The sequence below is a fragment of the Nocardioides thalensis genome (genome assembly GCF_013410655.1).
Lineage (GTDB): Bacteria > Actinomycetota > Actinomycetes > Propionibacteriales > Nocardioidaceae > Nocardioides > Nocardioides thalensis.
Genome location: NZ_JACCFP010000001.1, coordinates 1,812,844 through 1,868,381, shown reverse-complemented (window position 1 = coordinate 1,868,381; position 55,538 = coordinate 1,812,844). Strand labels below are relative to the sequence as shown.

Here is a 55,538-nt window from a genome sequence, read left to right as displayed (position 1 = left end):
CCCCGGGGCACACGAGGCTGACCCCGATCCGGTGCTTGCGCAGGTCGTAGCGCAACACCTCGGAGACACCCCGCAGGCCGAACTTGCTGGCGCTGTAGGCGGCGTGCCACGGCATGGCGATGATGCCCGCGGCGGAGGAGACGTTGACGAGCTGCCCGCCCCGGCCGGCGTCGATCATCGGCGGCACGAACTCCTCGATGACGTGGATCGGGCCCATCAGGTTCACGTCGACGAGCCGTTGCCAGTGGTCGTGCTCCAGGCTGCGAACGGTGCCCCAGATCGCGATGCCGGCGACGTTGAGCACGACGTCCATCGCCCCCGCCCGCTCCGTCACGAGCGCCGCCAGGCGGCGTACCTGCTCGTGGTCGGAGACGTCCGCGGCCTCTGCGGTACCGACCAGGCCGCCCTCTGCCCGGATGGCCTCGGCCACCTCGGCGAGACGCTCGGGCTGGATGTCGGTCAGGTGCAGCACGGCGCCCTGGGCGGCCGCCTGCTCGGCCACCGCGCGGCCGATGCCGCTGGCCGCCCCGGTGACGAGGACGTTGCGGCCGCGGAGGTCGCGGACCGGCGGCCTCACAGCAGCGGCCTCAGCGGCGCGAGGACCATCTCGGTGAACTTCCTGTGCAAGTCGCGTGCCTCCCACTCGCTGCTGGTCAGCTCGAGGCAGTTGGACTGGTCGACGAGGAAGATCTGCTCGAGGTCGGCGGCCAGCGCCTCGTCGATGACCTCCACGTTGATCTCGTAGTTGCCCTGCAGGCTGAGCCGGTCGATGTTGGCGGTGCCGACCGTCGACCAGGTGCCGTCCACGGTCGCTGTCTTCGCGTGCACCATCGCGCCCTGGTAGCGGAAGATCCGGACGCCGGCGTCGAGCATCTGGCTGAAGTAGCCGCGCGAGATCCAGTCCGCGACGATGTGGTTGGACTTCAGGGGCAGCAGCAGGCGTACGTCGACGCCGCGGCCGGCCGCGTCCTTGAGCGCGTCGACGAAGTCCTGGTCGGGCAGGAAGTAGGCCGTGGTCAGCCACACCCGGCTGCTGGCGCGGTTGATCGCCTCGAGGTACATGGCCCGGATCGGGAAGACCCACAGGCGCGGCACGTTGCGGTGCACCCGCACCTTCGGCTCCCAGGTCGAGGCGGTCTCGAGCAGCAGCGGCCGCTCCGAGGAGCGCAGCCGCCGGCGGCGGTTGAGGTTCCAGAAGTCCGCGAACGCCCGCTTGAGGTCCCAGACGGCCGGACCGGTGATCCGCACGTGCGTGTCGCGCCACTCGGTCGCGTAGGGGGACCCGATGTTGTAGCCGCCGATGAACCCGACGTGGTCGTCGACGACCAGGATCTTGCGGTGGTCGCGGCCGTAGCGGCGCAGGTCGAAGAACCGCCAGCCCGCCGCGTAGACCGGGTAGCGCAGCACCTTGATCGACGGCGGGAACCGCTGGAACGTCGGCGCGACGACGAGGTTCGCGAACGCGTCGTAGATGCAGTAGACCTCGACACCCCGGGCGGCGGCCTCGGCAAGCGCGCGCTTGAAGCGCTCCCCCGTCGCGTCGCCCTTCCAGATGTAGGTCTCCAACAGGACCTGCCGCTGGGCTCCCTCGATCGCAGCGATCATGTCGTCGTACAGGTCCTGCCCGAACGTGTACGTCGTGACCTCGCCCTCGCCCACGGCGGTGGTCGCCGGGGCGCGGGTCGGGAACGGACGCGGCCGCTTGCCCCGGCGGCGGTAGCTGTCGACGAGCGACATGCCGATCGCGAGCGCGAACGGCAGTGTCGCCAGCGTGACGAGCAGCCTCCGCAACCGCACGGACCAGTCCGAGGTCATCCGTCCGCCGCCTCGTCCACGGGGGCCAATCTAGCGGCCCCGTGTCACTGCGCGGTGCTGCCCTCCGGGATGTTGGAGAGCTGGACGTCGGCGACCATCCACTCGCCCGACTCCTCCTCGAGCACCAGCGTCGCCCACTTCTCGTCGAGCTTCGGCCGCTCGCTCTCGGCGTCGCGGATCTCCTGCCGCACGAACGCGATCACCGTGACGGACCCGTCGTCGTTGGCCCGGTAGGCGGAGTCGACGACCTCGCCCTCGGCGGACGCCTTCGAGAGCCGCACGATCTTCTTGAACGTGTCCTCGTTGGCGGTCATCCGGTCCTTGAGCTCGTCGTCGGACAACCGGTCCACCCAGTCGTAGACCTCGTCGAGGTCGGTGTGCTCGTAGGTGGTCATGTCGAGGAGCAGCTCGCGCGCTGCCGACTCGGCCGCCGCGAGCCCGGCGACCTCGTCCTCGGCGGCGTCCGCTCGGTCGTCGGCGTCACCCTTCGCCTTGAACATCAGGCCGAGCGCGACCGCCGCCAACACCAGCGCCGCCGCGAGGGTGGCGATGACCGTCAGGTACCGCTTCTTCAGCTCGTCGGTGCCGCCGTCCTCCACCCGCGTCACCGTACCGGCCCCGGTGCGTGGGCCGCGCCGCGGCGGAGGCCGGGGAACGAGGCCGGGCAGTGGCCACCGAGGTAGAACGGCCGGCGCTCCGGGTTCCACGGGTCCTGGTGGGACGAGCCGTAGTCGCAGCGCGCCGTGCGCTTGGGGATGATCTGGACATTGAGCCGGCCGTCGTGGAGCACTGCCATCAGCGCCCGGATGCCGGGTGCGTACTCCTGGAGGAGCGTCCGCAGGTGCGGCTCGTAGGCCATCACCATGTCGCTGAAGCTCACGCCCACCGACAGGAAGCCGGGCAGCACCTCGTTGGCGTCCCGGACCAGGGCCTCGAGGTCCTTGAGCTGGCCGGGCGTCCGCTGGAGCACGTCGCGGAACTCGGGCGCGTAGTCGCGGAGGAACGCGGCGAACTGCCGGGCGCGGTTGCCGAGGGTGCGCAGCGAGTCGGCGTTCTCGGAGACGATGTCGAGCACGGTGCCGCTGTTGGTGATGACGCGGTCGGTCTCGGGCCACACCTCGTTGAGCGTCGTGAGCAGGTCGTTGCCCTGGTCGAGGACCTGGCCGAGGTCGTCGCCCGTGCCGGCGAGGCCCGTGCTCAGCTCGCCGAGCAGCACCTTCAGCTTCTTGTCGTCGATCTGGCGCAGGACGTCGTTGACCGCGACGACCGTCGAGCTCAGGCTCTTCGGCAGGTCGGTCGACTCGGCGCCGATGGTGTCGCCGTCCTCGAGGAACGGCCCCTCGGCCGTGGTCGGCTGGAAGTCCAGGTACTGCTCGCCCACGGGGGACAGACTGCGCACCCGGGCGATCGAGCTCTCCGGGATGTCCGTGCCGGACGTGAGACGCACGGTCGCGACGACCCCGCTCTCGGCCGGGACGATCTCGGTCACCTTGCCGACCTTCACGCCGCGGTAAGTGACGCCGGAGCCCTCGAAGAGGCCGCCGGACTGAGCGAGCTCGACCTTGATCGTCGCCGGACGCGAGGTCAGCGGCTGGTCGAGGACCGACGCGAAGATGTAGGCCACGGCGAACACGAAGACCACCACGACGCCGACGGCGCTGAGCAGCAGGCGGTCGGTCAGGAACTTGGGCATCTCAGGCACCTCCGCCGGTCAGTCCACCGAGCAGTCCGTCGAGCCCCAGCAGCCCACCGTCCGCGCCGCCCGACCCGTCGTCGCCACCGCCCGCGCCGCCGGTCCGACCGGGGTCGGACTGCCGGCCGCCGCCCAGCAGGCCCCCGTCGCCGAGGATGCCGTCGAGGAGTCCCCCGAGGCCGAGGTCCTCGAGGATGTCGTTGAGCTCGTCGACGGGCAGCACCACGCCCAGGGTGTCGAGCAGCCCGAGCAGGTCGCCGAGCGGCCCGCCGCCGGTGATGCCGTCGATGTGCAGGTCGAGGTTGACGTTGAGGAACTCGGTCGGGATCGCCTGCTTCGCCACGTCGGCCGCGCGCTGGATCGAGCGGAGCATCGCGGCGAACCGGCCGCGGTTCTTGGCGAGCTCGGCGAGCACCGGCTCGACCTCGCTCAGCAGGTTGAGCAGCTGGGTGCGGGTGGCGTTGACGGTGTCGTTGGCCGCCGACGAGAACCGCTCCACCGCCTGCAGGAGGCGGGTGAGGTCGGGCGTCGCCCTGCGCAGCACCGCAGCTGCCGGACGGATCTCCCGCATCGCGCGGTTGATCGTGTCCTCCCGCGCGGAGAGCGTGCTCGACAGCGAGTTGAGGGAGTTGAGCACCGCGTCGATGCTCCCGGTCGTGGCGTTGGCCTCGGTCAGGAACGTGTTGGCGCGGTCGAGGAGGCCCCGGATGTTCTCCTCGTTGCCGCCCAGCGCGGTGTTGAGCTCGTCGGTGATGATCCGCAGCTGGTCGAGCCCGCCTCCGTTGATCAGCAGGGATGCCTGCGCGAGCGCGTCCTCGACCGTCGGAGCCGTCTCCGTCTCCGGCAGCTCGAGCGTCGCGTCGTCGGCCAGCACCTCGCCCTCGCTCGGGTTGTCGACGTCGATGAACAGCTCGCCGAGCGGCGTGGTGTAGCGGAGCCGCGCGGTCGCTCCCTCCCTGACCTGCGCGTCCTCCTTGAGGTCCATGGTCACGTGCGCGACGAAGTCGTCGACCGTGATCCCGGTGACCTTGCCGCTGTCGACGCCGTTGACCTTCACCGGTGCGCCCTCGGCGAGGTTGAGCGCGTCGTCGAACTCGGCGTTGAGCTGCACCGTGTCGCCCGACACCCCGGTGCCGGGGATCGGCAGGTCGCGCATCGTGGTGCCGCAGCCGGTGGCGGTCACCACGACCGCACCGGCCAGCACCGCGCCGGTGATGGTGCGCAGCCCCTTCATCGGGATCCTCCCTGCGTGGCGGGCGCGGGGCGCCCGAGCGGGTCGAGGCTCAGCAGCAGGTCGCAGACCGCGTCCGCGATCGCGCCGGACTCGCACACCTCCCGGAGGAGGAAGCCCGTCGGGTCGAGGGCGACCGGGTCGAGGACCACGGGCAGCTTGTTGTCGGGCGTGCGCGCCAGCTGGATGTTCTGCAGGGTCAGCGGCATCACCCGCAGGACCTCCTGCAGTCGCTCCTGCTTGGAGAGGATCACCCGCATCAGCCGCGTGGAGCCGTCCAGCGTGCGCACGATCTCGTCGCGGTTGGCGACGGCGAACTCGGCGACGGCGGTGACGGCGTCGTCGAGCGACCGCAGCGCGGTGCGGAAGTTGTTGCGCTCGGCGGCGAGCAGGTCGGCCGCTCGGGCCACGCGCTGGATGAACTCGCGGGCGGTGCCCTCGTTCTCCGCGATCACGCCGAGCAGCACGTCGAGCGACCGGAGGGTCGCCGCGACGTCCTCGCGCTGGGCGTGGACGCCGTTGACGCCCTCGGCGAGCGAGTGGATCGTCTGGTTGAGCAGCGGCCCGCGGCCCTTGAGCGCCTTGGTGCCGGCGTCGATGAACCGCTGCACCGCTCGGACGGTGTCCTTGTCGCCCGCGATGCCCGTGGCGAACCGGTTGAGCGACTCGAGGACCTGGTCGAAGTCGACCGGGGTGCGGGTGCGCTTCAGCGGGATCTCGCCGTCGTCCTCGAGCTCGGGCCCCTTGGTGTAGACCGGCGTGAGCTCGATGTAGCGGTCGGTGGCGACCGACCGTGCGACCACGACCGCACCGACGTCGGCCGGCACCTTGTAGTCCTCGTCGACCTCCAGGGTCACCTTGACCCGGTCGCCCACGGGCTCGATCTCGGTGATCTCGCCGACGGGGACGCCGAGGATGCCGACGTCGTTGCCGACGAACAGGCCGGCCGAGTCGGCGAGGTAGGCCGTGTACTCCTTGGTGCCTCCCCCGGGCCCGTCGACGAGGCCGCAGCCGCCCGTGCCGAGCAGCAGGCTGAGGAGGACCGCGAGCGGCGCGCATCGTCGCAGGGTTGTGCTCATCGGCAACCACCCCGCGATCCGCACATCGCGTCGTCCGGCGGCAGGGCCGGCTCCTGGATGAAGAGGTCGACCCACGGGCCGTGCCCCGACGCGTTGGCGACGTACCGCACGGCCGGGCCCATCACGTCGAGGACGCGGGTCAGCGTCTCGTCCTCGCGGTTGAGCATCGCCAGCACGTCGTTGAGGTCCTCCAGGGCCGGCTTCAGGTCGCCCTTGGTCGAGTCGACGATCTCGGTGAGCGCCCGCGAGAGGCCGGTGGTCTCGACGAGAAGCCGGTGGATCGCGTCGCGCCGGGCGGTGATCTCGGAGACGACGAGGTTCGTCTGCGACATCAGCTCGACGATGTCGGCGCTGCTGTCGGAGAGCTGGTCGCTCACGTTGCGTGCCGACTCGAGCAGGTCACCCGCCTGGTCGGAGCGGTTGGCGACGACCTCGGAGAGGCGGGCGACGCCCTTGAGCGCGGGACCGATCTCGTCGGAGCTCGCGCCGAGGGTGTCGGCCATCGAGGTGAGCGCGTCGGCCAGCAGCTCGGGGTCGAGCTCGTCGAGGGCGCCGGCGCCGCTCTCGAGCACGTCCTGGAGGTTGTAGGGGACCTCGGTCCGGTCGAGCGGGATCCGGTCGCCGGCGAGGGTGCCGCCGCCCAGCGGCTCGAGCTCCAGGTAGTGGGTGCCGAGCAGCGTCGCGACCTTGACCGACGCCTCGGTCCGGGAACCCAGGTCGATGTCGGACTCGAGCACGAACGTGACGACCACGTGGTCGTCCTCGAGGTCGACCCCCGTGACCTCGCCCTTCACGACGCCGTGGACCTGCACGTCTTCCCCGCTGCGGAGGCCCGCGGTGTGCTCCAGGACCGCGGTGTACTCCTTCGTGCCGAAGTTGGTCGTGCTCATCACGATCACGCCCACGGCGACGAGGAGTCCGACCCCGATGCCGATCAGGCCGATGCGGAACGAGTTCCACTCGTTCACGGGCTTCATGAGCACACCTCCGACCAGGGGCCCCGGCCACCGCTGCCCAGCGGGACCGAGAGGGAGCCGAGCGAGATCACGCTGGAGCAGACGTAGGTGTTGAGCGCGTTCTCGTAGGACGTCGCCCGGCCCAGCTCCTCGAAGAGGAGGCCGAAGGCGGGCAGGGTGCGCTCCAGCTCGGCGCGGTTGTCGTTCAGCATCCCCGCGGTGTTGCGCAGCTGCCGGGACGTGTTGGTCAGCGGGACCTTCGCCTCACGCAGGAGCGAGCTGGTCGACCCGACGAGCTGGCTGATGCCGTCGATCGACGCGCCGATCGCCTTGCGGTCGCGGGCCAGACCGGTCATGAGGTTCTTCAGCTCCACCACCGTCGCCGAGATCTCGTCGTCCTGCTCGGTCAGGTTGTCGAGCACGGGCTTCAGGTTCGTCATCACCTCGCCGATGACCTCGTCGCGGTTGGCCACGAAGCTGGTCAGGTCCGACGTCTCGCGGAGCAGCGACTCGATGGTGCCGCCCTCCCCCTGGAGGACCTTGATCATCGACGTGGCGAGCGTGTTGACATCCTCGGGCTGGAGGATCTCGAAGAGCGGCCGGAAGCCGTTGAGCAGCTCGGTGAGGTCGAACCCGCGGCTGGTGTTCTCCAGCGCGATGGTGTCGCCATCGGCGAGCTCGGCGCCGCGCTCCTCGTCGGTCGGCTGGTCGAGGGAGAGGTACCGCTGGCCCAGCAGGTTCTGGTAGCGCATCGTCAGCGTCGAGTTGGACAGCACCGGCTGCTCCTCGACGACCTCGATCTTGATCGTGGCGCCGGTGTCGGTCGCGTCGATCTCGGTGACCTGCCCGACCCGGACACCGGCGGCCTTGACGTCGTCGCCGATGCGGAGGCCGTTGACGTCGTCGAACTCGGCGGTGAGCTCGCGGGTGTCACCGCTGACGCCGTTGAGCATCGTGTTGACGAGCAGCACGAGGAGCAGGGTGCTGGCGAGCGCGAACAGCGCGACCTTGATCGCGACGCTCCGGATGCCGGTCACTGGCCGTCACCCACCATCGCGCCGAGGCCGGCGGTCGGCGCCGACGAGCGCGCGTACGACGGACCGCCGCCGTAGTAGGCCGGCAGGCTGGTCCGGAGCACGGCGTGGACGTCGACGAACCCGTGCGACACCGCGGCGTCGAGCACACCGCCCGCCGCGAGGTTGACCGTCATCGCGTCGGTGATGCCGGCCTGCCGGTTGTCGTAGAGCACGTCGACCAGACCGCCGAAGTCGTTGATGAACGACACCAGGTGGCGCTGGTTCTTCGCGAGGAACTGCTGGGCGGTGACCGCGAGGTCGGTGCCGCCCGAGATCAGCGAGGTCAGCGCCGCCTCCTGGGTGACGATCGTGTCGAGGAAGACGAGCGAGTCCTCCGTGGCGTCGAGCAGGTCGGGCGCGACCTCGTCGATCACCTCGGTGGCCTGCGCGAAGCTCTGGAGGTCGTCGCGGATCGCCGGCATCCGGGCGTTGATCCGGTCGAGGTAGGAGTTGATCGTCCGCACGGTGCCGCCGAGTTGGTCGCCGCGGCCGTCGAGCGCCGCGGCCGCCGACCCGATCGCGGACGCGAGGTCCTTCGGGCCGAGTGCCTTGACCAGGCGGTCGATGTCGTCGAGCGCCTGCTGCAGCTCCAGGGTCTCCTGGGTCTCGTCGGGGTCGATCACGTCGCCGGCGGCGATGCCCTCGTCGGACGGCGTGCCGTGGACGACCAGGTCGACGTACGTCGTGCCGAACACGGTCGCGGGCAGGATCCGCGCGACCACGTTGGCCGGCACGTGCTCCATGTCCTCCTCGGACAGGGTCAGGTCGATGCTGACCCCGTCGCCGTCCTCAGCGCGCTCGATCGACGAGACCTTGCCGACGATGACGCCGTTCATCTTCACGTCGGAGCCGGCGCGCAGCGCACCGCCGGCCGTGCCGACGTTGGCCGTCACGTGCGGGGCCTCCCCGAACGTGCCGTTGCTGCGCAGCGAGAGGATCACGCCGATGAGGACGATCCCGACCAGGACGAGGATGCCTCGCCGGGCCAGCTGCTGACGCGTCACGGTGCGTGCTGCCATCGGTGCTCCCCCTAGCCCGAGATCCGGAAGCCGGGGTCGCCGCCCCAGAAGACGAGGGTCAGGACCATGTCGATGACGATGACCGACACGATGCTGGCGCGGATGCCGGCGCCGGTCGCCTCGCCGACCGCCTGCGGGCCGCCGCCGACGTTCATGCCGTACCAGCAGTGGAGCAGCGCGACGATCATCGCGAAGATCAGGATCTTCACGACCGACAGGAAGATGTCGCGGCCCTGGATCAGGGACGAGAAGTAGTGGTCGTACTGCCCTGGTGATTGTCCGAACAGGATGACCACCGAGACCTGGCTCGCGATGTAGCTCCCGATCAGGCCGATCAGGTAGAGCGGGAGGATGGCCACCATCGCCGCGAACACCCGGCTGGCGACGACGTAGCGCATCGGGCTGACCGCCATCACCTCGAGCGCGTCGATCTCCTCGTGGATCTTCATCGAGCCGATCTGCGCGGTGAAGCGGCACCCGACCTGCGCGGCCAGTGCCAGCGCGGCGATCAGGGGCGCGAGCTCGCGGGTGTTGGCGCTCGCCGAGATGAATCCGCTCAGCGGAGCGAGTCCGACCAGCTCGAGGCCGTTGAAGCCCTCGATGCCGAGGGACGTGCCGGCTGCGAGCGAGAGCAGCACCATGACGCCCACGGTGCCGCCGCCAACCAGCAGCGCGCCGCTGCCCCAGGCGATGTCCTTGAGCTGCCGCAGCGTCTCCTTGGGATAGAGCGCGAGGGTCGACGGGATCGCCTTGAGGACGTCGAACGCGAACGTCGCGAACGAGCCCAGCTTGGCGAGCATCCCCATGAGCGAGTCGACGACGCCGACCAGTGAGTCGGAGAGCCGGTCGCCCACGGTGCGGGCGCGGGGTTGCACGTTGGCCATCTCAGCCTCCGGCCGGGAAGAGCATCACGTAGGTCTGGGTGAGGCCGACGTTGACGCAGGCGAGCAGGATCACGCTGAGGACGACGGCCTGGTTGACGGCGTCGGCGACGGCCTTCGGGCCACCCCGGGCGTTGAGCCCCTTCTGGGCGGCGACGATGGTCGCGATGAAGCCGAAGATCAGTGCCTTGATCTCCGCGACGAGCAGGTCCATCGGTTGCGACAGGCTCACGAACGAGTCGATGTAGGTGCCTGCGGAGATCTGGCCCTGCCCGACCACCATGATGAACGCGGTGATCATCGCCGCCATCGCGACGATCACCGTCAGCAGCAGAGCGACCAGGAGCGCCGCCAGGATCCGTGGGGCCACCAGGCGCTGGATCGGCGAGATGCCCATCACCTTGAGCGCGTCGATCTCCTCGCGCGCCGTGCGGGCGCCGAGGTCGGCGCAGATCGCGGAGCCGACCGCCCCGGCGATCATCAGCGAGGTGACCAGCGGCGCGCCCTGGCGCAGGACGCCGATGCCGTTGACCGCGCCGATGAAGCTCTGGGCGCCGATCTGGTTGGCGGCGCCGCCGATCTGGACGGACGTGATGACGCCGAACGGGATCGCCACGAGGATCGTGGGCAGCAGGGACACCCGCGTCATGAACCAGCACTGGAGGAGGAACTCGGTCCAGGAGAACCGGCGGGCGATGATGTCGGAGACGCCCCACTGGATCGACTCGATGCCGAGCTTGACCAGCTCGCCGGTCGTGTTGATGCCGGCGCGGGCGCGCCCCCACATGTTGTCGAAGACCGACTTGGGCATCGCGGCGATCGCGGCCATCACGCCACCGCCGGGGGGATGTCGAGGTCCTGGCGCGTCACGAGTCCCATCAGCACCCCTTCTGCCGTCGCGGAGCCTTACGACGGTGTTTCCCCAGACAGCCTGGTCTGCCTGTTGCTGGGTGTAACAGTTATCACGCTATTTCGTCACGCGCAGGATGTGTCCAGGAACGTCGAGGCGTGGTCCGCGCCGGGGACGACGCAGTCCGGCGGCTCCGACGAGCATCGGAACCCGCCCCCGCTGCGGGCGCCACGGCTCGAGGAACGCCGCCAGCTCAAGGTCGTCGAACTCCGCTCCGGTGAGCGCCCAGCCGACGTCCTTGGCGACGTGGTAGTCGCCGAAGGACACCGCATCGGGGTCGCCGAGCGCCCGCTGCCTGACCTCGGCACTCGTCCACGGGCCGACCCCGGGCAGCGAGCGCAGCCGCCGGTCGGCCTCGGCGGGCGCGGCGACGATGCGCTCGAGCGCGGCGGCGTGTCGCGCGGCGGTCACGACGACCCGCGACCGCGCCTGGTCGATGCCGAGACGGAGCCACTCCCACGACGGGACGGCACGGAGCGTCTCGGGCGTGGGCTGCAGCCACAGCCCGGCCTCCGCTCCCGGGCCGGGGGCGGGTTCGCCGTACCTCCGGACCAGCGAGCGGAAGCCGGCGAACGCCTGCTTGCCCGTCACCTTCTGCTCGATGGCGCTGGGCACCAGGGACTCGAGGACCAGGCCGGTGCGACCCTGCCGGAGGTGCGGGTTCATCCGCCGGGCCTCCGCGAGCACGGGGTGGCGCGGTTCGAAGCCGGTCCAGTCGTCGGCCGCGCCGAGCAGGTCGGGCAGCTGGTCGAGCGCCCAGGCGGCGCCGCTCCCCCACGCCTCCGCGACGACCTCGCCGTCGGCGGGCCGGACCGCGAGCGCGAGCGTCGCCGGGCCCTCGGGCGTGCGCGACGCGCGCCAGTGCCGGCCGGCCACGTAGAGGCGGAGCGTCGGGTCGCCGGCGCCACGACGCTGCTGGGCCAGGACGGTCGCTGCGGGGCACGGCCAGTCCGGTCGCCAGACGCGGGACACGGACTCGGACACGGTCCGCGAGCCTACGCCGCGGGCCCGACTGGACTACCATTCGTCGGAGCACGAAAGTGCTTCATCTTCGGCTCCAGGAGTGACGTGACGATCGAGACCACCCGCGGCAGGCGCGCCCGCCTCGACCAGGAGGCGGTCGTCAGCGCTGCCGAGGAGATCGTCGACCGCGACGGCTACGACGCGCTCACGATGACGCTGCTCGCCGCAGAGCTGGACGCGCGGGTGTCGTCGCTCTACAACCACGTCGCCAACCTCGAGGACCTCCGCGCGCTGGTGCAGGTGCGGGCGATGCGCCTGCTCGGGGTGGAGGTACGACGCGCCGCGATGGGCCACGCGGGCGCCGACGGGCTGCGGGTGCTGAGCCACGCGCTGCGCGCGTTCGCCCGCGCCCACCCGCAGCGCTATGCCGCGATCACCCGCCCCGCGATCGACCCCGAGGCGTTCTTCGCCGCGGCCGCCGACACGATCGAGGCGCTCGCCGTGATGGTGCGCTCGGCCGGGCTGCCGGAGGAGCGGATCATCCCCACCGGGATGGCGGTCTTCGCCGCGCTGCACGGTTTCGTGTCGCTGGAGGTGGCCGGCTACTTCGAGACCGTCGACGACCAGCTCGACGACGTCTACGAGCTGGTGGTGCGAGGCGCGGTCACCGCCGCTGTGCTCGAAGCGACGAAGTAGAGCGCTCGCCCTTCCCCGGCTGTCGGCACGGCCTGACACGATCACCCCATGCTTCTCGGTGACCTCGTGGCGACGTCCGCCGCCGTGGCCGCGACGCGCTCGCGCAAGGAGAAGACGCGGCTCATCGCCGACCTGCTGCTGGCGTCCGAGCCCGACGAGCGGCCGCTGGTGGCCCCCTACCTCGCCGGCAGGCTGCGGCAGCGCCGTACCGGACTCGGCTGGCGGGGCCTGCGCGAGCTCCCGGACCCCGCGGCGGAGCCCTCGCTGACCGTCGCCGAGGTCGACGCCGGGTTCGAGGCGTTGTCACTCCTCGCCGGCGCCGGATCGGTCGCCGCCCGGTCGGCGGCGATGGCCGAGCTGTTCGGCCGGGCGACCGCCGACGAGCAGGCGTGGCTCCGCGCCGTCGCGCTCGGGGAGGTCCGGCAGGGCGCGTCCGACGCGCTGGTGATCGAGGCGCTGGCCCAGGCGGCCGACGTCCCGCTGGCGGCCGTACGTCGCGCCGCGATGCTCGCCGGGGGCGCCACCTACGCCGTGGCGCCCGCGTTCGAGGGCGTCGAGGCGCTCGCGGAGGTCGGGCTCACCGTCGGACGGCCCGTGCTGCCGATGCTCGCCTCGTCGGCCGCTGACCTGCCCACGGCCCTGGGCGGGTTCGCCGACCGCGAGGTGGCCGTCGACGCCAAGCTCGACGGCATCCGCGTGCAGGTCCACCGCAGCGGCGACGAGGTGCAGGTGGTGACGCGCAGCCTCGACGACATCACAGCCCGGCTGCCCGAGGTGGTCGACGTGGTGCTCGGGCTCGCGGCCGACCGGTTGATCCTCGACGGCGAGGCGCTCGCGCTCGACGAGTCCGGGCGTCCGCGGCCGTTCCAGGAGACGGCGGCGCGCACGGCGACGAGCGGCGACGGGCTGGCGGCGGTCACGCCGTACTTCTTCGACGTGCTCCACGTCGACGGCCGCGACCTCCACGAGCAGCCCGCCCACGAGCGGTGGGCCGCACTCGAGGCGCTGGTGCCCGAGCAGCACCGCGTCCCGCGGTGGAGAGGCACGGCGACCGCGGCCGACGCGGCACAGGAGTTCACCGAGCGGGTGCTGGCCGACGGCCACGAGGGCGTGGTCGTCAAGGACGCCGCGGCGGCCTACGAGGCGGGCCGGCGCGGGGCCGCGTGGGTGAAGGTCAAGCCGGTCCACACGCTCGACCTCGTCGTGCTCGCGGTCGAGTGGGGCTCGGGCCGGCGCAAGGGCTGGCTCTCCAACATCCACCTCGGCGCGCGCGACCCCGACTCCCCCACCGGTTTCACGATGCTCGGCAAGACGTTCAAGGGCATGACCGACGCGATGCTCGCCTGGCAGACCGAGCGCTTCCTCGGCCTGGCGACCGGTCCGACCGACGGCTGGGTCGTGGAGCTGCGTCCCGAGCAGGTGGTCGAGATCGCGTTCGACGGCCTCCAGCGCAGCAGCCGCTATCCCGGCGGGCTGGCGCTGCGGTTCGCCCGGGTCGTGCGCTACCGCGACGACAAGTCGGCCGACGAGGCCGACTCCATGGAGACGCTGCGGTCCCTGGTGCGCTGACCGTCCTGCGTGTCGTGTCACACTTGTGCAACTCCGAGTTACATCTCTCGTAGAGTGGCGGCATGACGAGTACCACCGAGCGGACCGGGAAGGTCGACGGTCGCCGCAAGGCCGCCGCCGCCCGCCGTCGGGCCCGGGAGGCGCAGATCATCGCCGCGACCCGTGAGCTCTTCGACGCCAAGGGCGTCCGCGACGTCCAGATCGAGGAGATCGCCAGCGCCGTCGGCATCAACCGCGCGATCGTCTACCGCCACTTCACCGGCAAGGAGGAGCTCTTCGCGCTCACCCTCGTCGGCTACCTCGACGAGCTCCGCGAGACGGTCCAGGCCGCCTCCGCGGACGCCGAGTCGCCCCGCGACGCGCTGGCGGCGATGGTTGGCGCGTTCGTCGACTACGGCGTCGCGCACCCGGCGTTCGTCGACTGCGCGCAGGCGCTGATGGTGCGTCCCGGCGACGAGCTCCTCGACGAGATCTCCGAGGGCGCCCTGTTCCGCCTCGGCCGCGGCATCACCTCGTGCCTCACGATCTTCTCCGACACCCTCGCCCGCGGGGTCGAGGAGGGCGCGTTCGCCCTCGACGACGACCCCGTGCTGCTCGCCAACACCCTCTACGCCAGCGGTCTCGGCGCACTCCAGCTCGCCCGCCTCGGGATCCTGGTGCACGAGTCGGCGCCGGGCGTCCCCACCGTCGGCCAGATCTCCCCCGAGCAGGTCCGCCGCTACCTGGTGACCTCCGCCCTCGCCCTGGTCACCCCCGCCCCCCGCTCCGCCTGACAAACCCCCGGGTGCCGACCGCGGCGCGCGGCGGCGGTCCCAGGTGCCCGCTCCCGGCGATTTCGCGACGACGCGCCGGCGCCCCGAGCCGAGCGGCGGGCGACCCCAGAGCGCCGTCGCGCGGCGGAGCGAGCAAGCCGGGAGTGGGTGGCTGGGGCCGCCGCCGCACTCCCCGGCATCGGCAAGTACGACGAGAGGCCGCCCCACACGGGACGGCCTCTCACCAGCAACCTACGAAGGCTCAGGCCTCCATGATCGCGACGACACCCATGCCGCCCGCGGCGCAGACCGAGATCAGCCCGCGGCCGCCACCGTTGGCCTTGAGCAGCTTCGCGGTGTTGGCGACGATCCGCCCACCGGTCGCGGCGAACGGGTGGCCCGCGGCCAGCGAGGAGCCCTTCACGTTGAGCTTCGACCGGTCGATCGAGCCCAGCGGGGCGTCGAGACCGAGGCGCTCCTTGCAGAACACCGGGCTCTCCCAGGCCGCGAGGGTCGAGAGCACCTGCGACGCGAACGCCTCGTGGATCTCGTAGAAGTCGAAGTCCTGGAGGGTGAGGCCGTTGCGCTCCAGCAGCCGCGGCACGGCGTACGCCGGGGCCATCAGCAGGCCCTCCTTGCCGTTGACGAAGTCGACCGCGGCGACCTCGGAGTCGACGAAGTAGGCGAGCGGCTCGAGGCCGTGCTCCTGGGCCCACTCCTCCGACGAGAGCAGCACCGCGGACGCGCCGTCGGTCAGTGGCGTCGAGTTGGCCGCGGTCATCGTGGCCGCCTCGCCCTTGCCGAACACGGGCTTGAGCTTGGCGAGCTTCTCCAGCGAGGAGTCGGCGCGCAGGTTGTTGTCGCGCTCGAGGCCGCGGAACGGGGTGATCAGGTCGTCCTGCCAGCCCTCGTCGTAGGACTTTGCGAGGTTGTGGTGCGAGGTGACGGCCAGCTCGTCCTGGGCCTCGCGGGTGATCTGCCACTCGAGCGCGGTGAGCGCCTGGTGCTCGCCCATCGACAGCTTGGTGCGCGGCTCGCCGTTGGACGGGATCGCGAGGCCGATGTCGCCGGGGCGGATCGCGCCGAGGGCGAGGATCTTGTCCTTGGTCGTCTTCTTGTTGTTGACCGCGATGAGCTTCTTGCGGAGCTTCTCCGAGATCGCGATCGGCGCGTCCGACGTGGTGTCGGTGCCGCCGCCGATGCCGGACTCGATCTGGCCCAGCGCGATCTTGTTGGCGAGGTAGTTGACCGCCTGGAGGCCGGTGCCGCAGGCCTGCTGCAGGTCGACGCCGGGGGTCTCCGGGGCGAGCTTGGTGCCGAGCACCGACTCGCGGACCAGGTTGAAGTCACGGGCGTGCTTGAGCACGGCGCCACCGGCGACCTCGCCGATGCGCTCGCCCTCGAGCCCGAAGCGCGACACCAGGCCGTCGAGGGCCGCGGTGAACATCTCCTGGTTGGAGGCGGTGGCGTAGGGGCCGTTGGAGCGAGCGAAGGGAATCCGGTTGCCGCCCAGAACGGCGACCCGACGAACAGTGTTTGCCATGCCGTCCATCCTCACGCGGAACCGGGCTCCAGAGAACACTTTGAGGGCCAGATCACGAAATGTGGACTCCGAGTTACACATCTAGTTACATGGCCACCATGACTGACAAGTACCAGGGCTTCGTCTCGACCCCGATCGGCAAGCTCCTCGTCAAGAACCTCGGCCTCCCGAACCCGACCAAGCTGGAGCGGTACTCGGCGGGCGACCCGCTCGTCCAGGGCACGGTCCTGGTCGGCGGTCGCGGCCGGCTGGCCGACGAGCTCCCCGGTCTGCTCGACGCGCTGGGCATCGCCTCGGCCCGCACGCAGAGCGAGGGCGAGAAGTACAAGGGCCTGGTGTTCGACGCGACCGGCCTCACCTCGGCGGACCAGCTGGTCGAGCTCCAGGAGTTCTTCACCCCGGTGATGCGCAGCCTCGAGACCTGCGCCCGGGTCCTCGTCATCGGCACCCCGCCCGAGCTGGTCAAGGGCGGCGAGAGGGTCGCCCAGCGCGCGCTCGAGGGCTTCACCCGCAGCCTCGGCAAGGAGATCGGCAAGGGCGGCACCGTCCAGCTGGTCTACGTGGCCGACGGCTACGAGGGCTCCGCGCTCTCGACCCTCGGCTTCTTCCTCAGCCCGAAGTCGGCGTACGTCTCGGGCCAGGTCGTCCGGGTCGGCACGCACAAGGAGAAGAAGGCGGCCGACGTCAGCGACTGGACCGCTCCCCTGGCCGGCAAGGTCGCCTTCGTGACCGGCGCCAGCCGCGGCATCGGCGAGGAGATCGCCCGGGTGCTGCACCGTGACGGTGCCACGGTCGTCGGTCTCGACGTGCCGCAGGCGGCCGACGACCTGCAGAAGGTCATGAAGGAGATCGACGGCGACTGGCTGACGCTGGACATCACCGCCTCCGACGCGCCGCAGCGGATCGCCCACCACCTCAGGGAGAAGCACGGCGGCGTCGACGTCGTCGTCCACAACGCGGGCGTCACGATGGACAAGAAGCTCGCCAACCAGAACCCCGACCGCTTCGGCAAGGTCCTCGAGATCAACCTCGAGGCGCCGGAGAAGATCACCGCCGAGCTGCTCGAGCAGGGGGTCATCAACCCCAACGGCCGGATCATCGGCGTGGCCTCGATCGCCGGCATCGCCGGCAACCTGGGCCAGACGTCGTACGCCGCCTCGAAGGCCGGCGTGATCGGCTTCGTCGACAGCCTCGCCGACGAGCTCAAGGACGGGATCACGATCAACGCGGTCGCGCCGGGCTTCATCATCACCCAGATGACCGCCGCCGTACCGTTCGCCACCCGCGAGGTCGGCCAGCGGCTCAACGCGATGTCGCAGGGCGGCCTGCCGGTCGACGTCGCCGAGACGATCGCCTGGTACGCCAACCCGGCGTCCTCCGGCGTCAACGGCAACGTGGTCCGCGTCTGCGGCCAGATGATGCTGGGCGCCTGATCATGGCTCTCCCCGTCATGGTGAAGGCGGCCCTGCCGGCCGTCCCGGGCGTCAACCTGCTGCCCGGCATCCGCAAGACCGGCGGCGACCTGCCGACCACGGAGCTGCGCCGCGACGACGTCGTGGTGGAGCGCGCCCAGGTCGACCGGTACGCCGAGACGTGCGGCTTCCCGATCAAGGACGTCGCGCCGGTCCCCTACCTGCACATGCTGGCGTTCCCCCTGCACATGCAGCTGATGACCGACTCGTCGTTCCCGTTCCCGGCGATCGGCTCGGTGCACCTGGAGAACACGATCTCCCAGCACCGTCCGGTGGCCATCGGCGAGACCGTGTCACTGTCGCTGAAGGCCGAGAACCTGCGCCTGACCACCAAGGGCAAGGCGTGGGACATGAACGTCGTCGGCACCGTCGGCGACGAGGTGGTCTGGGAGTCGAAGTCGACCTACCTCCGCGTCGGCACGGGCGACAAGGACAACGGTGACAAGGGCATGCAGCTCGCAACGGTGGACCCGAGCGGCCTGACCTGGCGGCTCCCCGAGGACCTGGGCCGCAAGTACGGCGCGGTGTCGGGCGACCGCAACCCGATCCACCTCTACCCGATCACCGCGAAGGCGCTCGGCTTCCCGCGACACATCGCCCACGGCATGTGGACCAAGGCCCGCTGCATCGCCGCCCTGGAGAACCGCCTCCCGGACGCGGTGAAGGTCGAGGTGGCCTTCAAGAAGCCGGTCTTCCTGCCGGGCACCGTCGCGTTCGGCACCGAGGAGACCGCCACCGGCTGGGACTTCGGCCTGTTCAACCCCAAGAACGGCGCCCCCCACCTCCTCGGCCGGACCAGCAGCATCTAGCAAGAGCAACACACAGTCCCAGCCGGGGCCGGGGAGCGAAGCGACCGACGGCACCGGGTAGCCGAGTCGGCAGAAACTTGCGAGCGCGTCAGCGCGCCGCGAGGTTCAAGTGAACCCGTGCGAGCGAGTTTCTGCCGACTCGGCGGGCGCTGCTTGCCAACTTCTGCCGACTCGGCGGGCGCTGCTTGCCAATTTCTGCCGACTCGGCGCCTTCCCGGCGCCAGCTTCTGCCGACTCGCGCCTTCACGGGAGCGGGCGGATCAACCCCTCCTGGGCGACCGTCGCGACAAGCGTGCCGTCCTGGGTGAACACCCGCCCCAGAGACAAACCGCGGGCGCCGCCGGCCGAGGGCGACCACTGGTCGTAGAGCCACCACTCGTCGGCCCGGAACGGCCGGTGGAACCAGATCGTGTGGTCGAGCGAGGCCATCTGCACCTTGCCCGGGTCGGCGCCATGAGCCGCGAGCGCCGCACCCAGCAGCGACACGTCGCTGGCATAGGTGAACGTGGCGAGGTGCTCCATCGGGTCGTCGGAGAGCCGGCCGTCGATGCGGATCCACAGCAGCGTCTTCGAGGGCCGGTCGCGGTCCTCCTCCAGCCCGTAGGAGGAGTTGCCGAGCCAGCGCACGTCGAGGGCGGCCCACTCCTTGCTCAGCCCGTCGTCGGCGCCGCGCTCCTTCATCAGGTCGACGAGGTCGAGCCCCTCCTCCGGCGGCTTGACCTCCGGCATCCGGTCCTGGTGCTCGAACCCGTCCTCCACCTTCTGGAAGTTGAGGGTCTGGTAGTAGATCGGCCGCCCGTGCTGGCGCGCGACGACGCGCCGGGTCAGGAACGACTTACCGTCCCGGATCCGCTCGACGTCGTAGATGATCGGCACCTTGTAGTCGCCGGGCAGCAGGAAGTACGAGTGCAGCGAGTGCACGTGGAACTCCGGGTCCACCGTGCGGGTGGCGGCGATCAGCGACTGCGCGGCCACCTGCCCGCCGTAGACCCGCTGCCGGATCGTGTCGGGCTGCCGGCCGCGGAACAGGTCGACGTCGAGCTGCTCGAGGTCGAGCAGCGCCACCAGCTCGCGGGTCGCCTGGGCCTCGCTCACCGCTCGCCTCCGGTTCTGTCGTCGCCGTCCGGCCCCTCGAGGCCGGCCAGGAACTGCTCGAACTGCCGCCCGAGGTCCTCGCCGGTCGGGAGCGGCGTCTCCTCGGCCAGCAGGCTGGAGCCGGACTCCTCGGCGCGCTCGAACGCGTCGTACTGCTGCTCGAGCGCGGCCACCACGTCGCTGACCTCGCTGTTGGCCGCGAGGTAGCGGGCGATCTCCTCGTCGCGCTCCTCCGAGACCGCCCGCAGGGCGGACAGGTCGATGGTGAGCCGGCCGGCGAGCTCCACCTGCTCGAGCAGCGCGATCGAGGCCCGGGGGTAGTCCAGCTGGGCGAGGTAGTGCGGCACGTGCGCGACGAAGCCGAGCGCGTCGTGGCCCCACTCACCGAGGCGCACCTCGAGCAGGGCCTGCGCGCTGCTCGGGATCCGCAGCTCGCCGCGCCAGGGGCTGGCGCCGGTGAGCAGCTCGGGGTTGTTGGCGTGGTGGGTGATCGCGATCGCCCGGGTGTGCGGCACCGCCATCGGCACGGCGCCCATGCCGACGACCAGCCCGACGTCGAAGCGGTCGACGACCTCCTTGACCGCGCGGCAGAACGCCTCCCACCGGATGTCGGGCTCCGGCCCGTGCAGCAGGAGGTACGGCGTGCCGCCCACGTCGTGCAGCAGCCGCACCACGAGCCGCGGGGCGTCGTAGGCCTCGTAGTGGTCGCGGACGAACGACATCGGGGGCCGGCGCGCGCGGTAGTCGTGCAGCTGGTCGACGTCGAAGGTGGCGACGACGACGCCGCCGCCCGGCGCGCCCTCGGCGACCAGGTGGCGGCACGCCACGGCACCGGCGTTGCCGGCGTCGAGGAAACCGTCGAGCGCCACCACCAGGGTGGGCCGCTCCACACCGTCGAGCTCCGGCACGGCGTCGACGATGTGGACCAGTCGAGGCGAGGCGGGAGGTGGAGGCACGGTCACGCAACCAACACTAGTGGGGCGTCATTCCCGGCCCGACGGCGCTCGGGTGCCGCGCCGACCGGGCTCAGCGAGGGCCGTCGACGTCGAGCAGCGCCCGGCCGGCAACGTCGGCGGTCCCGTGGTCCTCGGCCGTCACGTGGTGGAGGCCGTCGAGGGCGATCGCCTGCGCGGAGAGCCCCACCCGCTCCAGGATGACGGCGCGCTTCGCGTGGTCGAGGAACTCCTGCGGGATGCCGTGCAGCCGGACCGGCGTGCGCACGCCGGCCGCCGCGAAGGTCTGGAGCAGCACCGAGCCGACGCCGCCGACGATGCCGTTGTCCTCGATCGTCACGACGAGCCGGTGCTCGCGGGCGAGCTCGACGAGCGCGGGGTCGACCGGCTTGACCCAGCGCGGGTCGACGACGGTGACCCCGACGCCCTGGTCGGAGAGCCGCGCGGCCACGTCGACGGCCGTGGTGGCCATGGCGCCGACCGCGACGACGAGCACGTCGCGCGACCCCTCGCGGACGAGCACGTCGATGTTCCCGTAGTCGCCGGCGATCTGGTCCACGGCCGGCACGTCCTCGGGCGGCGGGCCCTTCGGGAACCGCACCACGGTCGGTGCGTCGGCGACCTCGACGGCCTCGTCGAGCAGCTCGCGCATCCGCGTCACGTCGCGCGGAGCGGCGAGCCGCAGGCCGGGCACGACCTGGAGGATCGACATGTCCCACATGCCGTTGTGGCTGGCGCCGTCGTCGCCGGTCACGCCGGACCGGTCGAGCACGAACGTCACGCCGCACTCGTGCAGGGCGACATCCATCAGCACCTGGTCGAACGCGCGGTTGAGGAACGTCGCATAGACGGCCACCACCGGGTGCAGCCCGCCGATCGCGAGGCCCGCGGCGGAGGTGGCCGCGTGCTGCTCGGCGATGCCGACGTCGAAGGTGCGCTCGGGGAACCGGGCCTCGAACTTGTCGAGGCCGACCGGGTGCATCATCGCGGCGGTGATCGCGACGACGTCGGGCCGGCGGGCGCCGATGTCGACGATGTGGTCGGCGAAGTGGTCGGTCCAGATGCGGCCCTTGGGCTTCTCGGCACCGGTCTGCACGTCGAACGGGCCGGGCGCGTGGAACTGGTCGGCCTCGTGCCGCTCGGCGGGGTCGTAACCGAAGCCCTTCCGCGTCATCGCGTGCACGATCACCGGGCCGCCGAACTTCTTGGCCTGCTCGAGCGCGTGCTCGACGGCTCCGCGGTCGTGGCCGTCGATGGGGCCGACGTACTTCAGGCCGAGGTCCTCGAACAGCCCCTGCGGGGCGACGGCGTCCTTGATGCCCTTCTTCATGGCGTGCAGCGCGTCGTAGGCCGCGGGCCCGACGCCGGGCACGGCGTTGAGGCGCTTCTTGACCAGGTCGAGCACCTGCTCGTAGCGCGGGTTGGTGCGCAGCCCGGCGAGCGCGGTGGCGAGGCCCCCGATCGTGGGCGTGTAGGAGCGGCCGTTGTCGTTGACGACGATGACCAGCTTGGAGTCCTTGGCGATCGCGATGTTGTTGAGGGCCTCCCACGCCATGCCCCCGGTCAGCGCGCCGTCGCCGATGACGGCGACGGTGTGGCGGTCCTCACCTCGGATCCGGAACGCCTTGGCGATGCCGTCGGCGTACGACAGGGCGGTGGAGGCGTGGGAGTTCTCGACCAGGTCGTGCGGCGACTCCGCGCGGCTGGGGTAGCCGCTGATGCCGCCCTCGCGGCGCAGCGTGCCGAAGTCGGGATACCGGCCGGTCACGAGCTTGTGGACGTAGGCCTGGTGGCCGGTGTCGAAGACGACCTTGTCGGTCGGCGAGTCGAAGACGCGGTGGATCGCCAGCGTGAGCTCGACGACGCCCAGGTTGGGACCCAGGTGGCCGCTGTTGGTCGCGACGGTGCGGATCAGCACGTCGCGGATCTCCGCGGCGAGGGTCGTCAGCTCGTCCTCGGAGAGGGTGCGCAGGTCGCGCGGCGAGGTGATCTGCTCCAGGACGGACATGCCCACCACCATAAGACGTCAGAGGTCGAGGACCGCGATCGCCGGCTCCTCCAGGCTCCCGACCCAGACCCGCCCGTCGTGCTCGCGGACGCCGGTGACCATGTGGAAGTCGGCGCCGTGGTCGCGGGGGTCGACCTCAAGGTCGTGCACCAGTGCCCCCGTGAGGTCGTAGGCCTGCACCCGGACCACCCGCTTCGGCTTCGGCTCGAGCCACTCGGGGAGCCGCGTCGCGACCCTGCGGACCAGCATCGGGCTCGCGTGCAGCCGCTCGACCATGGGGAGCAGCGGGCTGCCGAGGGCGACCCAGATCAGGCCGTCGCTCCCCCGCGCGATGTTGTCGGGATAGCCGGGCAGGTCCCCACCCATCCGGTCGTGGCTGCCCGCGCGGTCGCCGGTGAGCCACACCCGGTTGAGCGCCCGGGTCGTCGACTCCGCGACGACGACGTAGGACTCGTCCGCCGCGAGCGCGACGCCGTTCGCGAACGCGAGGCCTTCGAGGACGGTGGAGATGGTGCCGTCGGGGTCGCGGCGCAGCAGCCGTCCGGTGCGCGCGACCTCGATGAAGTCGGCCTTCCAGCGGTCGAGCGGTCGCGTCGAGGAGTCGCTGAACCAGATCGTGCCGTCGCCGGCCACCGCGGCGTTGTTGCACACGACGATCGGGCGCCCGTCCGCCTCGGTCGCGAGCACCTCGATCGCCCCGCTCGCGGGGTCCACCCGGAGCAGGCCGCGCTGCGAGTCGCACACGAGGAGCGCGCCGTCGACGTACTCGATGCCGAGCGGGCGGCCGCCGGTGTCGGCGACCCGGTCGACCTTCGCTCCGTCCGGCGAGACCCGCCAGATCTCGCCATCGACGGTGCCGGTGAAGACGCAGCCCGCGTGGGGGCCGTCGGTGGCGACGACGACGTCCTCGGTGCCGTAGCCGGGGACGGGGATCACGGTCAGCTTGGTCACGTCGTCAGGCTCCTGTAGAGGTCGGACTCGAGGAAGGTCGGTACGGCGAGCTCGGCCGACCGCGACTTCGGGAGCGCCCGCGCGGCCGCCGGCTCGACGAACACGATCTGCCGGCCCTCGTGGCACGCGACGTCGGCGTCGGTGAGGTCGGTCGCGGCGGCGTAGACCCGCACCGGGTCGCGGGTGCCGTAGGCCTCGTGGAAGACCTCGAGCTCGCGCCACAGCGTGAGCGCCGGCGGCGCGAGCACGATGCCGGTCTCTTCGGCGAGCTCGCGGTAGGCGGCGGGCTCGAAGTCCTCACCGTCGTCGACGTGCCCGCCGACCATGCCCCAGCGGTCCGGGTCGATCAGCGCGTGCTCGTCGCGCTCCTGGAGCAGCAGCCACCCGCGCCGGTCGACGAGGATCACGCAGGCGAACCGGTGCACGCGGCCACCGTAGCGGTCGCGGGCGAGCGGCCGTCGCGGCGCCACCCCGGCCCGGATAGCGTTGGCGGCATGCTCGCCGCCTTCTCCATCTCCCCCACCGGCGCCGCCGCCGACGACACCGGCTCGGTGGCCGAGGCAGTCGCCGCGGCCGTGCGCGTCGTCCGGGAATCGGGCCTCCCCAACGAGACCAATGCGATGTTCACCAACATCGAGGGCGAGTGGGACGAGGTGATGGCCGTGGTGAAGCGGGCCGTCGACGCGGTCGCGGCCGTCTCGCCCCGCGTGGGCCTGGTGCTGAAGGCCGACGTCCGCCCGGGCTACACCGGCCAGCTCACGGCGAAGGTCGAGCGGATCGAGCAGCAGCTCGCCGCGAGCGGCGACGCCTGACATGTCCTCCCCGCCTCCTCCGCCTCCCCCGCCGCCGGGCGGCCTGTACCCCCCGCCGTACCAGCCGTACGGCGCACCCCCGCCGCCCCCGCCGCGGAAGAGCCGGACCCTGCCGATCGTGCTCGCAGTGGTGGCCGCCCTGGTGCTCGTCGCGGCCGCGGTCGCCGTCCCGCTGGTGCTGTCGGGCGAGGACGACCTCGACCACCAAGCGTCCGACCCAGGGTCGCCGTCGCAGGAGTCGGAGGAGGACGTCGACACGAGCAACCTCGACCTGGTGGAGGAGTACGACGGCCTCGACCCCACCCACGTGCCGGGCGACGTCGACTACCCGCAGTCCCCGCCGGTCGGCGGCAACCACGCCCCCGAGTGGCTGGAGTGCGGGGTCTACGACGTGCCGGTGCGCGAGGAGAACGTGGTGCACGACCTCGAGCACGGCACCACCTGGCTCACCTACCGGGAGGACCTCGTCGACGCCGACGGGGTCGAGCAGCTCGTGGCGCAGCTCCCCGACAACGGGATCCTGTCGCCGTACCCCGACCAGGAGGCACCGGTCGTGATCACGTCGTGGGGCCGCCAGCTCGAGCTCACCGGGCCCGACGACCCGCGGATCGGCCTGTTCGTCGCGGAGTACGGCGCCGGCGAGACCGCGCCGGAGCCGTTCGCGTCGTGCAACGGCGGGCTCACCGACCCCGAGGGCTCGCGGGCGGGCACGGACGTCTGACGGTGCTCAGAAGACCGCGTAGTCGCCCTGGGTGATGAAGAACCCGTGGCTGCCGTCGACGCAGGTGACCCCGATCGACTCGACGGCGCAGGTCACTCCCCCGGCCTCGACGACGCCGGACGGCTGGACGACCGGCGCGCCCGGCTCGCGGATCGTGTCGGTGTTGCACTCCGGCTCGGCGCCGCGGTCGCTCAGCGTGACGCGGCCGACGAAGTCGCTGGGCGCGTTGCCGCAGACCGGTGGGTCCTTGACCATGCCCACCGAGAGCTCGCACGAGGACGGGATGAACTCGTGCTGGAGCACGCAGTAGACGACGTCGCCCGGCGTGGAGAACCGCTTCGAGGTGGTGTGGGAGCCGTCCACCCCGGCGGCCTCGATGTGCGCGAGGGCCTCGTCGTAGGTCTCCGGCGCGCGTGCCAGGTCGACCTCGGGCTCGTCGCTCTCGGTCGGCGGCGCCACCGAGACGGTGTGCGAGGTGGTCGGCGACTCCGGTGACTCGGCCGTCTCGGTCGGGGTCGCCGACTCGCTCGGCTCGTCGCTGGCCGTCTCCGTCGCCGACTCGGACGCGGTGGGAGTGCCCACCGCCTCGGGCGCCTCGTCGTCCCCACAGCCCGCCGTCAGCCCGACGATCGCGAGCAGCGCCGCCGTACCCATCAGTCTCCGCATGGGGCACATCGTGGCAAACGGCCCGCCCTCCGTTGCGGAGGACGGGCCGTTCGCGGGTCTCGACCGGGTCAGCCCTTGAGGAGGCCCCGCAGCACGTACTGCATGATGCCGCCGTTGCGGTAGTAGTTCGCCTCGCCCGGGGTGTCGATCCGGACGGTCGCGTCGAACTCGACGTCGCCGGCCTTGACCTTGACCGTCTTCGGCGTGGTGCCCTCGTTGAGCGCGGTGATGCCGGTGATCGAGAAGGTCTCCTCACCGGTGAGACCCAGCGACTCGGCGTTCTCGCCCGCGGGGAACTGCAGCGGGATGACGCCCATGCCGATCAGGTTCGAGCGGTGGATGCGCTCGTAGGACTCGGCGATGACGGCCTTGACGCCCAGCAGCGAGGTGCCCTTGGCCGCCCAGTCACGCGACGAGCCGGAGCCGTACTCCTTGCCCGCCAGCACGACCAGCGGGATGCCCTGCTCCTGGTAGTTCACCGAGGCGTCGTAGACGCTGGTGACCTCGCCGCCGGCGGTGAAGTCGCGGGTGAAGCCGCCCTCGGTGCCCGGCGCGATCTGGTTGCGCAGGCGGATGTTGGCGAACGTGCCGCGGATCATGACCTCGTGGTTGCCGCGGCGCGAGCCGTAGGAGTTGAAGTCGCGCTGCTCGACGCCGTTCTCCGAGAGGTACTTGCCCGCGGGCGAGTCCTTCTTGATCGCACCGGCCGGGCTGATGTGGTCGGTGGTGACCGAGTCGCCGAGCTTGAGCAGCACCCGGGCGCCCTCGATGTCGGTGACCGGCGCGGGCTCGTCGGGCATGCCGTCGAAGTACGGCGCCTTGCGGACGTACGTCGAGTCCGGGTCCCACTCGAACGTGTTGCCCTCCGGCGTGGGCAGCGACCGCCAGCGGTCGTCGCCGGCGAACACGTCGGAGTAGGACGAGGTGAACATGTCGGAGGAGATCGCCGAGGCGATGGTCTCCTCCACCTCCTGCGGCGAGGGCCAGATGTCCTTGAGGAACACGTCGTTGCCGTCGCTGTCCTGGCCCAGCGGGTCGTTGAACAGGTCGAGGTCCATCGACCCGGCCAGCGCGTAGGCGACCACGAGCGGCGGCGACGCCAGGTAGTTCATCTTGATGTCGGGGTTGATCCGACCCTCGAAGTTGCGGTTGCCCGAGAGCACGGACACGACGGCGAGGTCGTTCTCCTGCACGGCCGCCGACACCTCGGGGATGAGCGGGCCGGAGTTGCCGATGCAGGTGACGCAGCCGTAGCCCACCAGGTTGAAGCCGAGCTTGTCGAGGTACGGCGTGAGGCCGGCGCGCTCGTAGTAGTCGGAGACGACCTTCGAGCCCGGAGCCAGCGTGGACTTCACCCACGGCTTGCGCTGGAGGCCCTTCTCGACGGCCTTCTTCGCGAGCAGCGCTGCGCCGATCATCACGGACGGGTTGGACGTGTTGGTGCACGACGTGATCGACGCGATGGTCACTGCGCCGTGGTCGAGCGTGAACGTCGTGCCGTCCTCGAGGGTGACGTCGATCGGGTTGGAGGCCCGACCGCCGTCAGCCGTGGCGACCGCGGCCAGGTCGGCCGGGGCGGCCTCGCCGTTGGACTGGTTGGGGTCGTGCGACGGGGCGTCGGAGCCCGGGAACGACTCGGCGACGGCCTCGTCGTAGCCCTTCTGGTCCTGCGGCTCGCCGGCGTAGTCGACGAGCGCCGCGCGGAAGGAGCTCTTCGCGTCGGCCAGCTGCACCCGGTCCTGCGGGCGCTTGGGGCCGGCGATCGACGGCACGACCGTGGACAGGTCGAGCTCGAGCTTCTCGGAGTAGCGCGGCTCCGCGTCGGGGTCGAGCCACAGGCCCTGCGCCTTGGCGTAGGCCTCGACCAGGGCGAGCTGCTCGTCGGACCGGCCGGTGAGGCGCAGGTAGTTGACGGTCTCGTCGTCGATCGGGAAGACCGCGATCGTCGAGCCGAACTCCGGCGACATGTTGCCGATCGTGGCGCGGTTGGCCAGCGGCAGTGCGGAGACGCCGGCGCCGTAGAACTCGACGAACTTGCCGACCACACCGTGCTTGCGGAGCATCTCGGTGATCGTCAGCACCAGGTCGGTGGCGGTCGAGCCCTCGGGCAGGTCTCCCGTCAGCTTGAAGCCGACCACGCGCGGGATGAGCATCGAGACCGGCTGGCCGAGCATCGCGGCCTCGGCCTCGATGCCGCCGACGCCCCAGCCGACGACGCCGAGGCCGTTGACCATGGTGGTGTGCGAGTCGGTGCCGACGCAGGTGTCGGGGTAGGCCTGGAGCACGCCGTCGACCTCGCGGGTGAACGCGACCCGCGCGAGGTGCTCGATGTTGACCTGGTGGACGATGCCGGTGCCCGGCGGGACGACCTTGAAGTCGTCGAAGGCGCCCTGGCCCCAGCGGAGGAACTGGTAGCGCTCGCGGTTGCGCTCGTACTCGATCTCGACGTTGCGCTCGAACGCCTCCGGGTTGCCGAAGACGTCGGCGATCACGGAGTGGTCGATGACCATCTCGGCGGGCGCGAGCGGGTTGATCTTCGAGGCGTCGCCACCGAGCTCGGCCATCGCCTCGCGCATCGTGGCCAGGTCGACCACGCAGGGCACGCCCGTGAAGTCCTGCATGATCACGCGCGCCGGCGTGAACTGGATCTCCTTGTCGGGCTCGGCGTCCGCGTCCCAGCCGGCCAGCGCCTTGATGTCGTCGGCGGTGATGTCGGCGCCGTCCTCGGTGCGGAGGAGGTTCTCGAGGAGAACCTTCAGCGAGAACGGCAGGGACGCGACGTCCAGGCCCTCACCGGTCACCGCGTCGAGGCGGAAGATCTCGTAGGACTTGCCGTCCACGTCCAGGTTGCTCTTGGCGCCGAAGCTGTCCTTGCTGGCCATCCGCGTCTCCGTCCTCTTCGACTCGTGTCGACTGCTCGTGTGCGCTCGGGATTGGTCGGTTCCCCATCCTGCCGCCGCTGGAGGGCGGCGGGATAGTGAGGCGAACCTAAGTCGCGCGAGCGGTTTATCTTGATATCAAGATACCACATCCCGGGATAGCCTTCGGCACCTATGCGCGCGACGACGAGGACCTACTGGCGGCTCCTCGTCGCAGGGTTCCGGAGGCAGTCGGCCTACCTGCTGGCGGCCTTCGGCGGCCTGGTCGCCAACACCACGTTCGGCCTGCTCAAGGTGGTGCTGCTGTTCGCGACCGTCGAGGCCGCCGGCGGCGAGCTGCAGGGGTACGACGTCGCGCTGATGAGCACCTACATCTGGGTGTCGCAGGGGCTGCTCGGCTCGGTCAACCTGTTCGGCCGGATCGACATCGCCGAGCGGATCAAGGACGGCGACGTCGCCGTCGACTTCCTGCGCCCGCTCGACGTGCAGGGTGCCGCCATCACGACCGAGGTCGGCAAGTCGCTCTTCGCCCTGATCCCCCGCGGCATCCCGTCCTTCCTGATCGGCCTGGTGGCGGTCGGGATGGCTGCGCCGGACAGCCCTCTCGCCTACCCGCTCGGCGCCGTGAGCATCCTGCTCGGCATCGTCCTCGCCTCGGCGACCGTGTACCTACTGGTTGCCGCGCCGGGCTTCTGGCTGGTCGAGACGCGCGGCCTGCAGATCCTCTACATGGCGGTGTCGGGGTTCCTCGCCGGTCTCTACGTGCCGATCTGGCTCTTCCCCGGCTGGCTCGAGGCGATCGCCGAGGCGACGCCGTTCCCGTCGATGCTGATGTATCCGGTCGACATCGTCTCGGGCCGCGCGGACGTCGGCGAGTCGCTGCTGCTCATCGCGGTCCAGGTCGGCTGGCTCGCGGGCGTCGTACTTCTCGGCCAGCTGCTGACCCGCGCCGGGCGGCACCACTTGGAGGTGCAGGGTGGCTGACCTGACGGTGACCGGCTCGCGGCTGCGCCCCTACCGGGCCGTGCTCGCCTCGCGCGCCCGCTCCCAGACCTCCTACCGCGCGAGCTTCGCGCTCGACCTGCTCAGCTCCCTGCTGATCGGCGTGATCGAGCTGGTCGAGGTGTGGATCCTCTTCCACAACGTCGTCGAGCTCGGCGGGCTGGAGTTCGAGCACGTGCTGCTGGTGTTCGGCATCGCCGAGCTCTGCTTCTGCCTCGCCGACGTCTCGTTCGGGCACTGCGACCAGCTGCCGACGTACCTCCGCGCGGGGACCCTCGACGTCTTCTACCTGCGACCCCAGCCCCTGCTGCTCCAGCTGGTCACGAGCGAGATCTCCCTGCGCCGGCTCGCCCGCGCGGCCGTCGCCGCCACGGCTCTGGTGGTGGCGCTCGTGGTCAACGAGATCGCGTGGGGCCCGGCGGACGTGCTGCTGCTCGTCGTGGCGCTGGCGAGCGGCTACGCGACGTTCGCAGCGATGTTCGTGTGGGCGGCCGGGATGCAGTTCTTCCTCATCGAGGGCGCCGAGACCACCAACGCGTTCGTGTACGGCGGCCGCTACGCCGCCACCCAGCCGGCGTCGGTGTGGAGCCGGCCGCTGTGGGCCGTGTTCGGGTTCTTCTTCCCGATGGCGTTCACCGCGTTCCTCCCGGCGCTCACCCTGCTCGGCCTCGACGACGTGGTCGGCCTGCCCGGATGGGCGGGCTGGTGCGCTCCGCTCGCGGCCGTGTGGACGTGGCTGCTCGCGCTCGGCAGCTGGCACATCGGCGTACGGCACTACCAAGGAGGCGGTGGCTGAGACATGGCTGACCCGACCGACCCGATCATCGAGACCAGCGGCCTGGGCCGCGACTTCCGCGTGCGCGACGGGCTGCGCCGGCGTACGGTCACCGCCGTCGAGGATCTGACCGTGCGGGTCGCCGCCGGTGAGGCGGTCGGCTACATCGGCGCCAACGGCGCCGGGAAGTCGACCACGATCAAGATGCTGACCGGCATCCTGGTGCCGACGCGGGGAACGGTCACGACGTGCGGACTGCGCCCCGTGCCCGATCGGCGTCGGCTCGCCCGCGAGGTGGGGGTCGTCTTCGGCCAGCGCTCGCAGCTGTGGTGGGACCTGCCGGTGCGCGAGTCGTTCCGGATCCTCGCCGCGATCCACGACCTCTCGGCCGCCGCCGAGCGCGACCGGACCGACGAGCTGGTCGACCGCCTCGAGATGGCGGAGTTCCTCGGCACGCCGGTGCGGCAGCTCTCGCTCGGCCAGCGGATGCGTGCCGAGGTCGCGGCCGCGCTGCTCCACTCCCCCCGGCTGGTGATCCTCGACGAGCCGACGATCGGCCTCGACGTTCTGTCGAAGCAACGGTTGCGCGAGTTCCTCGTCGCCGAACGCCGCGCCCACGGCACGACGCTGCTCCTCACCACCCACGACATGGGCGACGTCGAGCGGCTGTGCGACCGGATCCTCGTGATCGACCGCGGCCGCCTCGCCTACGACGGCGACCTCATCGGCCTCTCGCGCACCGTTGGCGCCGAGCGCGTGCTGGTCGTCGACCTCGCCGAGGCCGCCGGCGACCTCACCGGCATCCCCGACACCCGGCACCTCGCCTCGGAGGGCAACGGCCTCCGGCAGCGGCTCGCGTTCGACGCCGAGCACACCACCGCCGCTCGGGTGCTCGCCGCGGTCTCCGAGCACGCCGAGGTGCTCGACCTCACCGTCGAGGAGCCGGACATCGAGGACGTCGTACGCCGGATCTACGCGGCGCGCCGCTGACGCTGCCGGCTCAGGCGGGCGCGGGGGCGTCCTCGGCGAACTGGGTGCGGTAGAGCTCCTCGTAGCGGCCGCCCGCTGCGAGCAGGGCGCTGTGGGTGCCGCGCTCGACGATCCGGCCGTCCTCGACCACCACGATGAGGTCGGCCGCGCGGACGGTCGAGAGCCGGTGCGCGATCACCAGCGCCGTACGGCCGGCGAGCGCCTCCGCGAGCGCCGCCTGCACCGCCGCCTCGGACGTCGAGTCCAGCGAGGCCGTCGCCTCGTCGAGGATCACCACCCGCGGCTGCTTCAGCAGCAGCCGCGCGATCGTGAGCCGCTGCCGCTCGCCGCCGGACAGCCGGTAGCCGCGCTCACCGACCACGGTGTCGAGTCCGTCGGGCAGCGAGGACACCAGGTCGGCGAGCCGGGCGCGCGCCAACGCCTCCCACAGGTCGTCCTCGGTCGCCTCGGGCCGCGCGAGCAGCAGGTTGCCGCGGATCGTGTCGTGGAAGAGGTGCCCGTCCTGGGTGACCATCCCGACCGCGCCGCGGATCGACGCGGCGGTCAGGTCGCGCACGTCCACGCCGGCCAGGCGGACAGCGCCGGCGTCGACGTCGTAGAGCCGCGACACCAGCTGCGCGATGGTCGACTTGCCCGCTCCCGAGGAGCCGACCAGGGCGACGATCTGTCCCGGCTCGGCGCGCAGCGAGATGCCGTGGAGCACCTCCTCGCCGCCACGGGTGTCGAGGGTGGCCACCGCCTCCAGCGATGCGAGCGAGACCTTGTCGGCCGACGGGTAGGCGAACCGGACGTCGTCGAACTCGACCGACACCGGCCCGTCGGGCAGCGGCCGGGCGTCCGGTCGGTCGGCGATCAGCGGCTCGAGGTCGAGCACCTCGAAGACCCGCTCGAAGCTCACGAGCGCGCTCATCACCTCGACCCGGGCACTGGCCAGGGCGGTCAGCGGTGCGTAGAGCCGCGTCAGCAGCAACGAGAGGGCGACGACGTCGCCGGCGTCGAGCGTGCCCTGAAGGGCGAGGCTGCCGCCGAGGCCGTAGACGACCGCGACCGCGAGCGCGGAGACCAGCGTCAACGCAGTGACGAACGTCGTCTGCACCATCGCGATCCGGACGCCGATCTCGGCCACTCGCTCCGCCCGGGCGGCGAACTGGACCGACTCCTCCTCCGGACGGCCGAACAGCTTGACCAGGGTGGCGCCGGGCGCCGAGAACCGCTCGGTCATCTGGTTGCCCATCGCCGCGTTGTGGTCGGCGGCCTCGCGCTGGATGCCCGCCAGCCGGCGGCCCATCCGCCGCGCGGGCACCACGAAGACCGGCAGCAGCACGAGCGCGAGCAACGTCACCTGCCAGGAGATGCCGAGCATCACCACCAGCGTGAGCACCAGGGTCACCAGGTTGCCGACCACGCCGGAGAGGGTCTGGCTGAACGCGCGCTGGGCACCGATCACATCGTTGTTGAGCCGGCTCACCAGCGCACCGGTGCGGGTCCGGCTGAAGAACGCCACCGGCATCCGCTGCACGTGGTCGAAGACCGCCGTGCGCAGATCGAGGATCAGGCCCTCGCCGATCCGTGAGGACAGCCAGCGGCCAAGCAGACCGAGCGCCGCGTCGAGCACCGCGAGGCCAGCGATCGCGAGGGCCAGCCGGGTCACGACGGCCCGCTGGTCGCTCGCGACGATGGCGTTGACGACCTCGCCGGCCAGGACCGGGGTGGCGACCGCGAGGCCCGAGGTGACGATGCTCAGCACGACGAACCCGACGAGCTGGCGCCGGTGCGGGCGCGCGAAGCGCAGGATCCGCCGCGCGGTCGGGCCGCTGAACGCCCGTCGCTCGTCAGGCGCGTGCATCCCGCGGTAGACCTGGCTCCAGGCGATCGACTCCATGCTCATGTCGCCGACCGTAGAACCTCAAGCCGACATGAGGGCAAGGCGAGACTCGTCCTGCCGGGCTGTCGTATCCGTCCGGCCTCGTTCGTGGTGAGGTTGGCAAGCGCCCACCGACCAAGGAGAAACCCATGCGCACCCTGATCTACACGGCCTTCATCTCCCTCGACGGCGTCGTCCAGGCTCCCGGCCCGGACCCCGACTACCCCAACGGCGGCTGGACCTTCCAGGACATCGACTTCGTCCCGGAGGTCTACGAGCTCAAGGGCCGCGAGCAGGAGGAGGCCGCCGCGCTGATGCTCGGCCGCCGCAGCTACGAGATGTTCGCGCCGGTGTGGCCGTCGATGACCGAGGAGTTCCCGAAGTACAACGCGATGCCGAAGTACGTCGTGTCGACCACGCTCAAGGACGACGAGCTCGTCGACAACTGGGGCGACATCACCATCCTCCGCTCGATCGACGACGTCGCCGCGCTGAAGGAGACCGACGGCGGCCCGATCTCGGTGCACGCGAGCTCGGTCCTCGCGGGCAACCTGCAGGAGGCCGGCCTCATCGACCGCTACCACTTCCTCGTCTTCCCGGTCGTGCTCGGCAGCGGCCAGCGGCCGTGGAGCGACGCGGCGATGCCGAAGCAGCGGCTCGACCTCGTCGAGAGCGAGTCCTACGCCAACGGCGTGCAGAAGCTCTGCTACGAGGTCGTCCGCTGACGGTCGGAGCTAGGCGTGGCCCGGCTCCAGCCGGGCCACGCACTCGACGTGGTGCGTCATCGGGAAGAGGTCGAACGCGCGCAGGCCGGTGAGCCGGTAGCCGTGCTCGGCGAAGATCGCGACGTCGCGCGCCAGGGCGGCCGGGTCGCAGGCGACGTACGCGACCGCGCGCGGCCGGCGGTCGACGACCTGCTCCACCACCGCGCGCTTCGCGCCGGCCCGCGGCGGGTCGAGCACGACGAGGTCGAACGGCTCGTCGTACTGCGTCCGCAGCACGTCGCCGACGTCTCCGGCACTCGTCACGACGCCGGGCACGTTCCGCCTCGCCAGTCGTACGGCGCCCGCGTGCCCCTCGACCGCGACCACCCTGGCGTCGGGGCCGACGGCGTCCCGCAGGAAGCGGGAGAAGAGACCGACCCCCGCGTAGAGGTCGAGCGCCGACTCCCCCGGCTGCGGAGCGAGCGCCTCGAGCACCGCATCGACGAGGGCGGTGGCCGCGCCGGGGTGCACCTGCCAGAAGCCGCCGTCGGCGACGTCGAACTGCACGTCGTGCACCGCGGTCACCGGTCCGGTCGGCGCCTCGAGCAGGCACTCGTCGACCTCGATCACCTCGTGCGAGTGGTGCTTGCGCATGCCGCGGGCCCCGCCGGGGAGAGACACGTAGCGCTGCCGCGTCCGCCAACGCAGACCCTCGTCGTCACCCGGCACCGCCTCGACCTCGACGTCGACGTCCAGGCCGGCCAGGCGGCGCAGCTGCTCGCGCACGACGTCGGCCTTCAGCCGCCGTTGGGCGGGCAGCGCCACGTGCTGGAAGTCGCACCCGCCGCAGAGGCCCGGGCCGGCGAAGGGGCACGGCGCGGTCACGCGGTCCGGGGACGGCTCGAGGACCGCGACCGCGTCGCCCCGCCAGAACCGGTCGCCCTCGGTGCCCTCGGTGATCTCGACGGTCACGCGCTCGCCCGGCAGCGCGTGCCGCACGAACACGACGCGGGTCTCGTGACGGCCGTGGCCGGCCTCCTCGACCAGCGAGGGATCCACGGGGACGCGGGCGACGCAGTGGCCGCCGTGGGCGACCGCGCCGACCACCACGTCGTACCGCTGCCCGACCAGCGAGCGGCCGCGCGGCTTCCGCTGCCGGACCGGGCGTCGTGAGCGAGGCGTCACTTCGTGATCTGACGATCGTCGCCGTCGACCCGACCGGTGCGGAGGTCGCCGGAGCGCATCCAGGGCGCCTCCCGCTCCTCACGCTCGCGGGCCACCTGCGACGACCGGAGCTGGTAGGGCACCGAGGTGACCATCACCCCCGGCGTGAACAGCAGACGGCCCTTGAGCCGGAGCGCCGTCTGGTTGTGGAGCAGCTGCTCCCACCAGCGGCCGACGACGTACTCCGGGATGTAGACCGCGACAACACCGCGCGGGTTGGCCCGCCGGATCTCGCTCGCGTACTCGACGATCGGCCGCACGACCTCGCGGTAGGGCGAGTGCAGGACCTTGAGCGGCACGCCGGTGTTGCGCTCGTCCCACTCCTCCAGGAGCCGGGCGGTGTCCGCGGTGTCGACCGAGACGTAGACGCCCTCGAGCGCGTTGGGGCGGGTGGCCTTGGCGAAGGCGAGCGCGCGCAGCGTCGGCTTGTGCAGCTTCGAGACGAGCACGATCGCGTGCACGCGGGTGGGCAGCAGCTTGTCCTGCTCGTCGGCCGCGAGCTCGAGCGCGACGTTGTCGTAGTGGCGCTTGATGGAGACCATGATCAGGATGAACGCCGCCATGGCGATGACCGTGATCCACGCCCCCTGCACGAACTTCGTCAGCATCACCACGATGAGGACCGCGCCCGTGATCGCGAACCCGGTCCCGTTGACGACGCGCGCCCGCTGCATGCGCTTGCGCTCGACGGGGTCGCGCTCGGTCGACAGCAACCGCGTCCAGTGCTTGACCATGCCGAACTGGCTCAGCGTGAACGAGACGAAGACGCCGACGATGTAGAGCTGGATGAGGCGGGTGACCTCAGCGTCGAACGCGACGATCAGTGCGATCGCCATGCCGGTGAGGATGATGATGCCGTTGCTGTAGGCGAGCCGATCGCCCCGGGCGCCGAGCTGACGCGGAAGGAACCCGTCCTTGGCGAGGATCGAGCCCAGCACCGGGAAGCCGTTGAACGCCGTGTTCGACGCGAGCACCAGGATGATGCCGGTCGCGACGACCACCAGGTAGAAGCCCGGGGGGAAGTTGTCGAAGACGCCGTGGGCGATCTGCGCGATCAGCGTGTCCTGGTGGTAGTCCGCACCGACCGGGCTCCCGTCCTGGTTCACCAGGCGGTCCATGTCGTGCGGGTCGACGTACTTGACGTCCATCGCCCGGGCCAACGAGACCACGCTCATCATCAGCGTGATCGCGATCAGTCCGAGCAGCAGGAGCGTGGTCGCCGCGTTCCTGCTCTTGGGCCGCTGGAAGGCGGGGACTCCGTTCGAGATGGCCTCGACGCCGGTCAGCGCGGCACAGCCCGAGGAGAACGCGCGGGCCACCAGGAACACCAGCGCCAGCGTCGTGATGGTCCCGTCGTAGCCCTCGGTGGGGAGGATCTCGAACTCCGAGCTGGCCGCCTCGGGAAGGTTGCCGACGATCAGGCGGGCGAGACCCCACGCGCACATGCCACCGAGCGCGAACATGAAGAGGTACGCCGGGACGGCGAACGACGTGCCGGACTCGCGGACCCCCCGCAGGTTCATCAGGGCCAGCAGCAGGACGAGCACGAGCGCGACCAGGACCCGATGGTCCTCCAGCACGTCGACCGCCGAGGCGACGTACTGCGCCGCCGAGGACAGCGACACCGCGACCACCAGCACGTAGTCGACGATCAGCGCCGCCGCCACGGTGACCCCGGCCCTCGGGCCGAGGTTGACGGTGGCGATCTCGTAGTCCCCGCCGCCGGACGGGTAGGCGTGGACGTTGTAGCGGTAGGACGCCACCACGATCAGCATCACGACCGCGACGGCGAGCCCCACCCAGAGGGAGAACGAGTAGTAGGTCACCCCCGCGAGGGCGAGGATGATGAAGATCTCGTCGGGCGCGTACGCCACGGAGGAGAGCGCGTCACTGGCGAAAACGGGGAACGCGATGCGCTTCGGCAGCAGCGTCTCCCCCAGCTGAGCACTGCGGAGCTTGCGGCCGACCAGGATCCGTTTGGAGACGTCGCCGACACCCACGACAGGCAAGGCTAGGGCACACCCCTGCGCACTAGCGGCACGCGGGGTGAATCGTTGCTATAGCGTCTTCCCCGTGCACGTCGTGATCATGGGTTGTGGCCGCGTCGGCTCGACGTTGGCCCGGGGGCTCGAGGACCGCAACCACACCGTTGCGGTGATCGACAGCGACCCCGACGCGTTCCGGCGCCTCGGCCCGGGGTTCAACGGCGACAAGGTCGCCGGCATGGGCTTCGACCAGCAGGTGCTCGAGAAGGCCGGCATCCGCCGCGCCGACGCGTTCGCCGCCGTCTCGAGCGGCGACAACTCCAACATCATCGCGGCGCGGGTCGCGCGCGAGACGTTCGGCATCCAGCAGGTCGTGGCCCGGATCTACGACCCCGGCCGCGCCGAGGTCTACCAGCGGCTGGGCATCACCACGGTCGCGACGGTCAAGTGGACCGCCGACCAGGTCCTGCGCCGGCTCCTGCCCGCCGGCGCCGAGCCCGACTTCCGCGACCCGTCCGGCACGATCCGGCTCGACCACATCACGGTGCCCGAGGTCTGGGTCGGGTCCAGCGTCGGCGCCTACCAGGACCAGGCCCGCGCGCGCGTCGCCTGGATCGACCGGCTCGGCGAGGGCACGCTGCCGACCCGCGACAGCATCATGCAGGAGGGCGACATGCTCCACGTGGTGGTGCGCGAGGAGAACTCGGCACACGCCTACGAGGTGCTCAAGCGCGGACCGGAGGAGCACTGACATGAGGGTCGCGATTGCCGGGGCCGGCGCGGTCGGACGCTCGATCGCGAGCGAGCTGATCCAGAACGGCCACGAGGTCCTGCTCATCGACAAGCAGGCCTCCGCCATCAAGCCCGAGCGGGTGCCCGACGCCGAGTGGCTGCTCGCCGACAGCTGTGAGATGTCCTCCCTCGAGGAGGCGCGGCTCGACAAGTGCGACGTCGTCATCGCAGCGACCGGCGACGACAAGGCCAACCTGGTCACCGCGCTCCTGGCGAAGACCGAGTTCGGCGTGCCGCGCACCGTGGGTCGCGTCAACCACCCCAACAACGAGTGGCTGTTCACCGAGGCCTGGGGCGTCGACGTCAACGTGTCGACGCCGCGCATCATGTCCGCGCTCGTCGAGGAGGCGGTCAGCGTCGGCGACCTGGTGCGGCTGTTCACGTTCCGCCAGGGCAACGCCAACCTGGTCGAGATGACGCTCCCGGCGGACTCGCCGTACGTCGGAAAGCCGTCGGGGCTCATCCCGGTGCCCGACAACTGCGCCCTCGTCACGATCCTCCGCGACGGGCAGGTCTACGTGCCGACGCCCGAGCAGCCGGTCGAGTCCGGCGACGAGCTGCTGTTCGTCGTGCCCGCGGAGGCGGAGGACGAGCTCGAGCGGATCCTGGCGCCGGGCTCGCACCCGGAGGCCTAGGCGCCTACCCGGACTCGGCCTCCGGCTCGGGCTCCAAAGGCGTGGCGTTGCGGGCGAGCAGCCAGATCATCGCGCTCCACGAGGCGATGCGCAGCACCCAGCCGAGCCCGAGCCGCAGCACGGCGATGATCGACACCGCGAGATCGGTGTCGATGACGTCGTTGTGGCCGAGCAGCCAGACCGGACCCTGGAGCAGCACGCCGATCGCACCCGGCAGCAGCATCACCCAGGTGAGCCGGCTGCACAGCTTCACGACCTGCTTGTCGGCGTGCCAGCCCACGGGATCATCGGTCGCGGCGCCGAGCATGAACCCCAGGATCGGCCACCCCGCCAGGCACGAGCCGGCGAGCACGATCGTGTAGGCGCCGCTGTAGAGGATGCCGGGCAGGAAGAACGCCAGGGCCTGGTCGGACGCGTCGCCGCCGGAGCTCTCGGCCCAGCGCACGAACACCCAGCCGATGCCGATGCCGAAGATCGCGTTGAAGACGTACTGGACCGGGCCGCGCTGGAGCAGCCGCACGAGCAGCGCGATGCCGGCGATCGCGAGGCTGCCGATCAGCGCCCACTGGAGCTCCTTGGTCGGGAGCCAGACGGCGGTGAAGACCAGTCCGGGGATGCCGGCCTCCAGCATGCCGCGCTTGCCGCCCAGCGAGTCGGACAGCTGCTTGCGGACCAGCGCCTCCACGGTGTCGACGCCGATCTTCTTGCCGGCCTCCGCGGACAGCGGGTGCTCGACGTGCTCCTCGGCGGGGTCGGCGCGGTCGACGCGGTTGGCCTCGTCGCTCACAGGAGCTCGTACCTCGGGTTGTAGATGACCCGGTCGCCGTCGTGGCTGCCGATCCGGCCGGACACCTCGATGGCGCGCCCGGGGCCGATGCCCGCGATCCGGCGGCGGCCCAGCCAGACCAGGGTGAGGGTCCCGGTGCCGTCGTAGAGCTCCGCCTCGAGGGCGGGTACGCCGCCGCGCGGGCGCAGCGTCACGGTGCGCAGGGTGCCGCGCAGCCGCACCGGCGTGCGGTCGGGGGCGCTGTCGATCGAGTCCTGCTCGCCGCTGGCGAACGTGCGGCGCAGGTCGCGGGCCTCGGCCTCAGCGGGGTTGGCCCAGCGGCTGATCGTGCGGCGCAGGCGGCTCTTGGTCACCCTGTCCCCCGGGTCACTCGGTGGTGGCGTCGTCGTCGCTCGGGGCGACCGGGCGCACGCCCTCGGGCAGCGCGATCGGGAGCTGCTCGCCGACCGGCATCGCCTGGGCACCGCGGCGGACGGCGACCTTGGTGATCGCCTCCTCCCACTCCGCGGACTCCTCGGGGTTGCGGGCCGGCTCGCCGATGAGGGTGGCGCGCAGCAGCCAGCGCGGGCCGTTGATGCCGATCACGCGCGAGGTCTGCTTGCCGCTCGCGCCGTCGGCGCGCTTCACCTGGAGCTCGCACACGAGCTCGGTGCCGAACCGCCCCTCGCGCTCGGTCGCCGTACCGCCGCGGCGCGACGCGTCGGCGGCGATCTGCGGCCGGATCTCGCTCCAGAGGTCGCCGTTGCGCGGGGCGGCGTACGCCCGCAGCTCCAGGGCACCGGTCTTGCCGGCCAGCATCACCGAGCGCACCGAGCCGGTCTTCTGGTCGACCTGCACCCGCAGGTCGCGGCCCTCGCTGGGCGCTACCAGGAGGGCGCCGAGGTCGATGCGGTTGGTGCCGTCGTCGGGCAGGTCGTCCACGTCGTAGGGACCGTCCGGGACCGCCTCGCCGGAGGTGGCCTCTTCGGCGGCGTCGTCGACGACGGACGTCTCCTCGTCGGACTTGCGACGGAACCTCACGAGCTGCTCTCCTCCATTGAACTGAATCCCCCTGTAGAACCGTAGCCCCCCGAGCCACGCACGCTCTCCGGAAGGTCGTCGACCGGCACGAAGGCCGCTCGCTCGAACCGCTGGACCACCAGCTGCGCGATCCGGTCGCCGCGCCGCAGCACGATCGGCTCGACCGGGTCGTGGTTGATCAGCAGCACCTTGATCTCCCCGCGGTAGCCCGCGTCGATCGTGCCCGGGGTGTTGACGATCGACAGCCCGTGCCGGGCGGCGAGCCCGGAGCGCGGGTGCACCAGCGCGACGTAGCCGTCGGGCAGCGCGATGGCGATCCCGGTCGGCACCAGCATCCGCTCCCCCGGCTTCAGGGTGACGTCGACGGTGGTGACGAGGTCGGCGCCGGCGTCGCCCGGGTGGGCGTACGACGGCAGCGGCAGGTCGGGGTCGAGGAGCCGGACCGCGATCTCGAGGTCGGCGGCGGGCAGGTCGGGCTGGTCGGGCTCGGCGGGCAGCGGCACGGCAGAACCGTAACGACCCCGGGCAACGCCCGCCCACCGGTCGGATGGGAACATTCACCCGTGAGCGACGGGCCGACCAGCGACTACCACGAGCGGCTCGGCGTGCCGCTGCGCTGGTGGGCCCAGGGCACGATGCTCGTCGCCAGTCTCTGGCTCGCCATGATCGTGGCCTTCCAGGAGAACGACCCGACCCCGTGGATCGCCACCGGCGTCGCGTTCACGCTGCTCGCCGTGTGCCTGTTCTGGTACGGCGACGCGCGGGTCGTGGTGGAGGACGGCTGGTTCCGCGCCGGCCGGGCCCGGATCGAGGCCAAGTACGTCGGCGACGTCGCCGCCCTCGACGCCGAGCAGACCTGGCGGGTCGCCGGCCCCGAGGCCGACGCCCGCGCGTTCCTGCTGCTACGGCCCTACCTGAAGCGGGCGGTCCAGGTGCACATCGTCGACCCGGCCGACCCCACGCCCTACTGGCTCGTCAGCTCCCGGCACCCCGAGGCGCTGGCCGACGCGCTGGCCACCCTGCCGCGCGAATCCTGAGACGCACTAGTCTCGAAGGCATGGCAAAGGACAGCTCCAAGGTCTGGTCGGTCTTCTCGCTCGCTGCCGCCCTCGGCGGTGCCGCCGTGGCACGCAAGGCGCTCGACGCCGGCTGGAAGGCCGGCACCGGGAAGCAGCCACCGGAGAACCCGGCCGATCCGGACGTCCAGATCTGGGAGGCGGTCGCGTGGGCCGCGACCACCGGCGCCGCGGTGGCGCTCGTGCGCATGCTCGCTCAGCGCAAGGCCGCGAACTACTACCTCAAGTCGACCGGCGAGCTGCCGCCGCCGCTGCGGAAGGACACGCCCCTCAACGCGTAAGGGGCCTCGGTTTCGAGTCTCGGCCGTGGCCGGCCTCGCGCCTCGACCAGCGGCTAGGCGCAGTCGCGGCAGATCATCTTCTTCTCGTCAGCCAGCTGGCTGCGGTGGTGGACCAGGAAGCAGCTCATGCAGGTGAACTCGTCCTCCTGCTTGGGCTTCACCTCGACGGCCAGCTCCTCGTGGGAGAGGTCGGCGCCCGGGAGCTCGAACGACTCGGCGGCCTCGGTCTCGTCCTCGTCGACCTTGCCGGAATTCTTGTCGTGGCGGCGCGCCTTGAGCTCCTCGATGCTCTCCTCGGACTGCTCGTCCTCGTTCTTGCGCGGTGCGTCGTAGTCGGTCGCCATGACAGTCGCTCTTTCCCCTCGGGCCCGCCGGGTCGCGGCGCGGCAGATTGTGCACTATCCGGGACCACCTGCAAACAGCGGTCCGGATGCGAGTCGTCGGAACAGTCCGAGCGCGCAGGCTATTCCCGCGCGAAACCGGCCCTTCTGACGGCCTCCAGGAGCTCGTCGAACCCGTGATCCGGACCACAGACGACGAGGTCGTTGCCGGCTGCTCCCGGCAGCACGACCGTACGTGCTCCCGCAAGCCCGGCGATGAACGCGCCCGCTGCGTGGTCCCACAGGTTGACGCCCTCCTCGACGTATCCGTCGAGGGCTCCCTCGGCGACGTGGCAGAGCTCCAGGGCGCAGGACCCGTGCCTGCGGATGTCGCGGACGACGGGCAGCAGCCGGGTGACGCTGGCGGCCTGGATCTCGCGGACCTCCGCCCGGTAGGAGAAGCCGGTGGCGAGCAGCCGCTGGGAGAGCGGCGCCGGGCCGCGGACCCGCAGCGGGGTGCCGTCGCGGGTCGCGCCCTCCTCCGCCGCGCCGCGGTAGCAGTGCCCCTTGGCGACGTCGAGGACGACGCCGGCGACGACCACCCCGTCGACCTCGGCAGCGATCGACACGGAGTACTCCGGCAGCCCGTAGAGGAAGTTCACGGTCCCGTCGATCGGGTCCACGATCCAGCGCACGCCCGACGTGCCGGCGACGTCGTCGCCCTCCTCGCCGAGCACCGCGTCGTCCGGCCGGGCGCCCAGCAGCCGCGCGCGGATCAGCTCCTCGGCGGCCCGGTCGGCCGCGGTGACCACGTCGACCTCGCTCGACTTGGTGTCCGCCACCGTCACGCCGCGGGCGGCGTACCGACTGATCAGCGCGCCGGCCTCGGCCGCGACCTCGACGGCGAGGTCCGCGAGCTCCGCGCTCATCGGGCGGCCGCCGTCCGCGGGAGGCAGCACTGCGTCGAGCAGTAGCCGCGCAGCGCTCCGGGCTCGGCGCGCCGCAGCGCCAGCTCGCGCAGCGCGGCCACGAAGCCCGGCGCGGTCCCCGGCGTGCCCGCCCGTACGGCGCGCAGGCCGAGCCGCTCCGCCGTGGCGAGCGCCTCGGTGTCGAGGTCGTAGACGACCTCCATGTGGTCGGAGACGAAGCCGACCGGCACCAGCACGACCGCCTCGACCCCCTCCCCGTGCACGGCCTCGAGGTGGTCGTTGACGTCCGGCTCGAGCCACGGGGTGCGCGGCGAGCCGGAGCGCGAGCAGAAGACCAGGTCGTGCTCGTGCGCAACGCCCGTGCGCGCCTCGACCAGGTCGGTGACGACGTCGGCGATGGCCCGGTGCTGGGCGAGGTAGGCACCACCGCCGCCCTCGACCGGACCGCTCTCCTCGTTCATCGCGTCCGGGATCGAGTGCGTGACGAAGACCAGCCGGGCGGCGGCCCGCTGCTCCTCGGCCAGCTGGTCGAGCGCCCGGAGGGTGCTGTCGACGACGGAGTCGACGAAGCCCGGGTGGTCGAAGTAGGGGCGCACCTTCTCCAGCACCGGCGCCCCGGGCACCTCGGCGACCGCGGCCTCCAGGTTGTCGAGGTACTGCCGACAGCTCGACCACGACGAGTAGGCACTCGTCGCGACGACCGCGGCGCGCCGTACGCCGTCCTCCGCCATCTGCCGCACCACGTCGGTCAGGTAGGGCGCCCAGTTGCGGTTGCCCCAGTAGACCGGCAGGTCGATCCCGGCGTCGGCGAGGTCGGCCTCGAGAGCGGCGAGGAGCGCGCGGTTCTGGTCGTTGATCGGCGACTTCCCGCCGAACAGGAAGTAGTGCTCGCCCACGACCTCGAGCCGCTCCCGCGGGATGCCCCGGCCGCGGGTCACGTTCTCGAGGAACGGGACCACGTCCTCCGGCTTCTCGGGTCCCCCGAAGGACAGGAGCAGGATCGCGTCGTACGGATTCGGCACGTGGTCATCGTAGGGAGGAAGATCAGACCTACGATGCTCGACTCCTACCGCCGGATCTTCACCCGGCCCACCGCCCTCTTCAGCCTGACCGGTCTGGTCGCCCGGCTGCCGATCTCCATGGTCGGCCTCGGGATCGTGCTCCTGGCCGAGCACGCCACCGGCTCCTACGCGTTCGCCGGCGCGGTGTCCGCGGTCGCGCTGATCGCCAACGCCCTGTTCGCGATCGTGCAGGGACGGCTCATCGACCGGCTGGGCCAGGGCCTGGTGCTCTCGGTCGCGATCACCACCTGGGGCGTCGGCCTGGCCGGCGCGATGTGGTCGATCGAGGCCGACTGGCCGCGGTGGACGACGTTCGCGCTCGCGGCCGTCGCGGGCGGCGCCTTGCCGTCGGTCGGCACGTGCGTGCGCGCCCGGTGGGCACACGCGCTGAAGGACGACCCGTCCCGGCTGGACACCGCGTTCTCCTTCGAGGCCGTCGCCGACGAGACCGTGTTCCTCGTCGGCCCGATCCTGGTGACGATGCTCGCCACCGCGGTCGACCCGCTCGCCGGTCTCGCCGCCGCCCTGGTGTTCGGCATGGCCGGCACCTACGCGTTCGTGGGGCTCCGCTCGACCGAGCCGCCGATCGAGCGGTCCGACGACGCCGGTACGGCGCGGCCGCCGATGCCGTGGGCCGCGATCATCCCGCTCACGGTCCTGGCCGCGGCCCTCGGGCTGCTGTTCGGCGCCGCGGAGGTCACCACCGTCGCGTTCGCCGACGAGGAAGGCTCGAAGGGCGCGTCCGGCTTCCTGCTCGCCGTCTGGGCGCTCGGGAGCCTCATCGCCGGGCTCGTGTCGGGTGCGATCTCGTGGAGGAGCGGGCCCATCGTGCGGCTGCGCTGGGGTGCCCTCGGCATGGCCGTCGCGATGGCCCCGCTCGTGCTGGTGCCCTCGATCCCGGTCATGTTCGTGGTGCTGCTGATCGGTGGCCTGGCGATCTCGCCCACGCTGATCGCGGCGATGTCCCTCGCCGAGCAGGTGCTGCCGCCGGCCCGGCTGACCGAGGGCATGGCCTTCGTGCAGACCGGCATCGCGGCCGGCCTCGCCCCGGGCGCCGCCATCGCCGGCCTGGTCATCGACGAGGCCGGCGCGTCGCCGGCCTACCTCGTCTGCGTGGCCGGCGGCGTCATCACCCTGCTCGCCGCGTTGGCGACCCGGGTGCCCACTAACGTTCGGTCCCATGACGTCGCGCAGGCCGGGGAGCGGGAGCTGGCGTAGCTGGTCGGGCCTCGAGGCGGCCGACGGGCTGGAGCTGCTCCGACCGAGAAGTGCCGCGGAGGTCGCCGCAGAGGTGCGACGGGTGCGCGCCGCCGGCGGCACCCTCAAGGCGCTCGGCACCGGCCACTCGTTCACCGCGATCGCCCGCCCCGAGGGCAGCGCGATGCTGCCGCACGGCATGGTCGGGATCACCTCCGTCGACCGCGAGGCGATGACGGTCACCGCGCGGGCGGGCACGCCGCTCAAGGTGCTCAACGCCCAGCTCGAGGCGCTCGGGCTGAGCCTGCACAACATGGGCGACATCGCCGAGCAGACCCTCGCCGGCGCGACGTCGACCGGCACCCACGGCACCGGCGGTCGCGCCGCGGGCCTCTCCGCTCAGCTGGTCGGCCTCGAGCTGGTCGACGGCACCGGGACGCTCCTCCGTGCGACGCCCGACGAGAACCCCGACGTGCTCGACCTCGCCCGGGTGGGCCTCGGCGCCCTCGGGGTGATCACGACCGTCACCTTCGCCGTCGAGCCGCTGTTCCACCTGCGGGCGACGGAGGAGCCGATGTCGTGGGCCGAGGGGCTGGACCGCTTCGACGAGCTCGCGGCGTCGTACGACCACGTCGACATGTACTGGTTCCCCCACACCGACCGCCTGCTCACCAAGCGCAACGAGCGTGTGGGCACGGACCCCGCCGTCGCCGACCCGCTCCCCCGCTGGCGCGCCTGGCTCGACGACGACCTGCTCTCCAACACCGTGTTCGGTGCCCAGACAGCAGTGCTCAACCACGCGCCCCGGGTGATCCCGCGGGCCAACCGGCTCGCCGCACGCCTTTTCGGGCCCCGCACCTACACCGACGTCGCGCACCGGGTGTTCACGACCGAGCGCCGGGTCCGCTTCCGGGAGATGGAGTACGCCGTGCCCCGCGCCGTGGGCCTCGACGTGCTGCGGGAGTGCCGACGGGTGATCGACCGGTCGGGGCTCACCGTGTCATTCCCGGTCGAGATCCGGGTGGCACCGGCCGACGACGTACCGCTGTCGACGGCGTACGAGCGCGACTCGCTCTACCTGGCGTTCCACACCCACCACCGCACCGACCACGCCCGGTACTTCGCCCTCGTCGAGCAGGTGCTCAAGGACGCGGGAGGACGGCCGCACTGGGGCAAGCTGCACACCCGGCAGGCCGACGGCCTCGCGGAGCTCTATCCCCGCTTCGACGACTTCCTCGCGCTCCGCGACCGGCTCGACCCGGACCGGGTGTTCACGAACGCCTACCTGCGGCGGGTGCTGGGGGCGTGACCCGCGGTGGCTGCCCGTGCGGTTCCGGCGATCGGTACGACGCCTGCTGCGGCGCGCTGCACGCGGGCCTCCGCCGCGCGGCGACCGCGGAGGAGCTGATGCGGTCGCGCTACAGCGCGTTCGTCGTCCACGACGAGGCCCACGTGCTCCGGACCTGGCACCCGGCGACGCGCCCGGAGGTCGTCGACTTCGACCCGGACCTCACGTGGACCGGTCTCGAGGTGGTGTCGAAGGAGGCCGGCGGGCCGGAGGACACGAAAGGCGTCGTCGAGTTCCGGGCGTCGTACGTCGTCCGCCGCGAGCCGGGCGCCGTGCACGAGGTGAGCCGCTTCCTGCGGACCGGCGGGGCGTGGCTCTACGTCCGCGGGCGTCTCGTCAGCGAGTGACCGCCGCGGTACGGGCGTCGATCCAGTACCGCCGCTTGATGCCGCGCACGTCCTCCAGGACCCCGCCGTTCCGTTCGATTGTCGCCGCTGACGGCAGGTTGTCGTCGTCGCACGTGACGAGCACCCGGTCGATGCCGAGGCGCTGCCCCGCGTCGCGCACGGCGAGGGCGAGCGCCCGCGAGGCGTGGCCCCGGCGGCGCGCGGAGGGCCGCACGGAGTAGCCGATGTGGCCGCCCTGCTCGAGGAGGAAGTCGTTGAGCCGGTGCCGGGTGTTGAGGAAGCCGACCAGCTCGCCCGGCTCCTCCTCGCTGCCCTCCGCGATCCAGAAGAACGTCGACCCGACCCGCGTGGACGGCGGGTCCGCCGGTGGCTCGTGCGCCAGGACGAGGTCGACGAACGCGGCGCAGTCGCCCTCGCCGTACGGCGGCGGCTCCTCGGCCCACCAGTAGCCGGACCCGTGCGCCTCGTCCCAGCCGCCGAAGTCGGCCATCATGGCCGCCCAGGCGCGGGCGAGGCGGGCGTCGGGACGGACCAGCGCTGTCATGCACCCATCCCACCAGCCCGCCCGGTCGCCCACCATCGATTTCCCGGAGACGTGGACGCTCCTGCGCCACCGACCTACGCTCGCGGGTCATGACTCCCCGGCGGATCGCCGCGCCCCTGCTGCTCGCCCTGCTGGTCCAGCTGGTCCAGGTGGCCCTGGCGGCCGGACCCGCGCGCGCGGCCGAGCCCGACAACGTGACCAGACCGAGCGTCAGCGGCCCCGGCACCCTGGGCACGACGCTCACCGCCGACCCCGGCACGTGGACCGGCGAGGACCTCACGTTCGCCTACCAGTGGCTGCGCGACGGCGACCCGATCGGCGGCGCCACCGGCACCACCTACGAGATCCGCGCCGCCGACGTGCGGACCCGGCTCGCCGTACGCGTCACCGCCTCCGACCCGACGGACCCCGGCGCGCCCGGCACCGCGACCAGCGAGCGCCGATGGGTGCCGGCGGTCCCCACCACGACCGTCCTCCGCGCCCCGGAGCGGACCACGGCGCGCGAGACCATCACGCTCCGGGTGCGGGTCGCGGCCGGGCCGGTCGACGGCCCGACCGGGACCGTCGTCGTGTACGACGGCCGCACGCGCGTGAAGGGCGAGCGCCTGCGCCCCGGCCACCTGGGTCGCATCGAGGTCCCGGTCCGGGTGCGCACCAAGGGCGTGCACCACTACCAGGTGCGCTACGAGGCGACCGGCCCGACGACCTCCTCCCGCTCCGAGCGGGTCGCCGTGACCGCGGATCCGGCGTACGTCACCCGCAAACGGGTGATCGGCCGCTCCGTCCGCGGCCGGGCGATCACCGCCTGGTTCCGCGGCGACCCCGAGGCCGAGCACGTGCTGCTCCTGCTCGGCCAGATGCACGGCGACGAGCCGGCCGGGCCCCGCACCGCGTGGCACGTCCGCGACCACCTCCGCCCGAAGTCGGGCACGGCGCTGTGGGTGGTCCCGACGATGAACCCCGACGGCGCCGCCCGGCACACCCGGCGCAACGCCCGCGGCGTCGACCTCAACCGCAACTGGCCGACCAGCGGCTGGACCTCGGCGGGCAAGGGCAGCCGCTACTGGGGCGGCCCGCGGCCGGCGAGCGAGCCGGAGACCCAGGCGATGATCGCGTTCCTGAGGAAGATCAAGCCCGACTACATCGCGTCCATCCACCAACCGCTCTACGCCATCGGGCGGTCCGGCCAGGACGTCGCGTGGGAGAGGCGCCTCTCGCGCAACCTGAACCTGCCGCGCAAGCACCTCGGCGTGGGCACGCCCTCGGGCAAGGTCTCGCCGACGATGACCGGGTGGTACAACGCGCGGCTCGGCGGCCACGGGGTCGCGACGACGATCGAGTACGGCTACTCCCCGACGACCCACTACGTCACCGAGGTCGCCGGCAAGGGGACCCTGCGCGCGGCGCTCGTCTACTGATCCTGAGGAAAATGTCGACATCTCAACACGCCGCGAGCCGCCACGATCGAGCGCGGTCCGCGGCGTAGGCTCGCGTCCACCGCAGGAAGACAGCAGCAACCAGCAGCGACACGGACGGGACATCGATGGCGCACCTCAAGCTCTCCGGAGTCAGCGCTGACGGCCGCCTGTTGCTCCTGTTCGACGAGGACGGCGAGGGCTACACCGTCGAGATCAGCCCCACGTTGCGCCGTGCCGTCGATCAAGCCCTCCGCACCGGCCCCCGCGGTGACACTCCACCTCGAACGGAGCCCACGATGAGCAGCACCCTCCGCCCGCGCGACATCCAGGACCGGATCCGGTCCGGAGAGACCCCGGAGGCGGTGGCCACGGCCGCCGGCACGACCGTGGAGGCGATCATGCCGTTCGTCGTGCCGGTGCTGGCCGAGCGCGAGCACGTCGCCCAGCGCGCCCAGCGGTCGTCGGTACGGCGCGCCGCGGGCGACGGCGGCACGCCCGGCGCCCGCGTGCTCGAGGACGCAGTGACGGCGCAGATGCGCAGCAACGACACCAAGCCCGACACCGTCACCTGGGACTCCTTCCGCCGCGAGGACGGCCGCTGGACGCTCACCGCGTCCTACGACGCCCCGCGCCGCTCGGGCACGGCGCACTTCACCTACGACGCGCCCGGCAACTACGTGACCGCCGACGACGACGACGCCCGCTGGCTCATCGGCGACCTGCGACCCGCACCCGCCGCCCCGGCGCCCGCCGACGACCTCCAGCAGGCCCGCCAGCGACGCCTGGCCGCGGTCGGCACCGACGAGCTGCCCTTCGCCGACGACGCCCTCGACCTGGTCGGCACCGACCCCGACCAGTTCACCGGGCCCGCGGCCGACACCACGCCGGCCGCCCCCGAGCCGCCAGAGGAGGCTCCCGCCGCCTCCGAGGAGCCGCCCGCCGCCCAGCAGGACGACCCGGCCGACGCGCGCCAGCGTCGCCCGGTGCAGAAGAAGCGCGGCCGCGCCTCGGTCCCGAGCTGGGACGAGATCATGTTCGGCGGCGAGAGCTAGCCACCACGTAAGCAGGCCCCACGAGAGGCCGATCCGGGAGTAGCGTGCCCGCATGTCGTACTTCGTGACGGGCGCCACCGGCTTCATCGGACGCAACCTGGTCGAGGAGCTGGTCGACCATCGCGACGGGCCGGTCTTCGTCCTCGTCCGCCGGTCGTCCCTGCCGCGCATCGAGGCGCTGATGCGCCAGTGGGACTCCAGCCGGGTCCAGCCGGTGGTCGGCGACCTCTCCCAGCCCGGCCTCGGCGTCGATCCGGCGTGGATCACCGAGCACGCGGGCTCGATCGACCACTTCTTCCACCTCGCGGCGATCTACGACATGACCGCCGACGACGCGACCAACGACGCGATGAACGTCGACGGGACCCGCAACGCGCTCGACCTCGCCGAGCAGCTGCGGGCCGGCTGCTTCCACCAGGTGTCGTCGGTCGCCGCGGCCGGCGACTACCAGGGGGTGTTCGACGAGTCGATGTTCGAGGAGGGCCAGCCGCTGCCCTCGCCGTACCACCGGACGAAGTACGAGTCCGAGAAGCTGGTCCGCGACGAGGCGACCGTCCCGTGGCGCGTCTACCGGCCCGCGATCGTCGTCGGCGACTCCCAGCACGGCGCGATGGACAAGGTCGACGGGCCCTACTACTTCTTCCCGCTGATCAAGCGGATGCGCGACGTGCTGCCGGCCTGGTTGCCCCTGGTCGGCATCGACCTCGGCGACACCAACGTGGTGCCGGTCGACTACGTCGCCAAGGCGATGGACCACCTCGCCCACCTGCCCGGGCGCGACGGCGAGGCGTTCCACCTCGTCAACCCCGAGCCGCAGCCGGTCGTCGACCTGATCAACGCGTTCTGCGCGGCGGCGGGAGCGCCGCGGTTCGCCGTACCCATCGACCGGTCCGTGACCGCCGGTCCGCTGTCGATCCTGCCGCCGGCGCTGCGGCCGATGCAGCTGGTCAACGCCGTCATCCGCACCGCGCCAGCCCAGGCGATCCTCGAGCAGACCATCGGCCGGCTCGGCGTGCCGCCCGAGGTGCTCTCGCACACGGCGTTCACGGCGCGCTTCGACTCCCGCGCCACCGAGGCGGCGCTGGCCGGGTCGGGCATCGCGGTCCCCGACCTCGAGTCCTACGCGCGCGTGCTCTGGACCGGCTGGGAGGAGAACCTCGACACCTCCACCGGCCGCGACCCGAAGGCGCGGGCGGCGCTCAAGGACAAGCACGTGGTGATCACCGGCGCCTCGTCCGGCATCGGCAAGGTCACCGCGCTCAAGGTGGCGCAGGCCGGCGGCATCCCGGTGCTGGTCGCGCGCGGCAAGGACAAGCTCGAGGAGACCAGGACCACGATCGAGCTGCGCGGCGGGAAGGCGTACGTCTTCGCCTGCGACCTGTCCGACATGGACGCCATCGACCGCCTCTGCGAGGAGCTGTCGCGCGAGCTGCCGTCGGTCGACTACGTCGTCAACAACGCCGGCCGGTCGATCCGCCGGTCACTGAAGCTGTCGGAGGACAGGTTCCACGACTTCGAGCGCACGATGCAGCTCAACTACTTCGGCGCGATCCGCCTGGTCATGGGCCTGATGCCGAAGATGCGCGAGCAGCGCTCCGGCCACATCGTCAACATCTCCTCGATCGGCGTGCAGACCAACCCGCCGCGGTTCTCGGCGTACGTCGCCTCCAAGGCGGCCCTCGACTCGTGGAGCAACGTGGTCGCGTCCGAGGTGATCGGCAACGGCATCTCGTTCACCAACGTGCACATGCCGCTGGTGCGGACGCCGATGATCGCGCCGACCAAGCTCTACGACAAGTTCCCGACCATCTCGCCGGCGCAGGCCGCCGACGTCGTGATCCGGGCGCTCGTCGACAAGCCGCACGAGATCAACACGCTGCTCGGCAACGTGGGCGCCGTCGCGCACACCGTCGCGCCGAAGGCGGCGTTCCGGGTGCTCAACATGGCCTACCACGTGTTCCCCGACAGCGCGGCCGCCCGCGGCAAGAAGTCCGGCGGCACCGCCGAGGCCCCGGCGGGCCGCGAGTCGGAGCAGGCGCTGATGGCCAACGTGTTCCGCGGCATCCACTGGTAGGGCGCGGCGATCAGCCCCGCTCGACCGGTCGCTCCGGGTCGGTGATCCAGCCGCTCCAGCTGCCGGGGTAGAGCGCGGCACGCACGCCGAGCAGGTCGAGCGCCAGCACGTCGTGGGCCGCCGTCACCCCCGAGCCGCAGTAGACCGCGACGGTCCCGCCGCCCAGCGCCCCGACCTCGTCGTACGCCGCCCGCAGCCCGGCGAGGTCGCGGAAGCGGCCATCGGCGGCGAGGTTGCGCGCCGTCGGCACGTTGACCGCGCCCGGGATGCGCCCGGCGACCGGGTCGACCGGCTCGGTCTCGCCCCGGAACCGCTCCGGCGCCCGCGCGTCGACCAGCACGTCGACGTCGCGCACCTCGTCGGCGTCGACGACCGGCTGGCGACCCGGCTCCGCGACGAAGTCGCCCGGCGCGACCGGTCCGCCCGGGCCCGTCTCGACCGCTCCACCCGACGCGGTCCACGCCGGCCAGGCGCCGTCGAGCACCCGCACGTCGCGGTGACCGTGGTGCCGCAGCAGCCACCAGCACCGGGCGGCCGCGTGGCCCGCCCAGTCGTCGTAGACCACGACGGGCACCTCGCGCCGTACGCCGGCGGCCCGCATCGCCGCCGCGAAGGCCTCCGGCTCCGGCAACGGATGCCGCCCGCCCGCGCCCGGCGGGGCGGCGAGCGCCGTGTCGAGGTCGACGTAGGCCGCACCGGGGACGTGCCCCGCCGCGAACGCCTCGCGCCCCGACGGACCGCTGCCACCCATCCGGTAGCGCACGTCGAGCACCGTCACGGTCCCGAGCAGGTCCGACAGCTCCGCGGCGGAGATCAGCGACATGCGGCGACCCTAGATCAGCGAGTGTCGACTCCTGTGGAGGACGCCGACGCCGTACGCCGTGATCGGGCACCCTCGGGGCATGACCGCGCCCGGCTGCCTCACCGAGCCGGTGCCGCGCGCCCTCGAGAAGGTGCTGCGCCTCGCGGTCCTCGAGCACGCCACGACGGAGCCCCGTCGGTGCTTCCCACCGGTGCTCCACGTCGGGCTGCCCGAGCGTCCCAGCCGGCACTTCGAGGCCGGCCCCGACGACGTGCTCGACGACGCGCTCCGGGTCGAGGTGGTCGAGGCGATGGTCCGCGGGCCGCTGGAGCGCTCGTTCGTGCCGTTGGTGTGGCTGACCCGGCCGGACGCCGAGGAGGCCGACTGCGACACCGCCTGGCTCCGGGCAGTGCGCGCCGCCGGCGCCGAGCTCGGCGTCGCCCTCGGCCTGGTGGTCGTCACCCGGCACGGGTGGCACGACCCGGTGACCGGGATGCGGCGGCGGTGGCAGCGGATCCGGCGGCGCTCCTGAGCGGACGGCCCGGCTACCAGGTGTGGACCGGCCGGTTGTCGGCCATCCCGGAGCGGTAGTCGGCCAGCGTCGCCCGCAGGTCGTCGTAGCGCTCGTCGCTCCCCCGCTCGACCATCTGCCGGGCGAACCACTCCGCGGCGTTGGTGCCCTCGAGGCAGCGCTGCTCGATGATCGCGAGGTAGCGGTCGGCCTCGGCGCTGTCGACGCCCCAGGCCAGCAGACCGTCGTGCGCCATCGGCAGCAGCCGGCGCAGCACCAGCTCCGTGGCCCGCACCCGGCCGACGCCCGGCCAGTAGACCTCGGCCTCGATCCCCCGCTGCGCCGCGTGGTGGAAGTTCTCCTCGGCTGCGGAGAAGGACATCTGCGACCACAGCGGCCGGTCGCTCTCGGCGAGGGTGCGGACCAGCCCGAAGTAGAAGGCGGCGTTGGCCACCGTGTCGACGACCGTCGGGCCCGCCGCGAGGACCCGGTTCTCGACCCGCAGGTGCGGCAGGCCGCCGGAGATGTCGTAGATCGGCCGGTTCCACCGGTAGATCGTGCCGTTGTGCAGCCGCAGCTCGGCGAGGTTGGGCGTGCCCCCGGCCTCGAGCACCGTGAGCGGGTCCTCCTCGTCGTCGGTCACGGGGAGCAGCGCGGGGAAGTAGCGCACGTTCTCCTCGAACAGGTCGAACACCGAGGTGATCCAGCGCTCGCCGAACCACACCCGAGGGCGCACGCCCTGCGCCTTGAGCTCCTCGCTGCGGGTGTCGGCCGCCTGCTCGAACAGCGGGATCCGGGTCTCGCGCCACAGCTGCTTCCCCAGCAGGTAGGGCGAGTTCGCCGCCACCGCGAGCTGGATCCCGGAGATCGCCTGCGAGGCGTTCCAGTACGCCGCGAAGCGATCCGGCGTGGTCTGCACGTGCAGCTGCGTGCTGGTGCACGCGGCCTCGGGCATGATCGAGTCCGACGTCGTGCGGAGCCGCTCCACGCCCCGGATGTCGATGCTGATGTCCTCGCCCCGCGCCGCCAGGATCTGCTCGCTGAGCAGGCTGTAGCGGGGGTTCTGGCTGATCGTGTCCTCGGCCAGGTGCTCGGGGCGCAGGGTGGGCAGGATGCCGATCATCACCAGGTGGGCGCCGACCTTGGCCGAACGCGTCTCCGCCTGGTTGAGGGTGTCACGCAGCCCGGCCTCCATCCGCGACAGCGCGCTGCCGCGCAGCGGCGCGGGTGGCCAGTTCATCTCGACGTTGAACTGGCCGAGCTCGGTCTGGAAGTCGGGATCGGCGATCGCGTCGAGCACCTCGGCGTTGCGCAGCGCCGGGTCGCCGGCGTCGTCCACCAGGTTGAACTCCACCTCCAGGCCGGTGTACGGATCGTCGGTGTCGAAAGCCGACTCGCTGAGCATCCGCTCGAAGACGTCGAGGCAGCGCCGCACCTTCTCGCGGTAGCGCGTGCGGTCGGCGCGGGTGAACTCCTGAGCCTCGACGTCCTCGCCCATGCGACGAGACTACGGGGCGGACGGGCCCGGAGCGCTGCGCGGACGTGGAGTCTCAGCCCGCGTCGCCGAGACCCGCGTCCCACTCGATCGGGCAGGTCAGGGTGGCCGGGTCGATCGCCTGCTCGACGACCTGGCGCAGCAGGTCGGCCAGGCTGTAGCTCGCGTCGACCTCGGCGCAGCGGTCGAGCGCGGCCCAGGCAAGGGCGCCGTCGCCGGAGAGCCAGGCCGCCCAGCCGAGCAGTGCCGTCGGGGGCGCGGCGAACGGGCGGGGCGCCCGGCGTGCGACGTCGGTCCAGAACGACACGTGCTCCCGCGCGTCGTCGCGCGTCATCAACGACCAGGCCGCGTCGCGGGCGCGGACCGAGCCGATCGCCCACAGCAGCCACGCGGCCTCGACGTCGTCGGGCACGGTCCGGGCGGCGACGTGGGCGCCGACGACCTCGATGACCGCCCTGCCCAGGAGCCGCAGCTCACGGTCGGTGCGCGGTCGTGGCCGGTGGCCCAGGGAGCGCGCGAGGACGTCGGCCACCCGCTGCTGACGGCCCGGGTCGGGCGCGACGGTCGCGACCATCTCCTCGCGGCTGCCGTGGACCACGGTGCCGTCGACGACCGCCTGGACCGCGAACGGGTGGCTCTCCAGGTCGACGGGGACGCCGACCTCGCGCAGCCGGCGCGGGCCGCGCAGCAGCGGGTAGTAGCGGCCGGCGTCGCTGCGCACCGCCTCGACGACGCGGACGCCGAGATCGCTGCACT

At 71.8% G+C, this 55,538-nt stretch carries 56 protein-coding genes (2 of these 56 only partly in view); 22 read left to right on the top strand and 34 right to left on the bottom strand.

Translation table 11 applies throughout. The features are described from left to right. The 12 genes from HNR19_RS09160 to HNR19_RS09105 all read right to left on the bottom strand — a co-directional run. On the bottom strand, positions 1-577 hold the 5' portion of the coding sequence (locus tag HNR19_RS09160; RefSeq protein WP_179667628.1) for an SDR family oxidoreductase. It extends 299 nt beyond the left edge of the window; 577 of the gene's 876 nt are visible here — the first part of the coding sequence; its start codon is at positions 575-577; its stop codon lies off the left edge, out of view. Next, positions 574-1,815 carry a phospholipase D-like domain-containing protein gene (locus HNR19_RS09155; RefSeq protein ID WP_179667627.1) on the bottom strand — a complete coding sequence of 414 codons (1,242 nt, stop codon included), beginning with the start codon at positions 1,813-1,815 and terminating at the stop codon, positions 574-576. Before HNR19_RS09155 ends, HNR19_RS09160 begins: the two co-directional genes overlap by 4 nt. A gap of 44 nt (positions 1,816-1,859) precedes the next feature. Continuing rightward, positions 1,860-2,414, bottom strand: coding sequence for a hypothetical protein (locus tag HNR19_RS09150; protein WP_179667626.1), 555 nt, complete (start codon positions 2,412-2,414; stop codon positions 1,860-1,862). A 5-nt stretch (positions 2,415-2,419) separates the two neighbouring features. Beyond that, positions 2,420-3,508 carry an MCE family protein gene (locus tag HNR19_RS09145; RefSeq protein WP_179667625.1) on the bottom strand — a complete coding sequence of 363 codons (1,089 nt, stop codon included), beginning with the start codon at positions 3,506-3,508 and terminating at the stop codon, positions 2,420-2,422. 1 nt (position 3,509) lies between these two features. Then, positions 3,510-4,742: an MCE family protein gene (locus HNR19_RS09140; protein WP_179667624.1), complete on the bottom strand. Its 1,233-nt coding sequence runs from the start codon at positions 4,740-4,742 to the stop codon at positions 3,510-3,512. After that, positions 4,739-5,818: an MCE family protein gene (locus HNR19_RS09135; RefSeq protein ID WP_179667623.1), complete on the bottom strand. Its 1,080-nt coding sequence runs from the start codon at positions 5,816-5,818 to the stop codon at positions 4,739-4,741. The genes HNR19_RS09140 and HNR19_RS09135 overlap by 4 nt, the downstream gene beginning before the upstream one ends. Then, positions 5,815-6,795 carry an MCE family protein gene (locus HNR19_RS09130; protein WP_179667622.1) on the bottom strand — a complete coding sequence of 327 codons (981 nt, stop codon included), beginning with the start codon at positions 6,793-6,795 and terminating at the stop codon, positions 5,815-5,817. The genes HNR19_RS09135 and HNR19_RS09130 overlap by 4 nt, the downstream gene beginning before the upstream one ends. Then, positions 6,792-7,811 (bottom strand): MCE family protein, encoded by a 1,020-nt coding sequence (locus tag HNR19_RS09125; protein WP_179667621.1) that lies wholly within the window; start codon positions 7,809-7,811, stop codon positions 6,792-6,794. Before HNR19_RS09125 ends, HNR19_RS09130 begins: the two co-directional genes overlap by 4 nt. After that, positions 7,808-8,869 (bottom strand): MCE family protein, encoded by a 1,062-nt coding sequence (locus HNR19_RS09120; RefSeq protein ID WP_179667620.1) that lies wholly within the window; start codon positions 8,867-8,869, stop codon positions 7,808-7,810. The genes HNR19_RS09125 and HNR19_RS09120 overlap by 4 nt, the downstream gene beginning before the upstream one ends. An 11-nt stretch (positions 8,870-8,880) precedes the next feature. Continuing rightward, positions 8,881-9,753 (bottom strand): MlaE family ABC transporter permease, encoded by an 873-nt coding sequence (locus HNR19_RS09115; RefSeq protein WP_246303497.1) that lies wholly within the window; start codon positions 9,751-9,753, stop codon positions 8,881-8,883. A gap of 1 nt (position 9,754) precedes the next feature. Continuing rightward, complete coding sequence (locus HNR19_RS09110; RefSeq protein WP_246303496.1) at positions 9,755-10,579, bottom strand: MlaE family ABC transporter permease; 825 nt, start codon at positions 10,577-10,579, stop codon at positions 9,755-9,757. A gap of 138 nt (positions 10,580-10,717) precedes the next feature. After that, entirely contained in the window at positions 10,718-11,644 is a 927-nt protein-coding gene (locus tag HNR19_RS09105; RefSeq protein ID WP_179667619.1) for a DNA glycosylase family protein, read from the bottom strand. 84 nt (positions 11,645-11,728) lie between these two features. Here HNR19_RS09105 and HNR19_RS23475 point away from each other — a divergent pair, with 84 nt between their 5' ends. The 3 genes from HNR19_RS23475 (at position 11,729) to HNR19_RS09090 (ending at position 14,661) form a co-directional block, all read left to right on the top strand. After that, positions 11,729-12,319, top strand: a complete 591-nt coding sequence (locus tag HNR19_RS23475; RefSeq protein ID WP_179667618.1) for a WHG domain-containing protein — start codon at positions 11,729-11,731, stop codon at positions 12,317-12,319. 48 nt (positions 12,320-12,367) lie between these two features. Then, entirely contained in the window at positions 12,368-13,888 is a 1,521-nt protein-coding gene (locus HNR19_RS09095; protein ID WP_179667617.1) for an ATP-dependent DNA ligase, read from the top strand. Positions 13,889-13,950: 62 nt separating this feature from the next. Beyond that, positions 13,951-14,661, top strand: a complete 711-nt coding sequence (locus HNR19_RS09090) for a TetR/AcrR family transcriptional regulator (protein WP_179667616.1) — start codon at positions 13,951-13,953, stop codon at positions 14,659-14,661. 241 nt (positions 14,662-14,902) lie between these two features. Here HNR19_RS09090 and HNR19_RS09085 read toward each other — a convergent pair whose 3' ends face one another. Next, a complete protein-coding gene (locus HNR19_RS09085; protein ID WP_179667615.1) occupies positions 14,903-16,183 on the bottom strand; it encodes an acetyl-CoA C-acetyltransferase in 1,281 nt (426 codons plus the stop codon). Positions 16,184-16,281: 98 nt separating this feature from the next. On the opposite strand from HNR19_RS09085, the gene HNR19_RS09080 reads away from it, so the two are divergent. Together HNR19_RS09080 and HNR19_RS09075 are read left to right on the top strand one after the other, a co-directional pair. Next, positions 16,282-17,616, top strand: a complete 1,335-nt coding sequence (locus HNR19_RS09080) for a 3-oxoacyl-ACP reductase (protein WP_179667614.1) — start codon at positions 16,282-16,284, stop codon at positions 17,614-17,616. A gap of 2 nt (positions 17,617-17,618) precedes the next feature. Further along, positions 17,619-18,464, top strand: coding sequence for a MaoC family dehydratase (locus tag HNR19_RS09075; protein WP_179667613.1), 846 nt, complete (start codon positions 17,619-17,621; stop codon positions 18,462-18,464). Positions 18,465-18,707: 243 nt separating this feature from the next. Here HNR19_RS09075 and HNR19_RS09070 read toward each other — a convergent pair whose 3' ends face one another. The 5 genes from HNR19_RS09070 to HNR19_RS09050 all read right to left on the bottom strand — a co-directional run bounded on the left by HNR19_RS09070 (position 18,708) and on the right by HNR19_RS09050 (position 23,896). Further along, positions 18,708-19,559, bottom strand: a complete 852-nt coding sequence (locus HNR19_RS09070; RefSeq protein ID WP_179667612.1) for an acyl-CoA thioesterase domain-containing protein — start codon at positions 19,557-19,559, stop codon at positions 18,708-18,710. Next, positions 19,556-20,521, bottom strand: a complete 966-nt coding sequence (locus HNR19_RS09065; RefSeq protein WP_343047119.1) for a PAC2 family protein — start codon at positions 20,519-20,521, stop codon at positions 19,556-19,558. The genes HNR19_RS09070 and HNR19_RS09065 overlap by 4 nt, the downstream gene beginning before the upstream one ends. A 64-nt stretch (positions 20,522-20,585) precedes the next feature. Continuing rightward, the gene (gene dxs / locus HNR19_RS09060) at positions 20,586-22,520 is read right to left on the bottom strand and encodes a 1-deoxy-D-xylulose-5-phosphate synthase (RefSeq protein ID WP_179667611.1); all 1,935 of its coding nucleotides are present in this window, start codon (positions 22,518-22,520) and stop codon (positions 20,586-20,588) included. 18 nt (positions 22,521-22,538) lie between these two features. After that, entirely contained in the window at positions 22,539-23,471 is a 933-nt protein-coding gene (locus HNR19_RS09055; protein WP_179667610.1) for an SMP-30/gluconolactonase/LRE family protein, read from the bottom strand. Beyond that, positions 23,468-23,896 (bottom strand): NUDIX domain-containing protein, encoded by a 429-nt coding sequence (locus HNR19_RS09050; protein ID WP_179667609.1) that lies wholly within the window; start codon positions 23,894-23,896, stop codon positions 23,468-23,470. Before HNR19_RS09050 ends, HNR19_RS09055 begins: the two co-directional genes overlap by 4 nt. A gap of 69 nt (positions 23,897-23,965) precedes the next feature. Here HNR19_RS09050 and HNR19_RS09045 point away from each other — a divergent pair, with 69 nt between their 5' ends. Both HNR19_RS09045 and HNR19_RS09040 read left to right on the top strand, forming a co-directional pair. After that, positions 23,966-24,283: a thiamine-binding protein gene (locus HNR19_RS09045; protein ID WP_179667608.1), complete on the top strand. Its 318-nt coding sequence runs from the start codon at positions 23,966-23,968 to the stop codon at positions 24,281-24,283. 118 nt (positions 24,284-24,401) lie between these two features. Next, entirely contained in the window at positions 24,402-25,004 is a 603-nt protein-coding gene (locus HNR19_RS09040) for a DUF3105 domain-containing protein (RefSeq protein ID WP_179667607.1), read from the top strand. A gap of 6 nt (positions 25,005-25,010) precedes the next feature. Here the strand turns inward: HNR19_RS09040 and HNR19_RS09035 are convergent, their stop codons facing one another. Both HNR19_RS09035 and HNR19_RS09030 read right to left on the bottom strand, forming a co-directional pair. Next, entirely contained in the window at positions 25,011-25,670 is a 660-nt protein-coding gene (locus HNR19_RS09035; RefSeq protein WP_179667606.1) for a hypothetical protein, read from the bottom strand. 68 nt (positions 25,671-25,738) lie between these two features. Further along, positions 25,739-28,552: an aconitate hydratase gene (locus tag HNR19_RS09030; protein ID WP_179667605.1), complete on the bottom strand. Its 2,814-nt coding sequence runs from the start codon at positions 28,550-28,552 to the stop codon at positions 25,739-25,741. A 171-nt stretch (positions 28,553-28,723) separates the two neighbouring features. Between HNR19_RS09030 and HNR19_RS09025 the strand changes: the two genes are divergently transcribed. The 3 genes from HNR19_RS09025 to HNR19_RS09015 are packed head-to-tail and all read left to right on the top strand — an operon-like array spanning position 28,724 to position 31,316. Beyond that, positions 28,724-29,533, top strand: a complete 810-nt coding sequence (locus HNR19_RS09025; RefSeq protein WP_179667604.1) for an ABC transporter permease — start codon at positions 28,724-28,726, stop codon at positions 29,531-29,533. Continuing rightward, positions 29,526-30,347 (top strand): ABC-2 family transporter protein, encoded by an 822-nt coding sequence (locus HNR19_RS09020; protein WP_179667603.1) that lies wholly within the window; start codon positions 29,526-29,528, stop codon positions 30,345-30,347. The genes HNR19_RS09025 and HNR19_RS09020 overlap by 8 nt, the downstream gene beginning before the upstream one ends. Before the next feature lie 3 nt (positions 30,348-30,350). Further along, positions 30,351-31,316 (top strand): ABC transporter ATP-binding protein, encoded by a 966-nt coding sequence (locus HNR19_RS09015; RefSeq protein ID WP_179667602.1) that lies wholly within the window; start codon positions 30,351-30,353, stop codon positions 31,314-31,316. A 10-nt stretch (positions 31,317-31,326) separates the two neighbouring features. Here HNR19_RS09015 and HNR19_RS09010 read toward each other — a convergent pair whose 3' ends face one another. Next, complete coding sequence (locus tag HNR19_RS09010; RefSeq protein ID WP_179667601.1) at positions 31,327-33,204, bottom strand: ABC transporter ATP-binding protein; 1,878 nt, start codon at positions 33,202-33,204, stop codon at positions 31,327-31,329. 125 nt (positions 33,205-33,329) lie between these two features. On the opposite strand from HNR19_RS09010, the gene HNR19_RS09005 reads away from it, so the two are divergent. Further along, positions 33,330-33,905: a dihydrofolate reductase family protein gene (locus HNR19_RS09005; protein WP_179667600.1), complete on the top strand. Its 576-nt coding sequence runs from the start codon at positions 33,330-33,332 to the stop codon at positions 33,903-33,905. A 9-nt stretch (positions 33,906-33,914) separates the two neighbouring features. Here the strand turns inward: HNR19_RS09005 and HNR19_RS09000 are convergent, their stop codons facing one another. After that, on the bottom strand, positions 33,915-35,069 hold the full coding sequence (locus HNR19_RS09000; RefSeq protein ID WP_179667599.1) for a TRAM domain-containing protein: 1,155 nt from the start codon (positions 35,067-35,069) through the stop codon (positions 33,915-33,917). Continuing rightward, positions 35,066-37,108 (bottom strand): amino acid permease, encoded by a 2,043-nt coding sequence (locus tag HNR19_RS08995; RefSeq protein WP_179667598.1) that lies wholly within the window; start codon positions 37,106-37,108, stop codon positions 35,066-35,068. Before HNR19_RS08995 ends, HNR19_RS09000 begins: the two co-directional genes overlap by 4 nt. 88 nt (positions 37,109-37,196) lie before the next feature. Between HNR19_RS08995 and HNR19_RS08990 the strand changes: the two genes are divergently transcribed. After that, a complete protein-coding gene (locus HNR19_RS08990) occupies positions 37,197-37,844 on the top strand; it encodes a potassium channel family protein (protein WP_218910568.1) in 648 nt (215 codons plus the stop codon). A 1-nt stretch (position 37,845) separates the two neighbouring features. Next, complete coding sequence (locus HNR19_RS08985) at positions 37,846-38,520, top strand: potassium channel family protein (protein WP_179667596.1); 675 nt, start codon at positions 37,846-37,848, stop codon at positions 38,518-38,520. Between the two features lie 4 nt (positions 38,521-38,524). Here HNR19_RS08985 and HNR19_RS08980 read toward each other — a convergent pair whose 3' ends face one another. Genes HNR19_RS08980 through dut form a run of 4 tightly spaced genes read right to left on the bottom strand, consistent with a single transcriptional unit; the run spans position 38,525 to position 40,824 of the window. Then, a complete protein-coding gene (locus HNR19_RS08980) occupies positions 38,525-39,307 on the bottom strand; it encodes a DUF3159 domain-containing protein (protein ID WP_343047118.1) in 783 nt (260 codons plus the stop codon). Beyond that, positions 39,304-39,660 carry an OB-fold nucleic acid binding domain-containing protein gene (locus HNR19_RS08975; RefSeq protein WP_179667595.1) on the bottom strand — a complete coding sequence of 119 codons (357 nt, stop codon included), beginning with the start codon at positions 39,658-39,660 and terminating at the stop codon, positions 39,304-39,306. Before HNR19_RS08975 ends, HNR19_RS08980 begins: the two co-directional genes overlap by 4 nt. Before the next feature lie 13 nt (positions 39,661-39,673). Beyond that, positions 39,674-40,327, bottom strand: coding sequence for a DUF3710 domain-containing protein (locus HNR19_RS08970; protein WP_179667594.1), 654 nt, complete (start codon positions 40,325-40,327; stop codon positions 39,674-39,676). Continuing rightward, a complete protein-coding gene (dut, locus tag HNR19_RS08965; protein ID WP_281366555.1) occupies positions 40,324-40,824 on the bottom strand; it encodes a dUTP diphosphatase in 501 nt (166 codons plus the stop codon). The genes HNR19_RS08970 and dut overlap by 4 nt, the downstream gene beginning before the upstream one ends. A 66-nt stretch (positions 40,825-40,890) precedes the next feature. Between dut and HNR19_RS08960 the strand changes: the two genes are divergently transcribed. Beyond that, positions 40,891-41,364: a DUF3093 family protein gene (locus HNR19_RS08960; RefSeq protein WP_179667592.1), complete on the top strand. Its 474-nt coding sequence runs from the start codon at positions 40,891-40,893 to the stop codon at positions 41,362-41,364. A gap of 20 nt (positions 41,365-41,384) precedes the next feature. Further along, entirely contained in the window at positions 41,385-41,684 is a 300-nt protein-coding gene (locus tag HNR19_RS08955) for a DUF4235 domain-containing protein (protein WP_179667591.1), read from the top strand. Between the two features lie 53 nt (positions 41,685-41,737). Here HNR19_RS08955 and HNR19_RS08950 read toward each other — a convergent pair whose 3' ends face one another. From HNR19_RS08950 to HNR19_RS08940, 3 genes are all read right to left on the bottom strand, one after another. Further along, positions 41,738-42,028: a DUF4193 domain-containing protein gene (locus HNR19_RS08950; RefSeq protein ID WP_179667590.1), complete on the bottom strand. Its 291-nt coding sequence runs from the start codon at positions 42,026-42,028 to the stop codon at positions 41,738-41,740. A gap of 119 nt (positions 42,029-42,147) precedes the next feature. After that, a complete protein-coding gene (locus HNR19_RS08945; protein ID WP_179667589.1) occupies positions 42,148-42,933 on the bottom strand; it encodes an inositol monophosphatase family protein in 786 nt (261 codons plus the stop codon). Next, the gene (locus HNR19_RS08940) at positions 42,930-43,955 is read right to left on the bottom strand and encodes a ferrochelatase (RefSeq protein WP_179667588.1); all 1,026 of its coding nucleotides are present in this window, start codon (positions 43,953-43,955) and stop codon (positions 42,930-42,932) included. The genes HNR19_RS08945 and HNR19_RS08940 overlap by 4 nt, the downstream gene beginning before the upstream one ends. 33 nt (positions 43,956-43,988) lie before the next feature. Between HNR19_RS08940 and HNR19_RS08935 the strand changes: the two genes are divergently transcribed. From HNR19_RS08935 to HNR19_RS08925, 3 genes are read left to right on the top strand one after another with little or no spacing between them, the layout of a single operon-like run. After that, entirely contained in the window at positions 43,989-45,212 is a 1,224-nt protein-coding gene (locus HNR19_RS08935) for an MFS transporter (protein WP_179667587.1), read from the top strand. Continuing rightward, a complete protein-coding gene (locus HNR19_RS08930) occupies positions 45,175-46,500 on the top strand; it encodes a D-arabinono-1,4-lactone oxidase (protein ID WP_179667586.1) in 1,326 nt (441 codons plus the stop codon). Before HNR19_RS08935 ends, HNR19_RS08930 begins: the two co-directional genes overlap by 38 nt. Next, complete coding sequence (locus tag HNR19_RS08925; RefSeq protein ID WP_179667585.1) at positions 46,497-46,886, top strand: YchJ family metal-binding protein; 390 nt, start codon at positions 46,497-46,499, stop codon at positions 46,884-46,886. Before HNR19_RS08930 ends, HNR19_RS08925 begins: the two co-directional genes overlap by 4 nt. On the opposite strand, the gene HNR19_RS08920 is transcribed toward HNR19_RS08925, so the two are convergent. Continuing rightward, positions 46,876-47,430, bottom strand: a complete 555-nt coding sequence (locus tag HNR19_RS08920) for a GNAT family N-acetyltransferase (protein ID WP_179667584.1) — start codon at positions 47,428-47,430, stop codon at positions 46,876-46,878. The genes HNR19_RS08925 and HNR19_RS08920 overlap by 11 nt on opposite strands. 89 nt (positions 47,431-47,519) lie before the next feature. Here HNR19_RS08920 and HNR19_RS22335 point away from each other — a divergent pair, with 89 nt between their 5' ends. The 3 genes from HNR19_RS22335 to HNR19_RS08905 all read left to right on the top strand — a co-directional run bounded on the left by HNR19_RS22335 (position 47,520) and on the right by HNR19_RS08905 (position 51,974). Next, positions 47,520-48,848: a M14 family zinc carboxypeptidase gene (locus tag HNR19_RS22335; RefSeq protein ID WP_218910193.1), complete on the top strand. Its 1,329-nt coding sequence runs from the start codon at positions 47,520-47,522 to the stop codon at positions 48,846-48,848. A 125-nt stretch (positions 48,849-48,973) separates the two neighbouring features. Next, positions 48,974-49,900, top strand: coding sequence for a septation protein SepH (gene sepH / locus HNR19_RS08910; RefSeq protein ID WP_179667583.1), 927 nt, complete (start codon positions 48,974-48,976; stop codon positions 49,898-49,900). 52 nt (positions 49,901-49,952) lie between these two features. Beyond that, a complete protein-coding gene (locus HNR19_RS08905) occupies positions 49,953-51,974 on the top strand; it encodes an SDR family oxidoreductase (protein WP_179667582.1) in 2,022 nt (673 codons plus the stop codon). A 10-nt stretch (positions 51,975-51,984) separates the two neighbouring features. On the opposite strand, the gene HNR19_RS08900 is transcribed toward HNR19_RS08905, so the two are convergent. After that, positions 51,985-52,797, bottom strand: a complete 813-nt coding sequence (locus HNR19_RS08900; RefSeq protein WP_179667581.1) for a sulfurtransferase — start codon at positions 52,795-52,797, stop codon at positions 51,985-51,987. A gap of 79 nt (positions 52,798-52,876) precedes the next feature. Here HNR19_RS08900 and HNR19_RS08895 point away from each other — a divergent pair, with 79 nt between their 5' ends. After that, a complete protein-coding gene (locus HNR19_RS08895; protein ID WP_179667580.1) occupies positions 52,877-53,308 on the top strand; it encodes a hypothetical protein in 432 nt (143 codons plus the stop codon). A gap of 13 nt (positions 53,309-53,321) precedes the next feature. Here HNR19_RS08895 and HNR19_RS08890 read toward each other — a convergent pair whose 3' ends face one another. After that, positions 53,322-54,785, bottom strand: coding sequence for a glutamate-cysteine ligase family protein (locus HNR19_RS08890; protein ID WP_179667579.1), 1,464 nt, complete (start codon positions 54,783-54,785; stop codon positions 53,322-53,324). 52 nt (positions 54,786-54,837) lie between these two features. After that, positions 54,838-55,538: the 3' portion of a DUF4192 domain-containing protein gene (locus HNR19_RS08885; protein WP_179667578.1), read on the bottom strand. Its footprint extends 337 nt past the window's final position; 701 of the gene's 1,038 nt are visible here — the last part of the coding sequence; its start codon lies off the right edge, out of view — the gene reads right to left on this strand; it ends in the stop codon at positions 54,838-54,840.

Bases quoted from the DNA above. Each gene is read 5' to 3' on its own strand.
- HNR19_RS09155 (WP_179667627.1), bottom strand. From the start codon at position 1,815: ATGACCTCGGACTGGTCCGTGCGGTTGCGGAGGCTGCTCGTCACGCTG.
- HNR19_RS09145 (WP_179667625.1), bottom strand. From the start codon at position 3,508: ATGCCCAAGTTCCTGACCGACCGCCTGCTGCTCAGCGCCGTCGGCGTC.
- HNR19_RS09140 (WP_179667624.1), bottom strand. From the start codon at position 4,742: ATGAAGGGGCTGCGCACCATCACCGGCGCGGTGCTGGCCGGTGCGGTC.
- HNR19_RS09135 (WP_179667623.1), bottom strand. From the start codon at position 5,818: ATGAGCACAACCCTGCGACGATGCGCGCCGCTCGCGGTCCTCCTCAGC.
- HNR19_RS09130 (WP_179667622.1), bottom strand. From the start codon at position 6,795: ATGAAGCCCGTGAACGAGTGGAACTCGTTCCGCATCGGCCTGATCGGC.
- HNR19_RS09120 (WP_179667620.1), bottom strand. From the start codon at position 8,869: ATGGCAGCACGCACCGTGACGCGTCAGCAGCTGGCCCGGCGAGGCATC.
- HNR19_RS09115 (WP_246303497.1), bottom strand. From the start codon at position 9,753: ATGGCCAACGTGCAACCCCGCGCCCGCACCGTGGGCGACCGGCTCTCC.
- HNR19_RS09110 (WP_246303496.1), bottom strand. From the start codon at position 10,579: ATGGCCGCGATCGCCGCGATGCCCAAGTCGGTCTTCGACAACATGTGG.
- HNR19_RS09095 (WP_179667617.1), top strand. From the start codon at position 12,368: ATGCTTCTCGGTGACCTCGTGGCGACGTCCGCCGCCGTGGCCGCGACG.
- HNR19_RS09090 (WP_179667616.1), top strand. From the start codon at position 13,951: ATGACGAGTACCACCGAGCGGACCGGGAAGGTCGACGGTCGCCGCAAG.
- HNR19_RS09085 (WP_179667615.1), bottom strand. From the start codon at position 16,183: ATGGCAAACACTGTTCGTCGGGTCGCCGTTCTGGGCGGCAACCGGATT.
- HNR19_RS09080 (WP_179667614.1), top strand. From the start codon at position 16,282: ATGACTGACAAGTACCAGGGCTTCGTCTCGACCCCGATCGGCAAGCTC.
- HNR19_RS09075 (WP_179667613.1), top strand. From the start codon at position 17,619: ATGGCTCTCCCCGTCATGGTGAAGGCGGCCCTGCCGGCCGTCCCGGGC.
- dxs (WP_179667611.1), bottom strand. From the start codon at position 22,520: ATGTCCGTCCTGGAGCAGATCACCTCGCCGCGCGACCTGCGCACCCTC.
- HNR19_RS09045 (WP_179667608.1), top strand. From the start codon at position 23,966: ATGCTCGCCGCCTTCTCCATCTCCCCCACCGGCGCCGCCGCCGACGAC.
- HNR19_RS09035 (WP_179667606.1), bottom strand. From the start codon at position 25,670: ATGCGGAGACTGATGGGTACGGCGGCGCTGCTCGCGATCGTCGGGCTG.
- HNR19_RS09030 (WP_179667605.1), bottom strand. From the start codon at position 28,552: ATGGCCAGCAAGGACAGCTTCGGCGCCAAGAGCAACCTGGACGTGGAC.
- HNR19_RS09025 (WP_179667604.1), top strand. From the start codon at position 28,724: ATGCGCGCGACGACGAGGACCTACTGGCGGCTCCTCGTCGCAGGGTTC.
- HNR19_RS09015 (WP_179667602.1), top strand. From the start codon at position 30,351: ATGGCTGACCCGACCGACCCGATCATCGAGACCAGCGGCCTGGGCCGC.
- HNR19_RS09010 (WP_179667601.1), bottom strand. From the start codon at position 33,204: ATGAGCATGGAGTCGATCGCCTGGAGCCAGGTCTACCGCGGGATGCAC.
- HNR19_RS09005 (WP_179667600.1), top strand. From the start codon at position 33,330: ATGCGCACCCTGATCTACACGGCCTTCATCTCCCTCGACGGCGTCGTC.
- HNR19_RS08990 (WP_218910568.1), top strand. From the start codon at position 37,197: ATGGGTTGTGGCCGCGTCGGCTCGACGTTGGCCCGGGGGCTCGAGGAC.
- HNR19_RS08985 (WP_179667596.1), top strand. From the start codon at position 37,846: ATGAGGGTCGCGATTGCCGGGGCCGGCGCGGTCGGACGCTCGATCGCG.
- HNR19_RS08955 (WP_179667591.1), top strand. From the start codon at position 41,385: ATGGCAAAGGACAGCTCCAAGGTCTGGTCGGTCTTCTCGCTCGCTGCC.
- HNR19_RS08950 (WP_179667590.1), bottom strand. From the start codon at position 42,028: ATGGCGACCGACTACGACGCACCGCGCAAGAACGAGGACGAGCAGTCC.
- HNR19_RS08945 (WP_179667589.1), bottom strand. From the start codon at position 42,933: ATGAGCGCGGAGCTCGCGGACCTCGCCGTCGAGGTCGCGGCCGAGGCC.
- HNR19_RS08935 (WP_179667587.1), top strand. From the start codon at position 43,989: ATGCTCGACTCCTACCGCCGGATCTTCACCCGGCCCACCGCCCTCTTC.
- HNR19_RS08930 (WP_179667586.1), top strand. From the start codon at position 45,175: ATGACGTCGCGCAGGCCGGGGAGCGGGAGCTGGCGTAGCTGGTCGGGC.
- HNR19_RS08920 (WP_179667584.1), bottom strand. From the start codon at position 47,430: ATGACAGCGCTGGTCCGTCCCGACGCCCGCCTCGCCCGCGCCTGGGCG.
- HNR19_RS22335 (WP_218910193.1), top strand. From the start codon at position 47,520: ATGACTCCCCGGCGGATCGCCGCGCCCCTGCTGCTCGCCCTGCTGGTC.
- sepH (WP_179667583.1), top strand. From the start codon at position 48,974: ATGGCGCACCTCAAGCTCTCCGGAGTCAGCGCTGACGGCCGCCTGTTG.
- HNR19_RS08905 (WP_179667582.1), top strand. From the start codon at position 49,953: ATGTCGTACTTCGTGACGGGCGCCACCGGCTTCATCGGACGCAACCTG.
- HNR19_RS08900 (WP_179667581.1), bottom strand. From the start codon at position 52,797: ATGTCGCTGATCTCCGCCGCGGAGCTGTCGGACCTGCTCGGGACCGTG.
- HNR19_RS08895 (WP_179667580.1), top strand. From the start codon at position 52,877: ATGACCGCGCCCGGCTGCCTCACCGAGCCGGTGCCGCGCGCCCTCGAG.
- HNR19_RS08890 (WP_179667579.1), bottom strand. From the start codon at position 54,785: ATGGGCGAGGACGTCGAGGCTCAGGAGTTCACCCGCGCCGACCGCACG.